The sequence below is a fragment of the Streptomyces sp. NPDC060184 genome (genome assembly GCF_042728795.1).
In the GTDB taxonomy this organism is placed as follows: domain Bacteria; phylum Actinomycetota; class Actinomycetes; order Streptomycetales; family Streptomycetaceae; genus Streptomyces.
This window is the reverse complement of record NZ_JBHWYX010000001.1, coordinates 57,672-115,342: the sequence shown is the minus strand read 5'-3', so window position 1 is coordinate 115,342 and position 57,671 is coordinate 57,672. Positions and strand designations below refer to the sequence as shown.

Annotated in this window: 39 protein-coding genes, 4 tRNA genes, 1 other RNA gene, 1 pseudogene and 1 riboswitch (2 of these 46 cut by a window edge); of the genes and pseudogenes, 20 read left to right on the top strand and 25 right to left on the bottom strand. The window is 72.5% G+C overall.

Annotated features, from left to right (window positions below; genetic code table 11):
- The 5 genes from ACFWEE_RS00460 to ACFWEE_RS00440 all read right to left on the bottom strand — a co-directional run.
- A protein-coding gene (locus tag ACFWEE_RS00460) for a LytR C-terminal domain-containing protein (RefSeq protein ID WP_386885407.1) crosses the window boundary here: on the bottom strand, positions 1–144 show its 5' portion. Its footprint begins 456 nt before the window's first position; 144 of the gene's 600 nt are visible here — the first part of the coding sequence; it begins with the start codon at positions 142–144; its stop codon lies off the left edge, out of view.
- A gap of 225 nt (positions 145–369) precedes the next feature.
- Positions 370–666 carry a type II toxin-antitoxin system VapB family antitoxin gene (locus ACFWEE_RS00455; protein WP_266706381.1) on the bottom strand — a complete coding sequence of 99 codons (297 nt, stop codon included), beginning with the start codon at positions 664–666 and terminating at the stop codon, positions 370–372.
- Positions 667–1,007: 341 nt separating this feature from the next.
- The gene (locus ACFWEE_RS00450; protein WP_386885093.1) at positions 1,008–2,573 is read right to left on the bottom strand and encodes a M28 family metallopeptidase; all 1,566 of its coding nucleotides are present in this window, start codon (positions 2,571–2,573) and stop codon (positions 1,008–1,010) included.
- The gene (locus ACFWEE_RS00445) at positions 2,570–3,316 is read right to left on the bottom strand and encodes an HhH-GPD-type base excision DNA repair protein (protein WP_386885092.1); all 747 of its coding nucleotides are present in this window, start codon (positions 3,314–3,316) and stop codon (positions 2,570–2,572) included. Before ACFWEE_RS00445 ends, ACFWEE_RS00450 begins: the two co-directional genes overlap by 4 nt.
- 67 nt (positions 3,317–3,383) lie before the next feature.
- Positions 3,384–3,815, bottom strand: a complete 432-nt coding sequence (locus ACFWEE_RS00440; RefSeq protein ID WP_386885090.1) for a YciI family protein — start codon at positions 3,813–3,815, stop codon at positions 3,384–3,386.
- A gap of 229 nt (positions 3,816–4,044) precedes the next feature.
- On the opposite strand from ACFWEE_RS00440, the gene cbiE reads away from it, so the two are divergent.
- On the top strand, positions 4,045–5,328 hold the full coding sequence (cbiE, locus tag ACFWEE_RS00435) for a precorrin-6y C5,15-methyltransferase (decarboxylating) subunit CbiE (protein WP_386885089.1): 1,284 nt from the start codon (positions 4,045–4,047) through the stop codon (positions 5,326–5,328).
- Positions 5,325–6,074: a precorrin-4 C(11)-methyltransferase gene (gene cobM, locus ACFWEE_RS00430; protein ID WP_386885087.1), complete on the top strand. Its 750-nt coding sequence runs from the start codon at positions 5,325–5,327 to the stop codon at positions 6,072–6,074. The genes cbiE and cobM overlap by 4 nt, the downstream gene beginning before the upstream one ends.
- A gap of 28 nt (positions 6,075–6,102) precedes the next feature.
- Here cobM and ACFWEE_RS00425 read toward each other — a convergent pair whose 3' ends face one another.
- Complete coding sequence (locus ACFWEE_RS00425; RefSeq protein ID WP_386885086.1) at positions 6,103–7,221, bottom strand: cobalt-precorrin-5B (C(1))-methyltransferase; 1,119 nt, start codon at positions 7,219–7,221, stop codon at positions 6,103–6,105.
- A gap of 49 nt (positions 7,222–7,270) precedes the next feature.
- Between ACFWEE_RS00425 and ACFWEE_RS00420 the strand changes: the two genes are divergently transcribed.
- Positions 7,271–8,083, top strand: a complete 813-nt coding sequence (locus ACFWEE_RS00420; protein WP_386885085.1) for a cobalt-precorrin-6A reductase — start codon at positions 7,271–7,273, stop codon at positions 8,081–8,083.
- A gap of 15 nt (positions 8,084–8,098) precedes the next feature.
- On the opposite strand, the gene cobJ is transcribed toward ACFWEE_RS00420, so the two are convergent.
- The 3 genes from cobJ to cobG all read right to left on the bottom strand — a co-directional run bounded on the left by cobJ (position 8,099) and on the right by cobG (position 11,720).
- A complete protein-coding gene (gene cobJ / locus ACFWEE_RS00415; RefSeq protein ID WP_386885406.1) occupies positions 8,099–9,544 on the bottom strand; it encodes a precorrin-3B C(17)-methyltransferase in 1,446 nt (481 codons plus the stop codon).
- A 119-nt stretch (positions 9,545–9,663) separates the two neighbouring features.
- Positions 9,664–10,290 (bottom strand): precorrin-8X methylmutase, encoded by a 627-nt coding sequence (locus tag ACFWEE_RS00410; RefSeq protein ID WP_386885084.1) that lies wholly within the window; start codon positions 10,288–10,290, stop codon positions 9,664–9,666.
- A 107-nt stretch (positions 10,291–10,397) separates the two neighbouring features.
- Positions 10,398–11,720 (bottom strand): precorrin-3B synthase, encoded by a 1,323-nt coding sequence (cobG, locus tag ACFWEE_RS00405; RefSeq protein WP_386885082.1) that lies wholly within the window; start codon positions 11,718–11,720, stop codon positions 10,398–10,400.
- A gap of 109 nt (positions 11,721–11,829) precedes the next feature.
- A riboswitch (cobalamin riboswitch) is annotated at positions 11,830–11,946 on the top strand.
- A gap of 47 nt (positions 11,947–11,993) precedes the next feature.
- Between cobG and cobN the strand changes: the two genes are divergently transcribed.
- Positions 11,994–15,602 carry a cobaltochelatase subunit CobN gene (gene cobN, locus ACFWEE_RS00400; RefSeq protein WP_386885081.1) on the top strand — a complete coding sequence of 1,203 codons (3,609 nt, stop codon included), beginning with the start codon at positions 11,994–11,996 and terminating at the stop codon, positions 15,600–15,602.
- A gap of 31 nt (positions 15,603–15,633) precedes the next feature.
- Here cobN and ACFWEE_RS00395 read toward each other — a convergent pair whose 3' ends face one another.
- Positions 15,634–16,419, bottom strand: a complete 786-nt coding sequence (locus tag ACFWEE_RS00395; protein ID WP_386885079.1) for a VOC family protein — start codon at positions 16,417–16,419, stop codon at positions 15,634–15,636.
- Between the two features lie 331 nt (positions 16,420–16,750).
- Here ACFWEE_RS00395 and ACFWEE_RS00390 point away from each other — a divergent pair, with 331 nt between their 5' ends.
- Positions 16,751–17,197 (top strand): hypothetical protein, encoded by a 447-nt coding sequence (locus ACFWEE_RS00390; RefSeq protein WP_386885077.1) that lies wholly within the window; start codon positions 16,751–16,753, stop codon positions 17,195–17,197.
- 81 nt (positions 17,198–17,278) lie between these two features.
- The gene (locus ACFWEE_RS00385; RefSeq protein WP_386885076.1) at positions 17,279–18,808 is read left to right on the top strand and encodes an alpha/beta fold hydrolase; all 1,530 of its coding nucleotides are present in this window, start codon (positions 17,279–17,281) and stop codon (positions 18,806–18,808) included.
- Between the two features lie 44 nt (positions 18,809–18,852).
- Here ACFWEE_RS00385 and ACFWEE_RS00380 read toward each other — a convergent pair whose 3' ends face one another.
- Positions 18,853–19,380, bottom strand: a complete 528-nt coding sequence (locus ACFWEE_RS00380) for a peptidylprolyl isomerase (RefSeq protein ID WP_386885075.1) — start codon at positions 19,378–19,380, stop codon at positions 18,853–18,855.
- Positions 19,381–19,598: 218 nt separating this feature from the next.
- On the opposite strand from ACFWEE_RS00380, the gene ACFWEE_RS00375 reads away from it, so the two are divergent.
- Together ACFWEE_RS00375 and ACFWEE_RS00370 are read left to right on the top strand one after the other, a co-directional pair.
- Positions 19,599–21,068: a glycoside hydrolase family 76 protein gene (locus ACFWEE_RS00375; RefSeq protein ID WP_386885073.1), complete on the top strand. Its 1,470-nt coding sequence runs from the start codon at positions 19,599–19,601 to the stop codon at positions 21,066–21,068.
- 173 nt (positions 21,069–21,241) lie between these two features.
- On the top strand, positions 21,242–21,703 hold the full coding sequence (locus ACFWEE_RS00370) for a redoxin domain-containing protein (protein ID WP_386885071.1): 462 nt from the start codon (positions 21,242–21,244) through the stop codon (positions 21,701–21,703).
- 67 nt (positions 21,704–21,770) lie between these two features.
- On the opposite strand, the gene ACFWEE_RS00365 is transcribed toward ACFWEE_RS00370, so the two are convergent.
- Positions 21,771–22,559, bottom strand: a complete 789-nt coding sequence (locus tag ACFWEE_RS00365) for a hypothetical protein (protein WP_386885069.1) — start codon at positions 22,557–22,559, stop codon at positions 21,771–21,773.
- Between the two features lie 371 nt (positions 22,560–22,930).
- Here ACFWEE_RS00365 and ACFWEE_RS00360 point away from each other — a divergent pair, with 371 nt between their 5' ends.
- Positions 22,931–29,842: a glycoside hydrolase domain-containing protein gene (locus ACFWEE_RS00360; protein WP_386885068.1), complete on the top strand. Its 6,912-nt coding sequence runs from the start codon at positions 22,931–22,933 to the stop codon at positions 29,840–29,842.
- 331 nt (positions 29,843–30,173) lie between these two features.
- Positions 30,174–31,904, top strand: coding sequence for a ricin-type beta-trefoil lectin domain protein (locus ACFWEE_RS00355; protein ID WP_386885066.1), 1,731 nt, complete (start codon positions 30,174–30,176; stop codon positions 31,902–31,904).
- Between the two features lie 199 nt (positions 31,905–32,103).
- Here ACFWEE_RS00355 and ACFWEE_RS00350 read toward each other — a convergent pair whose 3' ends face one another.
- From ACFWEE_RS00350 to ACFWEE_RS00335, 4 genes are all read right to left on the bottom strand, one after another.
- Positions 32,104–33,063 carry a hypothetical protein gene (locus tag ACFWEE_RS00350; RefSeq protein WP_386885065.1) on the bottom strand — a complete coding sequence of 320 codons (960 nt, stop codon included), beginning with the start codon at positions 33,061–33,063 and terminating at the stop codon, positions 32,104–32,106.
- Between the two features lie 1,301 nt (positions 33,064–34,364).
- Positions 34,365–35,090, bottom strand: coding sequence for a PaeR7I family type II restriction endonuclease (locus tag ACFWEE_RS00345; protein WP_386885064.1), 726 nt, complete (start codon positions 35,088–35,090; stop codon positions 34,365–34,367).
- Positions 35,091–35,101: 11 nt separating this feature from the next.
- A complete protein-coding gene (locus ACFWEE_RS00340) occupies positions 35,102–36,778 on the bottom strand; it encodes an Eco57I restriction-modification methylase domain-containing protein (RefSeq protein ID WP_386885062.1) in 1,677 nt (558 codons plus the stop codon).
- Between the two features lie 306 nt (positions 36,779–37,084).
- A tRNA-Ser gene (locus ACFWEE_RS00335) sits at positions 37,085–37,172 on the bottom strand.
- A gap of 142 nt (positions 37,173–37,314) precedes the next feature.
- Between ACFWEE_RS00335 and ffs the strand changes: the two genes are divergently transcribed.
- From ffs to ACFWEE_RS00305, 6 genes are all read left to right on the top strand, one after another.
- An RNA gene (ffs, locus tag ACFWEE_RS00330) (signal recognition particle sRNA small type) lies at positions 37,315–37,411 on the top strand.
- Positions 37,412–37,637: 226 nt separating this feature from the next.
- The gene (locus ACFWEE_RS00325; protein ID WP_386885060.1) at positions 37,638–39,905 is read left to right on the top strand and encodes a DNA polymerase III subunit gamma and tau; all 2,268 of its coding nucleotides are present in this window, start codon (positions 37,638–37,640) and stop codon (positions 39,903–39,905) included.
- Between the two features lie 109 nt (positions 39,906–40,014).
- The gene (gene purD / locus ACFWEE_RS00320; protein ID WP_386885058.1) at positions 40,015–41,280 is read left to right on the top strand and encodes a phosphoribosylamine--glycine ligase; all 1,266 of its coding nucleotides are present in this window, start codon (positions 40,015–40,017) and stop codon (positions 41,278–41,280) included.
- Between the two features lie 560 nt (positions 41,281–41,840).
- Complete coding sequence (locus ACFWEE_RS00315) at positions 41,841–43,712, top strand: hypothetical protein (RefSeq protein WP_386885057.1); 1,872 nt, start codon at positions 41,841–41,843, stop codon at positions 43,710–43,712.
- Positions 43,713–44,240: 528 nt separating this feature from the next.
- Positions 44,241–45,698: a N,N-dimethylformamidase beta subunit family domain-containing protein gene (locus ACFWEE_RS00310; protein ID WP_386885056.1), complete on the top strand. Its 1,458-nt coding sequence runs from the start codon at positions 44,241–44,243 to the stop codon at positions 45,696–45,698.
- Positions 45,699–45,943: 245 nt separating this feature from the next.
- The gene (locus ACFWEE_RS00305; protein ID WP_386885054.1) at positions 45,944–46,858 is read left to right on the top strand and encodes a phosphoribosylaminoimidazolesuccinocarboxamide synthase; all 915 of its coding nucleotides are present in this window, start codon (positions 45,944–45,946) and stop codon (positions 46,856–46,858) included.
- Between the two features lie 173 nt (positions 46,859–47,031).
- Here the strand turns inward: ACFWEE_RS00305 and ACFWEE_RS00300 are convergent.
- From ACFWEE_RS00300 to ACFWEE_RS00265, 8 genes are all read right to left on the bottom strand, one after another.
- Positions 47,032–47,107, bottom strand: a tRNA-Gly gene (locus ACFWEE_RS00300).
- A gap of 24 nt (positions 47,108–47,131) precedes the next feature.
- Positions 47,132–47,746, bottom strand: a complete 615-nt coding sequence (locus ACFWEE_RS00295; protein ID WP_386885405.1) for a DNA-binding response regulator — start codon at positions 47,744–47,746, stop codon at positions 47,132–47,134.
- 41 nt (positions 47,747–47,787) lie between these two features.
- Positions 47,788–49,224, bottom strand: a complete 1,437-nt coding sequence (locus ACFWEE_RS00290; RefSeq protein WP_386885053.1) for a sensor histidine kinase — start codon at positions 49,222–49,224, stop codon at positions 47,788–47,790.
- Positions 49,206–50,018: an ABC transporter permease gene (locus ACFWEE_RS00285; RefSeq protein WP_386885051.1), complete on the bottom strand. Its 813-nt coding sequence runs from the start codon at positions 50,016–50,018 to the stop codon at positions 49,206–49,208. The genes ACFWEE_RS00290 and ACFWEE_RS00285 overlap by 19 nt, the downstream gene beginning before the upstream one ends.
- Positions 50,015–51,055 carry an ABC transporter ATP-binding protein gene (locus tag ACFWEE_RS00280; RefSeq protein ID WP_386885050.1) on the bottom strand — a complete coding sequence of 347 codons (1,041 nt, stop codon included), beginning with the start codon at positions 51,053–51,055 and terminating at the stop codon, positions 50,015–50,017. Before ACFWEE_RS00280 ends, ACFWEE_RS00285 begins: the two co-directional genes overlap by 4 nt.
- A gap of 237 nt (positions 51,056–51,292) precedes the next feature.
- A tRNA-Gly gene (locus ACFWEE_RS00275) sits at positions 51,293–51,368 on the bottom strand.
- A gap of 79 nt (positions 51,369–51,447) precedes the next feature.
- Positions 51,448–51,519: transfer RNA gene (locus tag ACFWEE_RS00270), tRNA-Gly, on the bottom strand.
- A 177-nt stretch (positions 51,520–51,696) separates the two neighbouring features.
- Positions 51,697–52,032 carry an Lsr2 family protein gene (locus tag ACFWEE_RS00265; protein ID WP_386885048.1) on the bottom strand — a complete coding sequence of 112 codons (336 nt, stop codon included), beginning with the start codon at positions 52,030–52,032 and terminating at the stop codon, positions 51,697–51,699.
- Between the two features lie 412 nt (positions 52,033–52,444).
- On the opposite strand from ACFWEE_RS00265, the gene purS reads away from it, so the two are divergent.
- The 3 genes from purS to purL are packed head-to-tail and all read left to right on the top strand — an operon-like array spanning position 52,445 to position 55,628.
- Positions 52,445–52,705 (top strand): phosphoribosylformylglycinamidine synthase subunit PurS, encoded by a 261-nt coding sequence (gene purS, locus ACFWEE_RS00260; protein WP_266706271.1) that lies wholly within the window; start codon positions 52,445–52,447, stop codon positions 52,703–52,705.
- Positions 52,702–53,382 carry a phosphoribosylformylglycinamidine synthase subunit PurQ gene (gene purQ / locus ACFWEE_RS00255; protein ID WP_386885046.1) on the top strand — a complete coding sequence of 227 codons (681 nt, stop codon included), beginning with the start codon at positions 52,702–52,704 and terminating at the stop codon, positions 53,380–53,382. Before purS ends, purQ begins: the two co-directional genes overlap by 4 nt.
- A complete protein-coding gene (purL, locus tag ACFWEE_RS00250; protein ID WP_386885045.1) occupies positions 53,379–55,628 on the top strand; it encodes a phosphoribosylformylglycinamidine synthase subunit PurL in 2,250 nt (749 codons plus the stop codon). The genes purQ and purL overlap by 4 nt, the downstream gene beginning before the upstream one ends.
- A 76-nt stretch (positions 55,629–55,704) precedes the next feature.
- Here the strand turns inward: purL and ACFWEE_RS00245 are convergent.
- A pseudogene (locus tag ACFWEE_RS00245) lies at positions 55,705–57,198 on the bottom strand (MFS transporter).
- Between the two features lie 224 nt (positions 57,199–57,422).
- On the opposite strand from ACFWEE_RS00245, the gene ACFWEE_RS00240 reads away from it, so the two are divergent.
- Positions 57,423–57,671: the 5' end (the start) of a TetR/AcrR family transcriptional regulator gene (locus tag ACFWEE_RS00240; protein ID WP_386885043.1), read on the top strand. The gene runs 390 nt beyond the window's last position; only the first 249 of its 639 coding nucleotides appear in the window; it begins with the start codon at positions 57,423–57,425; its stop codon lies off the right edge, out of view.

The window sequence follows — 57,671 nt, the reverse complement described above, 5'->3', positions numbered from 1 at the left end:
GACGTCGATGAGCTGCAGCGTGCCCCAGCCGGCCAGCCCGAGGGCCACGAGGGAGGCGACGACGGCGAGGACGAGCCTGCGGCGGCGGCGGGGACGGCGCATCCGGGGATAGGCGTTGCCCGTGATGCGGTACTTTCCGCCCATGCCGGGGGGAGTGAGCATGCTCATGTGCGCAGCGTAGTGCGGGCCGCCGATGATGCGTACTAAATGATCAACCGATGGCACCCGCATGCGCGGGAAAACACCCGAAAGGCCCGACAACGCGATTTCGGGCTGTGGCAGTGGTAGGGCGTGTCGCCGGACGGCCCCCCACGCGGACGGCGCGCCGGGAAACCGGAGGGGTGCCCGGAGCCCTACCGGCCGGAGCCGTCAGCCGAGTTCGAGGACGCGGGCGTGGAGCACCTGACGCTGCTGGAGCGCGGCGCGGACCGCGCGGTGCAGTCCGTCCTCCAGGTAGAGGTCGCCCTGCCACTTCACGACGTGCGCGAAGAGGTCGCCGTAGAAGGTGGAGTCCTCGGCGAGAAGCGTTTCCAGGTCCAGCTCGCCCTTCGTGGTCACGAGCTGGTCGAGGCGAACCGGGCGCGGCGCGACGTCGGCCCACTGGCGGGTGCTTTCCCGGCCGTGGTCGGGGTATGGCCGCCCATTTCCGATGCGCTTGAAGATCACACGGAAAGCCTACCGGGGAACAACCACCGGGCGCAGCCGGGGAAGGGGGGCACGATGCCGTCCGAAAGCGAGTGAACCCCCCGAAAACGGAAGGCGGATCTCCCGTGGAGGCGGTGGCGAAGGGGTGTACATCACGCCGACCCCCCTGGAACGAGGGGGAGTTCGCCCGTCTCCGGTGACCGCGGGGGTCGGTGGGTGGTGTCGGGGTGAACGGGGGCGGTCCGCGGCTCCCGGCGCGGGCAGGGGCGTGCACCGCGCCTCCGCGCCCCCCCCCGCGCGATGTGCGAGGACCGGCCCAGTGGGTCCTGCGGGGGCTCGGCTCGTGAGGCGGTGCGACCGCCTCACGCCCTGTCACGGCCGTGGCCGGTACGGAGCCGGCCGCCTCCGTGGCGGTCCGTGCCTGCCGCCGCCGGCGCGGGGCCGGTGAGCGACCGCAGGTCCTGTGCGTAGGTGCCGACCGCGTCCGCGATCACGTCGATGTTGGTCTCGAAGGCGGCCGGGTCGATGTTGTCGAGGGTGTCGCAGGCCGCGTGGTAGCAGGGGTCGTACGCGATCCCCTCCTTTCCGCCGAACTTCCCCGCCTGCGCGGCCGACTTGATCCCCTCGGCCCCGGTGTCCGTGCCGCCCGCCGGGATGCCGGCCTCGATGAACGGTCCGTAGTCGGACCGCCCGGTGAAGTCGGTGCTCTCGTACGGGGTCCTTCGACGGTCGAGGAAGTCCGTGATCCCGCGCTCCAGTTGGGCGGAGCCGGCGGGTCCGGGGCCCGAGCCGGAGGCTTCGGAGTCGTCGCCGTCGAAGACGAACTGGACGCCGTTGGGAGAGGCGATCATGTCGAAGTTGAGGTAGAGGGCGATCTGTTGGCGCTGAGCGGGGGTCAGCCCGGCGACGTACGCGTCCGATCCGACGAGTCCGCTCTCCTCGGCCGACCACCAGGCGAACCGGACGGCGTTCGCCGGGGTGCGGTGCGTCGCCGCGAGCCGCAGGGCGACTTCGAGGAGCCCGGCCGAACCGGAGCCGTTGTCGTTGATGCCCGGCCCCTCGGAGACGGAGTCCAGGTGCGCGCCGAGCATGACGGTGTGCGCGGAGTCGCCGCCCGGGGTCTCGGCGACGACGTTGCGGGTGGTGCGCTTCTCCTGGCGCTCGCGGAGTTCGAGGGTCACGGTGACCTTCCCGTCCCCGTCCAGGGCGGTGGCGAGCGCGTCGCCCTCGGCGCGGCTGATGCCCCCGGTGGGGATGCGGACGGCTTCGGGGTCGCCGAGGGTGCCGGTGAGCTTGCCGTCCAGGTTGTTGGAGATCAGCGCGCCGGACGCGCCCGCCTCGGCCGCGACCTCCTGCTTCCGCAGGAAGGAGCAGCCGCCCCGCTCGATCAGCGCGATCCGCCCGGTGGCCTCGGTCCCGGCGTAGTCGGCCGCCTCACAGCCGGTCGTCCTGTCCACCGGTACCCGGACCAGATCGGCGGTGAGCCCGCCCTCCCCGGTCGACGCGGTGTACGTCATCGCCTCCACCTCGGCGTCCCGGGGCTCCGGCGCGACCACGGCCAGCTTCTCGGCGAGGGTCTCGGTCCAGGTGAACGGGAAGGACGCGTACCGGGCGTCGTAACCGGCCCGGCGGAGCTGCTGGAGGACGTACGCGGCCGAGGCGTCGTGGCCCGCCGATCCGGCGGCCCGGTTCCCGCCCGCCGTGTCGGCCGCCTCCTGGAAACGGCGCAGATGCCGGTACGCGCCGGTGGCGGAGGAGGCCGCGACGAGCTCCCGGGAGAGCCGGGCGGCCTCCCGCGCCGGGTCCGGTTCCGCGGCGGGCGGCGGGGCCGCCGCGCCCAGCAGCAGCGGCGGGAGCAGCGCGGCGGCGGCGAGGAGCGGCAGGGCGCGGCGGCGGTGCCGGTGGGGGGCGCGGGCGGGGGCGTTCACCGGGCGGTCCTGGACGAGGACGTCGTGCTCCGGGTCGCCTTCCCGGCCGGTGCCGCCTTCTTCGCCGGTGCCGCCTTCTTCGCCGAGGCCGCGGCCCTGGCCTCCGCCTTGGCCCGCTGCTTGAACGCGCGGACCTCGGCGAGCGATTCGGGGCCGGTGATGTCGGCGACCGAGCGGTGCCCGCCCCGCTCCCCGTACGCCTGTGCCGCCTCCCGCCAGCCGGGCGGCCTTACGCCGAACTGCTTGCCCAGCAGGGCCAGGAAGATCTGCGCCTTCTGGGTCCCGAAGCCGGGCAGCGCCTTCAGCCGGGCCAGCAGCTCCGCGCCGGTGGCGGCGTCGGCCCAGACCGCGCCCGCGTCGCCGTCGTACTCCGCCACGAGGTACTGGCACAGCTGCTGCACCCGCTTCGCCATGGAGCCGGGGTAGCGGTGCAGGGCCGGTTTGTCGGTGAAGAGCGCGGTGAACGCCTCGGGGGAGTACCCGGCGATCTCCCGGGCGTCCAGGTCGTCCGAGCCCATCCGCAGCGCCAGCGAGTGCGGTCCGGTGAAGGCCCACTCCATGGGGACCTGCTGGTCGAGCAGCATGCCGACCAGCGCGGCCAGCGGGCTTCGGGCCAGCAGTTCGTCCGCCTCGGGCTGCTGTGCGATCCGAAGGGCGGGGACGCCGTTCCCACCGGGTTCGCCGTTCCCACCGGGTTCGCCGTTCTCGTCGGACTGCCCGGCGCTCTTCCTGCTCGTCGTCATACTGCCGATGGTGGCGTCGGACGCGGGCTTCGGCGACTCCTGCTGCTGCCGACGGGCCCGCCCGCCGTCACGCGGGCGCCAGGTCCTCTTCCGGGGCCTCGCCGATCGGGCGGATCGCGACCGCGCGGTACGGGGCGCCCTCGGGCTGCGGGCAGGCGACGACCCGGGCGGCGATCTCGGTGACCCGCTCCAGGCTCGGGCAGTCCAGCACCCAGTACCCGGCGAGCAGCACCTGCGTCCGGTCGTACGGGGCGTCGGCGATCACCGGGGGTCCGCCGTTCGCCCCGGCGGTGACGAACCGGGTCTCGTCCGGGGCGGTGAGGCCGTCGCAGTAGAGCATCTCGCCGGACGCCTCCAGGTCCTTGTTGAGCGCTTCCATGTGCGCGAACATCGCCTTCCGGTCCTGTTCGCCCCACGCGGGGCCGCCCTCGCTGGACCCGTGGCCGGACATCGCGTCGTAGTCGGCCTGCGAGCCCTGCACCATCACCAGGTACTTCATACGCCTGCACCTCCGCTGTCGTCGTCCCCCTGACGGGCGGGCGGACCGTCCGAGGGAGTGGGCCCAGGCCCGCCCTCACTCCATCGGACACCGCACGGGCCGCCCGCGCGAGCTGTCCCGGCGGGCCCGGCCGGTCGTCGCCCGGGGGCCGGACAGTAGAGTGCGGCAGCGTCTCCCGTCCCGACTCCCGGCAAACGCCCCCGAACGCCCCGAACACCGAGGTCCGGCCGTGTCCACCGCCCCGCCCGCATCCCCCGCCCCCCCGCCCGCCGTACCCCCGGGGCTCCCGGTGACCGTCGTGGGCATCGGCGCGGACGGCTGGGCGGGCCTGGCGGATTCCGCCCGCACCGCGCTGCTGGAGGCCGAGGTGCTGATCGGCGGCGGGCGTCAGCTCGGGCTGCTGCCCGCGGTCTGCGCGGGCCTGCGGGTGGCGTGGCCCTCGCCGCTGCGCCCCGCCGTCGCGGGGCTGCTCGCCGCCCACCGGGGCAGCCGGGTCGCGGTGCTGGCCAGCGGGGACCCGATGTTCTACGGGATCGGCCGCGCGCTCACCGAGGAGCTGGGCGCCGGGGCGCTGCGCGTGCTGCCGCACCCGTCCTCGGTGGCGTACGCCTGCGCACGGCTCGGCTGGTCCGCCGAGGACACCGAGACCGTCACCCTGGTGGGCCGCCCCGCCGCCCGGCTGCTGGCCGCCCTGCACGACGGCCGCCGGCTGCTGGTGCTGAGCGCCGACGCCACCACCCCCGCGACGGTGGCCGCGCTGCTCACGGCGCACGGCTTCGGCCCGAGCCGGCTCACCGTCCTCGAACAGCTCGGTTCCGCCGCCGAGGCCCGCCACGACGGCACGGCCGAGGGCTGGGACCGCCCGGCGGGCGACCCGCTGAACCTCGTCGCCGTGGAGTGCCGCGCCACCCCGGACGCGCTCCGCCTCGGCCTCGTACCCGGGCTGCCCGACACCGCGTACGAGCACGACGGGCAGCTCACCAAGCGCCACGTCCGGGCCGCGACGCTCGCCGCGCTGGCACCCGCGCCCGGCGAACTGCTCTGGGACATCGGCGGGGGCTCCGGCTCGATCGCCGTCGAGTGGATGCGCGCCCACCCGTCCTGCCGAGCGGTCACCGTCGAACGCGACGAGGCGCGGGCCGCCCGGATCGGCCGCAACGCCGACCGGCTCGGCGTGCCCGGTCTGCGGGTGGTCTCCGGCCGCGCCCCGGGGGCCCTCGCCGGACTTCCGGTGCCGGACGCCGTCTTCGTCGGCGGCGGGCTGACCGCCCCCGGGCTGATCGACGCCTGCTGGGACGCGCTGCCCGCCGGGGGACGGCTGGTCGCCAACACCGTCACGCTGGAGTCGGAGGCGCTGCTCGCCGACCGCTACCGGCGCCACGGCGGCGAACTCGTCCGGCTCGCGGTGGCCCACGCCGTACCGGTCGGCGGGTTCACCGGCTGGCGCCAGGCGATGCCCGTCACCCAGTGGTCCGTCCGCAAGCCCCACGACTCCTCGGGAGAGACCTCATGACCGTGTACTTCATCGGCGCAGGGCCCGGCGCGGCCGACCTGATCACGGTGCGCGGTGCCCGGCTCCTCGCCGCCAGCCCGGTCTGTCTCTACGCGGGCAGCCTGGTGCCGCGCGAACTGCTCGCCGACTGCCCGCCGGACGCCCGGCTGGTCGACACCCAGGGCCTGGACATCGATCAGATCACCGCCGAACTGGTCCGCGCCCACTCCGAGGGCCACGACGTCGCCCGGCTGCACTCCGGCGACCCGTCCGTCTTCAGCGCGGTCAACGAGCAGATGAAGCGGCTCGACGACGCCGGAGTGCCGTACGAAGTGGTGCCCGGGGTACCCGCGTTCGCCGCTGCCGCCGCCGCGCTCAAACGGGAGCTGACCGTGCCGACGGTCGGCCAGACGGTCATCCTGACCCGGATCGCCCAGCGGGCCACCGCCATGCCGGAGGGCGAGGACCTGGCCACGCTCGGCCGCAGCGGCGCCCTGCTGGTGCTCCACCTCGCCGCCCGGTACGCGGACCGGGTGGTGGCGGAGCTGCTGCCGCACTACGGGCCCGACTGCCCGGCCGCCGTGGTGGCGATGGCCTCCCGGCCCGACGAGATCGTCCTGCGCGGCACCCTGGAGACCATCGCGGGCCAGGTGAAGGACGCCGGGGTGACCCGTACGGCGGTCATCCTGGTCGGGCGCACCCTGGGCGCGGAGCAGTTCCGCGACAGCCACCTCTACTCGCCGGAGCGCGACCGCCACACCTGCTGACGCCCCGTCGGCGGGCCCGGTGGAGGTCTCAGCGGACCGCGCTGCGCCCGACCACCGTCCCGGCCCGGTCGACACAGATCACGTCCACCGCGACCGGCGCCCCGCGCAGCACCTCCAGCGCCTGGTCCCGGGCGGCCACGGCCACCAGGTCGCCCAGCGGTACCCCGGCCGCCGCGCACGACTGGAGCGCGGCCAGGCCGGTGTTGGCTCCGGCCACCGCCTCGGCCAGCTCCTCGTCCGCACCGCCCGCCCGGGCCAGCCGGGCGAGGAACCCCTGGTCCACCTGCGACCGCGCCGAGTGCAGGTCCATGTGCCCGGCGGCGAGCTTCGACAGTTTGGCGAAACCGCCGCAGACGGTGAGCCGGGGGACCGGATGGCGGCGTACGTACTTGAGCACGGCCCCCGCGAAGTCGCCCATGTCCAGCAGGGCGATCTGGGGCAGCCCGTACTCCGCGACGACCGTCTTCTCCGAGGTCGAACCGGTGCACCCGGCCACATGCGGCTGCCCGGCGGCCAGCGCCACGTCGACCCCGCGCCGGATCGAGTCGATCCACGCCGAGCACGAGTACGGCACGACGACCCCGGTGGTGCCGAGGATGGAGAGCCCGCCGAGGATGCCGAGGCGACCGTTCCACGTGAAACGTGCGATCTCCTCGCCGTCGTCCACCGAGATCGTGACCTCGACGTCGCCCGTGCCGCCGTGCTCCGCGGCGACCCGGGCCACGTGCTCGCGCATCAGCTGCCGGGGCACCGGGTTGATGGCCGGTTCGCCGACGTCCAGCGGAAGCCCGGGGAGCGTCACCGTGCCGACGCCCGGGCCCGCCCGGAAGACCACGCCGGAGCCCGGCGGCAGCGCCCGTACCGTCGACCTGACCAGCGCCCCGTGGGTCACGTCCGGGTCGTCGCCCGCGTCCTTGACCACCCCGGCGGTCGCGACGCCGTCCACCAGCGACTCGACGGCGAGCGCGAACGCGGGCGTGTGGCCCTTCGGCAGGGTGACGGTCACCGGGTCGGGGAACTCCCCGGTCAGCAGAGCGGTGTACGCGGCGGTGGTCGCCGCCGTCGCACAGGCACCGGTGGTCCAACCGGGCCGCAGGCCGGTGTGTTTGAGTTGGGCCTCGCGCCCGCCCTTCGCCTCACTGCTCATGGAAGGTCCCCTCGACGGTGGCCTCACTGCTCACGGAAGGTCTCCCTCGATGGTGCCGATACCGCTGCCCGACATGCCGGACGATCCCGAGTCCCCGGAGCACGTCCTCGTGCTCGGCGGCACGACCGAGGCCCGCCGGCTGGCGGAGGCGCTGGCCGCGGAGATACCGGCCGGAGGGCGCAGACCCCTGCGGGTGACGAGTTCGCTCGCCGGGCGGGTGGCCCGGCCGGTGCTGCCGCCGGGCGAGGTCCGCGTCGGCGGCTTCGGCGGCGCCGAGGGGCTTGCCGCGTGGCTGCGGGAGCACCGGGTGGATGCGCTCATCGACGCCACCCATCCTTTCGCCGGAACGATCAGTTTCCACGCGGCCCGCGCCGCCGCCTCGGCCCATGTTCCCCTGCTGGCGCTCCGCCGCCCCGGCTGGGTGGCCGGCCCGGCCGACGACTGGCACCCGGCCGGCTCCCTGGAGGAGGCCGCCGCCCTGCTGCCGTCGCTGGGGCGGCGGGTCTTCCTCACCACCGGGCGGATGGGGCTGGCGGCCTTCGCCGGGCTGGACGGACTCTGGTTCCTGATGCGGTCGGTGGACGCGCCGGAGCCGCCGTACCCGGCACGGATGGAGGTGCTGCTCGACCGGGGGCCGTTCCCCCTGGCGGGCGAGCGGGAGCTGATCCGCCGGTACGGCATCGAGGTGCTGGTCACCAAGGACAGCGGGGGCGCGGCCACCGCGCCGAAGCTGGCCGCGGCCCGGGAGGCCGGGATTCCGGTGGTGGTCGTGGAGCGGCCACCGGTCCCGGAGGGGGTGCCGGTGGCCGCGACCCCGGCCGAGGCGCTGACCTGGCTGAACGCCTGCCTGGGCCGGGGGTGAGCCCGCGGGGCCGGGCTACGCCTCCGGGTAGTGGCGCGGGGTCCAGACGAGGTGCCCGCCGTCCGGCCGGCCGGCCCGGCGGGTCTGCGAGGACCCGATGATCAGGAGGGTGCGCATGTCCACCTCGGCCGGATCGAGAGCGGCGAGGCGTACCGTGCGCACGCTCTCCCCGGGGCCGCCGACGTCCCGGGCGAGCACCACCGGGGTGTCCGGGGAGCGGTGTTCGAGGAGCAGGTCGCGGGCCTTGCCGACCTGCCAGGTGCGGCTCTTCGAGCCCGGGTTGTAGAGCGCGATCACCAGGTCGGCCGAGGCCGCCGCGCGCAGCCGTCCGGCGATGACCTCCCAGGGCTTGAGCCGGTCGGAGAGGGAGATCGTCGCGTAGTCGTGGCCGAGCGGGGCGCCCGCGCGGGCGGCGGCGGCGTTGGCCGCGGTGACCCCGGGCAGGACGCGTACCGGGACGTCCGCGTACGCGTCCTGCGCGGCGGCCTCCAGGACGGCGGTGGCCATGGCGAAGATGCCCGGGTCGCCGCCCGAGACCACGGCCACCCGCTGTCCGCGCCGGGCCAGGTCGAGCGCGAACTCGGCCCGCTCCGCCTCCACCTTGTTGTCCGAGCCGTGCCGGGCCTGGCCGGGCCGGACCGGTACCCGGTCGAGGTAGGTGGTGTAGCCGACCACCGCGTCGGCGGCGGCCAGCGCCCCGCGCGTCTCGGGCGTCAGCCAGAGCGGTCCGGCCGGTCCGGTGCCGACCACCACGACCTCGCCGGAGCCGGGCACCGGCTCGGGGCGCGGGGCGTCGATCCGGCTGGGCACCACGGCGACCGCGAAGTACGGCACCGAGCCGGGCTCCACGTCCGCGAGTTCGCCGGTGCGCTCCCCGGCCATCGTGGCGCGTTCGACGTACCGCGCCTCGGGCAGCCGCCCGGACGCCTCGAAGGCGCGGCGCACCGCCGGGAAGGTCCGGCCGAGCTTCATCACCACGGCGGAGTCGGTCGACGCGAGACGGGCCGTCAGCTCCTCCTCCGGCAGGGTGCCGGGGAGGATGGTGAGGATTTCCTCGCCCTCCACGAGCGGGGTGCCGAGCCGGGCCGCGGCGGCGCTGACCGAGGTGACCCCGGGGATGACCTCGGCGGGGTAGCGGTCCGCCAGCCGTTTGTGCATGTGCATGTACGAGCCGTAGAAGAGCGGGTCGCCCTCGGCGAGGACGGCCACCGTGCGGCCCGCGTCCAGGTGTGCGGCGAGCCGGGCCGCGGCCTCGGTGTAGAAGTCCTCCAGCGCGCCCCGGTAGCCGCCCGGGTGGTCGGTGGTCTCCGTAGTGACGGGGTAGACCAGCGGTTCCTCGACGTGGTCGGGCCGGATGTGGGCGGCGGCGATGGACCGGGCGATCGAGCGGCCGTGCCGGGCGCTGTGGAAGGCGATCACGTCGGCCTCGGCGATGGCCCGCACCGCGCGGACGGTCATCAGCTCCGGGTCGCCGGGGCCGAGACCGACTCCGTAGAGCCGGCCCGTGCCGCCGGTCGCCGCGTCGGCGTGTGCGGGGGCGGTCGCGTGTGCGGCGTGCTCGTTCGCCGCGACGGTCCCGGTCACTCCTCCTCGCTCGCGAGGGCGTTGACGGCCGCCGCCGCCAGGGCGCTGCCGCCGCGACGGCCGCGCACCACGAGGTGCTGGACCCCGGAGACGTGCGCCGCGAGGGCGTCCTTGGACTCGGCCGCGCCGATGAAGCCGACCGGGACGCCGATGACGGCGGCGGGCAGCGGGGCGCCCTCCTCGATCATCTCCAGCAGCCGGAAGAGCGCGGTGGGCGCGTTGCCGATGGCGACGACCGAGCCCTCCAGCCGGTCCCGCCACAGCTCCAGCGCGGCGGCGCTGCGGGTGGTGCCCAACTGCCGGGCCAGCTCGGGCACCGAGGGGTCCGAGAGGGTGCAGACGACCTCGTTGTCGGCGGGCAGCCGCTTGCGGGTGACCCCGCTGGCGACCATCGCCACGTCGCACAGGACCGGGGCCCCGGCGCGGAGCGCGGCGCGGGCGTCGGCCACGGCGGTGGGGGAGAAGGCGAGGTCGCGTACGAGGTCGACCATGCCGCACGCGTGGATCATCCGGACCGCGACCTGGCTGACGTCGGCGGGCAGACCGGCGAGATCCGCCTCGGCGCGGATGGTGGCGAAGGACTGGCGGTAGATCGCCGGTCCGTCCTTCTCGTACTGATGCACAGTGCTGTCGCTTTCTTCGGTCGGGCACGGGCGGTCGTGTGCCGGGGCGTGGTCGGTTCGGTGGGTCGGGTGGGGCAGGTGGGGCGGGTGTTCGGGGCGCGGGCGGGTCAGGTGCGGGCGCCCCGGGCCGCCGCCACCGCCGCGGCGAGCGCGGCCGGATCGTCAGGGACGGCCACCGGGGCGTCCCGCGACTCTCCCCGCACCCGCGCGATCCGGTGGCCCGCAGGGGTGGCGACGACGTCGATCCACTCCCCGTGCGGGTGGCCGCAGCGGCGCTCGCACCCGGACCAGTACACGGGCAGCCGCCCGGCCGGCCCGAGCGCGGCCTCCGCCTCGGCCCGCACGTCGGCCAGCGACTTCGCGCAGCCTGGGCGCCCGACGCAGGCGCCGACCCCGGCCCACGGCGAGCCGGGCCCGGTCACCAGACCGGCTCCGGCGAGTACGTCCAGGGCCGCCGGGGCGGCTTCGGCGGCCAGGCCCGGCACGACGACCCCGCGCCACGGGGTGCAGCGCAGTTCGCCGGAGCCGAGGCGCTCGGCGGTCTCCACGAGCGCCCGCCACCGCGTCCCGGTCAGCCGCCCCATCGGCACGCCGAGGTGCAGCGCGACCGCGCCGCCGGGTCCGGCCACGGTGCCGGGAGCGGGGGCCGGGGCCGTAGGCCGGGGCGGTGCGGCGGGCGGGTCCTCGCCGGGCGGTACGAGCCCCGCGCGGCGGGCGGCCTCGGCGGGGAGGGCGGCGCGGGCGGCGTCGGGGAGGGCGGAGATCCGCCAGACGCCCGGGTCGGCGGCCAGGTCGAGGAAGGCCTCGGCGGCGAGCAGCGCGGCGCGCGGGGCCGCGTCGAAGGGGACGGGGAGGAGGGGGCCGCCGGGGCCGGTCCGCAGGAGCGCCCGTGCGCCGTCGACCGCGATCAGGGTGAGGTCGGCGTCCAGCGCGTCCACGTCGCCGCGCCCGTCGTCGAGGGCGAAGAGGAAGCGGCCTGAGAGCGCGGCGGCCCGCTCGCTGCCGCAGAGCAGCGCGTCCAACTCGGTGAGCCAGGAGCGTATTTCGGGACGCCCGGAGGTGTCGATACCGGAGAGCGGGGAGGCGACGACGTTCCGTGCGCGCTCGTGTCGGTCGGAGGGCAACAGGCTTGCCGCGCGCAGGAGTTCGGCGAGTTCGCCGCCGCACTCGGCGTCCAGGCCCCGGAGTTGGAGGTTGCCGCGTGAGGTGAGGTGGAGTTCGCCGTCGCCGAGCCGGTCGGCGACGGCGAGCAGGGTGCGTGCCTGAGCGGCGGTCAGCACCCCGCCGGGTATCCGTACCCGGGCCAGCGCGCCGTCGTCCGCCCGGTGCAGCCGCAGCGTCCCCGGACAGGCGTCGCCGCCGCTCTTCCGGGCGACGGCGGCCACGGGGGAACCGGGCGAATCGGCGGTTGCGGACATGGCGGCGAGCATACCCACGTCCCCGTGGAGGTCACCGGCGCGCGGATGTGACCTGTGCCGCCCCCCGGAGGCCCCCTGCCGCGCCGGAGGCCGGGCCCTTAGGATGCTCGCGGTGGACCATTCGGTCCGCCGACGCCAGACGGCGCCATGGGAGGAAGCCCGGTGAGATTCCGGCGCGGTCCCGCCACTGTGAGTACGCCCCGTTCGCACGGGCGTACGAGTCAGGAACTCCCGCCGTCCGACACCGCCCGGGGCGTGGACACCCCGGGGAAGGGCTGACTCGGCATGATCCTGCTCCTGTCGACCTCCGACACCGACCTGCTGAGCGCCCGCGCCTGCGAGGGCCCGGTCCGCTACCGGTACGCCAACCCCTCCCGCCTCCCGCTCGACCGGCTCCCGGCGCTGCTCGACGGCGCCGGACTCGTCGTGGTCCGCCTCCTCGGCGGGGTGCGCGCCTGGGAGGAAGGGCTCGACCAGGTCCGGGCCGCCGGCCTGCCGGTCGTCGTCCTCACCGGCGAACAGGCCCCCGACGCCCAGCTGATGGCCGCGTCCACCGTCCCGATCGGCATCGCCGCCGAGGCCCACGCCTACCTCGCGCACGGCGGCCCCGACAACCTCGGCCAGCTGGCCCGGTTCCTCTCCGACACCGTGCTGCTCACCGGCCACGGCTTCGAGCCGCCCGCCCCGGCTCCCGCCTGGGGCCCGCTGGAGCGGACCGTCCGCGCCCTCCCCGAGGCCGCGCCCACGGTGGCGGTGCTCTACTACCGCGCCCACCACATGAGCGGCAACACCGCGTTCGTGGACGCGCTCTGCGCCGCGGTGGAGGATGCCGGGGCCCGCGCGCTGCCGCTGTACGTGGCCTCGCTCCGTACCCCCGAACCCGGGCTGATCGACGCCCTGCGCGCGGCCGACGCGATCGTGACCACCGTCCTCGCGGCGGGCGGCACCCGTCCCGCCGAGGCGTCGGCGGGCGGCGACGACGAGTCCTGGGACGCGGGCGCGCTGACCGGGCTCGACGTACCGATCCTCCAGGCGCTCTGCCTGACCGGCTCGCGCGCCGCGTGGGAGGAGAACGACGAGGGCGTCTCCCCGCTGGACGCGGCCACCCAGATCGCGGTGCCGGAGTTCGACGGGCGGCTGATCACGGTGCCGTTCTCCTTCAAGGAGATCGACGCGGACGGCCTGCCCGCGTACGTCCCGGACCCCGAGCGGGCCGCCCGGGTCGCCGGGATCGCCGTCCGGCACGCCCGCCTGCGGCACATCCCGAACGCGGCGAAGCGGATCGCCCTGGTGCTCTCCGCCTACCCGACCAAGCACTCCCGCATCGGCAACGCGGTCGGCCTGGACACCCCCGCGAGCGCCGTCGCCCTGCTGCGGCGGCTGCGCGCCGAGGGGTACGACTTCGGGCCCGAGGACGAGATCCCGGGGCTGGTCTCCGGCGACGGCGACGAACTGATCCACGCGCTGATCGAGGCGGGCGGCCACGACCAGGAGTGGCTGACCGAGGAGCAGTTGGCCGCCAACCCGGTCCGTATCCCGGCGGCCGACTACCGCCGCTGGTTCGCGACGCTCCCCGCCGAGCTGCGTACGGCGGTGGAGGAGCACTGGGGTCCGGCGCCCGGCGAGATGTTCGTGGACCGGTCGGCGAACCCGGAGGGCGACATCGTCCTCGCGGCGCTGCGGCGCGGCAATCTGCTGATCCTCATCCAGCCGCCGCGCGGTTTCGGCGAGAACCCGATCGCGATCTACCACGACCCCGATCTGCCGCCCTCGCACCACTACCTGGCCGCCTACCGCTGGATCGCCGCCCCCGCCGAGGACGGCGGTTTCGGCGCCGACGCGATGGTCCACCTCGGCAAGCACGGCAACCTGGAGTGGCTGCCCGGCAAGAACGCCGGGCTCTCCGCCGCCTGCGGACCCGACGCGGCCCTCGGCGACCTGCCGCTGGTCTACCCGTTCCTCGTCAACGACCCGGGCGAGGGCACCCAGGCCAAGCGGCGTGTGCACGCCACGCTGGTGGACCACCTGGTGCCGCCGATGGCCCGCGCCGACAGCTACGGCGACATCGCGCGACTGGAGCAACTCCTCGACGAGCACGCCCAGATCGCCGCGATGGACCCGGCGAAGCTGCCCGCGATCCGGGCCCAGATCTGGACCCTCATCCAGGCCGCGAAGCTCGACCACGACCTCGGGCTCGACGACCGGCCCGAGGACGAGGGCTTCGACGAGTTCATCATGCATCTCGACGGCTGGCTCTGTGAGATCAAGGACGTCCAGATCCGCGACGGCCTGCACGTGCTCGGCAACCCCCCGGCGGGGAACGACCGGGTCAACCTCGTCCTCGCGGTGCTCCGGGCCCGCCAGATCTGGGGCGGCACGGCCTCGCTCCCCGGGCTGCGCGAGGCGCTCGGCCTGGACGAGTCGGCCGCCACCCGCACCGCCGCCGACGAGATCGAGGAGCGGGCCCGCGCCCTGGTCCAGGCGATGGAGGACGCCGGCTGGGACCCGGCCGCCGTCGCGGACGTCGCCGCCGGGCTGCCGTCCGCCGTCGCCGACATCCTCACCTTCGCCGCCACCGAGGTGGTGCCGCGCCTCGCCGCCACCACCGATGAACTCACTCACACCGTCCACGCGTTGAACGGCGGTTTCGTGCCCGCCGGGCCCTCCGGCTCCCCGCTGCGCGGGCTCGTCAACGTGCTGCCGACCGGCCGCAACTTCTACTCCGTCGACCCGAAGGCCGTCCCCTCCAAGCTCGCCTGGGAGACCGGCCAGGCCCTCGCCGACTCGCTGCTGACCCGCTACCGCACCGACAACGGCGACTGGCCCTCCTCCGTCGGCCTCTCGCTCTGGGGCACCAGCGCCATGCGCACGGCGGGCGACGACATCGCCGAAGCCTTCGCGCTGCTCGGCATCCGCCCGGTCTGGGACGACGCCTCGCGCCGCGTGACCGGCCTGGAGCCCATCGGGTACGAGGAGCTGGGCCGCCCCCGCATCGACGTCACGCTCCGCATCTCCGGCTTCTTCCGGGACGCCTTCCCGCACACGGTGGGCCTGCTGGACGACGCCGTACGGCTCGCCGCCTCGCTCGACGAACCGGCCGAGCACAACTTCGTCCGCGCCCACGCCCAGGCCGACCTCGCCGAGCACGGCGACGAACGCCGGGCCACCACCCGTATCTTCGGCTCGCGCCCGGGGACGTACGGCGCCGGGCTCCTCCAGCTCATCGACTCCCGCGACTGGCGCACCGACGCCGACCTCGCCGAGGTCTACACCGTGTGGGGCGGCTACGCCTACGGGCGCGAACTCGACGGGCGCCCGGCCCGCGAGGAGATGGAGACCGCGTACCGGCGCATCGAGGTCGCCGCGAAGAACACCGACACCCGCGAGCACGACATCGCGGACTCGGACGACTACTTCCAGTACCACGGCGGCATGGTGGCGGCCGTGCGCGCGCTGAAGGGCACCGCCCCGGAGGCGTACATCGGCGACTCCACCCGCCCCGAGACCGTCCGCACCCGCACCCTGGTCGAGGAGACCTCGCGGGTCTTCCGCGCCCGCGTGGTCAACCCCCGCTGGATCGAGGCGATGCGCCGCCACGGCTACAAGGGCGCCTTCGAACTCGCCGCCACCGTGGACTACTTGTTCGGCTACGACGCCACGACCGGGGTCGTCGCCGACTGGATGTACGACAAGCTCACCCAGACCTACGTACTCGACCCGGAGAACCGGGAGTTCCTCCAGCAGGCCAACCCCTGGGCGCTGCACGGGATCGCCGAACGCCTCCTGGAGGCCGAGTCGCGCGGGATGTGGGCGAAGCCCGACCCGGCCGTCCTCGAAGCGCTGCGCCAGGTCTTCCTGGAGACCGAGGGCGAGCTGGAGGGCGGGGACGACTGAGCCGGGCCCCCGCCCGGCCCCCTCGGGTCCGCTACATCCGGGGGTCGGGCCTGAGCAGCGCGAACACGGCGCCGAAGGGGTCCGCGAGCCAGGCCATCCGGCCGACGTCGGACATGTCGGCGGCCGGCATCAGCACGGTCCCGCCGTGCGACCGGGTCGCCTCGACGGTGGCGTCGACGTCCAGCACGTGGAAGTAGGGCACCCAGCGGGACTGCTCGCCGCCGCTGCTGTCGTCCGCCGGAGCGGCCCCGCCGAAGGTGGCGTCCTGGAGGTCGCCGTCCTCGGTGCTCAGCACCCGGTACGTCATCCCGGGCACCGGCATGTCCTGGGTGCGCCAGCCGAACAGGCCCTGGTAGAAGGCGATGTCGGCGACCGGGTCGGGCACGTGCAGCTCCACCCAGATCAGGCTGTTCGGGGCGGAGGCGATCTCCAGCCCGGCCGTCCTGCCGGGCTGCCAGAGCGCGAAGTCGGCGCCCTGCGCGTCGGTGACCTGGGCCAGTGTCCCCTCGCCCATGACGTCCATGGGCTCCGTCCGGACGCTCCCGCCGCCGTCCCGGACCGCCTGCACGGTGGCCCCGATGTCGTCGGTCCTGAAGTGGACCGTCCAGGCGGAGGTGGCCCCCTCCTCGGTGAGTGGGCCGAGGGCCGCGGCGGTCTTCCCGTCGGTCCGGAAGAACCCGTACCCGCCGGTCTTGGGCCCGGCGGAGACGAACTCCCAGCCGAAGACGGCCTGGTAGAAGGCGGCGGCGGCCCGGGTGTCGGGGCTGCCGAGGTCGAGCCAGTTGGGCGATCCGGTACGGAAGTCGGTGCCGAGCATGGAGTCCTCCTGGGGGGTGCGACGGGGCGGGGTCCAGTGGTGCGGTGCCGGGCGGGAAGGTGCCGGCCGGGACGGGGCGGGTGGAGGCCACGATGCCGATCCGGCCCGCCGCCACCCGTGTCCGGCGCCGGGAGCCCGTCGGTTTCACCCGGACGCCGGTACGGCGGAACCCGCGGGGTTTCTTCGGACGTCTCCCCGGCGTCACCCGGGCCGTGGACAATCGCGGCCATGGTGACGACGGGGGAAACGTCCGCACGTCCGAGGCGCCCGGCGGCCCCGGCGGCTTCTCTCCCTGCTGGCCGGGCTCGCGCTCAGCGCCCTGGTCGGCGGTGTGCTGACCGCCTTGGCCGTCGGCGTGACGCTGAAGGACGGGGCGCTGTTCGGCGGCGGTCTCGGCGGTCTCGGCGGTCTCGGCGGTCTCGGCGGGCTGGTGGCGGCGGTGCTGCTGGTGGCGGTGCCCGCGCGCGTGCGGCGGCGGGGCGTCCCGGCGACCCGGGTCGCGCTCGCCCGGATCGAGCACCGGCGGGTCACGGCCGGGGAGTTCGCCGACGTGCCGGTGCGGTTCGACCTCACGGTGGCGCCCGACGACGCCCCCGCGTACCGGGTGCACGTCGAGGAGCGGGTCGACCTCGTCGACCTGGCGCGGTACCCCGAGGGCCGGATCGTCGTGGTGACGTACGTCGAGACGCGGTCCTGGGGGGGAGCTGGACCGGCCGTACGGGGGATGTCCGGCCACGGTCGGGTGATTCCCGACGCGTACGGGAACTCAGTGGCGTGACAAGGGAGTTGAGCGAGTACGGGGGCGCGTTCCGCGCGTGCGTGTCCCGGTCCGTGCGGTAGGAGGAGGCGGAGGCGGCCGATGACGGCTTTCCTGTTGGTGCCCGGCACGTTCACCGGGGGCTGGATCTGGGACCGGGTGGCGCAGGCGTTGGGCGAGGCGGGTGACACGGCGGTCCCGGTCACCCTCACCGGGCTGGGCCAGGGGGCGGAGCCGGAAGGGCCCGGGGCCGGACTCACCACCCACGTCGAGGACGTGGTGCGGATCGTCGACGCGGTGCCCGCCGAGGAGACCGAGGTGGTCCTCGTCGGCCACGACTACGGCATCCTGCCCGTCCTCGGCGCGGCGGCCCTGCGCCCGGAGCGGGTCACCCGGATCGTCAACGTGGACGCCGGGCTGCCCCAGGACGGTGATCCCGCACTCGTCATCGAACTGGACCCCGCCGTGCGCGAGCGGGCGATCGCGGCGGTGACGGCCCCGCCCGAGGGGACGGGTTCCGGTCTGGTCGCCCCGCCCACCGCCGAGGAGTGGCGGGCGCGGGCGGGCGCGGCCGACCTGTCCGACGAGGCGGTGGAGCTGCTGGCGCGGCGGGCGGTCGCGCACCCGGCGGCCACGCTCGTGCAGCCGTTGCCCCCGACCGGGGCCGCCGCCGCCATCCCGTACGCGGGCCTCCTCAGCAAGGCGAACGGCTCGACCATCGAACTGGTCGAATCCCTGGTCGGGATGGGGGAGCCGCGCGTCCAGGCGCTCACCCGGCCCGGTGTCACCCTCTTCGAACTCCCCACCGGTCACTGGCCGATGCTCTCCGCCCCCGTCGAACTCGCGGACGTGCTGCGGCGCGCGGTGGCCGGCGAGGGGCACCGCGTGGAGGCTCCGGCGGCCGGTCCGCCCGCGCACTTGGGGCCGTTCCTGCTGGATGTACCCGAACGCGAGCGGGAGCGGCACGGCCGCGTCGACCTCTACCTCCCCGACGCCGAGGGCCCCCGCCCCGCGATCGTGTTCGTCCACGGCGGCCCGATCGCGGCCGACGCCCGGCCCACGCCCCGCGACTGGCCCGCGTACGTCGGATACGGCAGGTACGCCGCCGACTTGGGCGTGGTCGGTGCGGTGCTGGACCACCGGATGTACGGACTCGGCGCCCTCGCCACCGCCGCCGGTGACCTCGCCGAGGTGGTCGAGCAGGTCCGCGCCGATCCACGCGTCGACGCGGACCGGGTCGCCCTCTGGGTCTTCTCCGGCGGCGCGCTGCTCTCCGCCGAGTGGCTGGTCGCGCCCCCGGTCTGGCTGCGCTGCATCGCGGCGACGTACCCGGTCCTCGCCCCGCTGGCGAGCTGGCCCCGGACGGCGGGGCGGTTCAACCCCGTGGAGGCGGTTCGCGCCGCCGGGCCGCTGCCCTTCGTGCTGAGCCGGGTGGAGAAGGAGGGGCCGGAGATCGACGCCACGGTCGAGGACTTCCTTCTCGCCGCCAAGGGGACGGAGCTTCGGCTGGAGGTCATCCCCGTCCCCGGTGCGCGCCACGGTTTCGAGGCGGTCGACCACACCGGCCCGGCCCGCCGCGCGGTCGAGCGGGCCGCGCGCACGGTCCTGGGGCACCTGGGGGTCGCACCGTAGGACGCCAGGACGCCAGGACGCCAGGACGCCAGGAGGTCAGGAGGTCAGCGGGTCTCGACGACGACCCGCTCGACGACCACGTCCTGCACCGGGCGGTCGTCGCGCGGGTTGGTCGCCGTGGTGCCGATGGCGTCCACGACCTTCTTGCTCGCGTCTCCGACGACCTCGCCGAAGATGGTGTGCTTGCCGGTGAGCCAGGTGGTCGGGGCGAGGGTGATGAAGAACTGCGATCCGTTGGTGCCCGGACCGGCGTTCGCCATGGCCAGCAGGTAGGGCTTGGTGAACGCCAGGTCCGGGTGGAACTCGTCGGCGAACTTGTAGCCGGGGCCGCCCGAGCCGTTGCCCAGCGGGTCGCCGCCCTGGATCATGAAGCCCTCGATGACCCGGTGGAACACCGTCCCGTCGTACAGCGGGGCGTTGCTCGGCTGCCCGGTGTTCGGGTCGATCCACTGGCGTTCGCCCGTCGCGAGGTCCACGAAGTTGCGCACCGTCTTGGGCGCGTGGTTCGGCAGCAGCCGGATCTCGATGTCACCCTGGTCGGTCTTCAACGTCGCGTACAGCTCTTCGGCCATGACGATCCTTCGGTGTGCGTTTACGGGCCCGGCCAGTCTCGCGGCCCGGCGGGCGGGGCCGGGGCGGGGACGCGGCATGTCACCCGCACGAGTGGTCGGCGCACACCGGTCCCCGGGGCGTCCGTGCAGATGTATTGACATGAACCTGGTAATCCGGTCGGCTGATCGGACCGGCCGACCGCCGGCGCGTCCCCCCGCCACCCGCAAGGAGTTGCCGCATGCCTTACCCCCGCAGAGGCCGGCGCCCGGCCGTCCTCGCCCTCTTCGCGAGCCTGCTGCTCACCGCCCTCCCGGCGGCGACCGCGCGGGCCGCCGAATCCGTGGCCACCACGGCCGAGGCGGCCATCTGCAACAAGCAGTGCGACGCCCGCGACCCCGCCACCGCGACCTCGGACCGGACGCCGGTCAGCAGCGTGCTGTACGGGCGCAGCGTCCGGCTGCACCTCTCGGACAACGATGTCATGGGCTGGGCCTCGATCGAGGGCGGTTCGCCCGGGGACGAGGTCTGGATCGACCGCTCCTTCGACGGCGGCCGGAGCTGGGCCACCGGGAGCAAGCTGGGCGACACGACCGTCCCCGCGGGTTCGACCGGCTGGCGCACCCAGATGTACAACGTCGACGACTGGAACACCGCCGGTGTCGGCGCCCTGCGCGCCTGCGGCAAGGCCGGAGACCGCCCCGAGATCACCTGCACCGGCTGGGCGCGGGTGAACTGGAACGCCTGGAGCCGCTCCACCGCCGCCGCGACCGCGCTGATGATGTCGTACGACCGGGGCACCGGCCTCTTCGGCGGCAACGGCTGGTGGACCGCCGCCAACGCGCTCACCGCCGTGCTCGACAACGCGCGCCTCAGCGGCATGCCGAGCTACCAGTACGCCATCGCCTCCACCTACGACAAGAACATCAACGCCCAGGGCGGCAGCTTCCGCAACGACTACCTGGACGACACCGGCTGGTGGGGCCTGGCCTGGGTCGCCGCCTACGACGCGACGGGCGACAGCCGGTACCTCAACACCGCGCGCACCGACGCCGATCACATGCAGGCCTACTGGAACGGGACCTGCGGCGGCGGGGTGTTGTGGAACCGGACGATGACGTACAAGAACGCCATCACCAACGAGCTCTTCCTCCAGCTCAACGCGGCGCTGCACAACCGCCTTCCGGGCGACACGGTCTACCTCGGCCGGGCGAAGGCCGAGTGGGCGTGGTTCCAGGGAAGCGGGATGATCAACGGCGACCACATGATCAACGACGGGCTCACCGACGCCTGCGCCAACAACGGCCAGCCCACCTGGACGTACAACCAGGGCGTGGTGCTCGGCGGTCTGACCGAGCTGTACCGGGCCACCGGTGACTCCGCGCTGCTGACCACCGCACGCACCCTCGCGGACGCGTCCACCGTCCGGCTCCAGACCGACGGGGTGCTGCGGGAGCCCGGCGAGGGCGACGAGTGCTCCGGCGACGGCCCGTCCTTCAAGGGCGCGTACGCGCGCGGCCTCGGCAGGCTCGACGCCCAGCTGGGCGACCACCCGTACGCGGCGGCCCTCGACCGCTGGGCCGACGCGGCCTACACCAAGGACCGCAACGCGCTCGACCAGTACGGCCCGCACTGGAACGGGGGCTCGGGCACCAGCGACTACGGCTGCCAGCAGAGCGTCCTCGACCTGCTCAACGCGGCCGGGCAGTAGAAGGGTCCACGCGCCGGCGCGCGGGTGCGGTACGGGGACTCGCTCCGTACCGCACCCCTCCAGCATGCGCGCGACCGGCCGCGTCCGTCGAGCGGAGCTTTCGCGGGGGCCCGGGCGAGGCGGTGCGATGATCGGACTCCGCCGGTACGCCAACTCCCGAAGCGAGGGATCCCATGCAGGGCACCGTCGAGACCACCGAGGGCCCGGTCGCCGTTCCGTCCGGGGAGCACCGCTGGACCGCTCTGTTCTTCATCACCGAGCCCGGTATCGGCGAGGTGCTGCCCGAGCTGGCCGGCTGCACCACCGGCCTCTGCTCGGTACGCGACCAGGCCGCCCGGTTCGCCCGCGCCGACGTCCGGGTCCTCGGCGTCAGCGCCCACGCCCCGGGCCACCTGGCCGAGTTCGCGGCCCGGCGCGAGCTGGGATACCCGCTCGTCGGCGACCCCGGGCTGACGCTCGGCCGCTCCCTGGGCGTGCCCGAGGTGCGGGTGGGGGAGCGCACACTGTTCGCACGGGCCGGGGTCGTCCTCGACCGGACCGGCCGGGTGCGCGCGCTGCTGCACCCGGTGGCGGACCCGGCGAGCCACGCGGACCTGGTGCTGGCGGCGGTGGAGGAGCTGGCCGCGGGCGCGTGACGGGACGTCGGGGGCGTGCGGGCCCGCGCTCGCCGTCCGGCCGGCGGTCGTCGTGCTGCTCGTCGTGCTACTCGTCGTCGGAGGGCGCGGGGGTGTCCCAGACGATGTAGTGGAACCGCATCCCGTCGTGCCCCCGGCCCAGCCACGCGACGGCCGCCAGGTGGTTCGCGCTGGTCGGCATGCAGTACCAGGTCCCCTCCAGGCCGTAGTTCATTTCCGCCGTGACGTGCGGGAAGGTGAGGAGCATGTCGGCGCACACCCTCGGAGTGGCGCCCTGGGAGGGTTCGGCCACGCGGCCGTTCAGGACCGAGAACGAGCCGCCGCCGCTCCACGCCATGTCGGGGCTCTCCACCGACGCCCCGACCGTGCCGTGTTCGAGGTCGGCGCTGTTCCCTTCGGCGAGCGTGAAGTCCCCGGTCCTGAGGATCTTCGTCGACGGCTCCGAGGGCGACGGCTCCGAGGGGGACGCTTCCGAGGGCGACGGCGAAGGGGACGTCAGGGTGTCGTCGTCGGCGGGCGTCCCGTCCGGGTCGGTGGTCTCCGACGTCCCGGATCCGGCCGGGGTCGCCGACTCCGCCGAGTCCCGGGACGCCGCCGACGGCGGCGCGAGCGGGTCGCGGGACGTGCTGTTCCCCGTCTGGACGATCAGCGTGACGATCAGGCCGAGGACGGGCACCAGAATGCCGACGACCCACCAGGACCACTTCGGCGGGGCGTGATCGGGCCGGGGCGGCTCCGGCGGTGCGGCCCGGGGAGGCTCCTGCGGTGCGGGCCCCGGCGACTCCTGCGGTGCCGGCCGCGGCGGCTGTGCGGGCATCGGCGGGTGCGGGCTCGACCCGCCCGTCTCGTGCGTCATGACGCCAAGTCCCCCGTATCCACTTCCACTTCCGCGTCCGCGTCCGAAGAGGCTCACCGTACACAGCTGATCGCGTGCATGCCACGCATTCCCTCCCGGGCGCGGGACCGGCCGGGCCCCGCGACCGGTGCGCGCGCCGGGCCAGGCCACCTGCCGGGCGGGAATTGTTTGCCCCTCGTACGTTTTCTCCGTGTCTGATGGTGGACGGTCGTGAACGCGGCAGGGATGATCGCGGTGTTCACTTCCGTCCTGCTGTTTCTGGGTTGCACGCCCGGTGTCGTGGGCTGACAACGTTGTCTTCTGGTGAGGCCGAACCGTGCGACGCAGTGCGACGCCTGAGAGGTCCCGTGTCCATCAGATCCCATCCCCCCTTGCCTCCCGCGATACGCGCGGGAGCGGCCCCCGCCGGTCGCCGGCCCCTGCGCGCGGCCGTCGCCGTCCTGCTCACCGGGGCGCTCGGCGCCGCCGCGCTGGCGGGCGGCGGCCTGGCCGTCGCCGCGCCCGGTGCGAGCGCGTCCGGCACCGCCGGAACGGATTACACCGCGCTCGTCGACCCGTTCGTGTCGACCGCGGGTGACGACGGCAACGACCTGCCGGGCGCGCAGGCGCCGCACGGCCTGGCCAAGGTCAACCCGCTGACCACGCCGAACCGGAACCACCCCGGGTACGACTACGACGAGGACCACATCGCCGGGTTCACCGCGACCAACCTCGACGGGGTCGGCGGCTCGGGCGGCGGGGGAGACCTGCTCGTCGTGCCGACCTCGGTGCGGTACGACAGCCGCCCCGCGACGAGCACGTACGCCCACGCGTACAGCCACGACGACGAGTCCGCGAGCCCCGGCTCGTACGAGGTGGGGCTCGGCGCGCTCTCCGGCACTGCCTCCTCCGTGCAGCAGGGGCCGGGCACCATCAAGGCCGAGATGGCCGCGACCACGCGCACGGCGCTGGAGCGGTACAGCTTCCCGGCCGGTGCGCAGCCCGAGCTCGTGCTCGACCTGGCGAACAACTTCACCAGCCGCACCCGTTCGACCCTGAAGGCGACGACCCTCCCGGACGGGACCACGTCGATCACCGGGCTCGTCGCGGGGTCGTTCAACGGCGCCTCGTACCAGATGTACTACGCCGCCACCACGAACGTCCCCGTCACCTCGCTGAAGAGCTGGGGCGGCGACGGCAAGCTGAGCGACGCGACCGAGCGGGACGGCACCGACACGGGCGCCGTGCTCGGGTTCGACGCGGCGCACGGCGACGACATCGAGCTGCGCGTCACGCTCTCGCCGATCAGCGCCGGACAGGCCGCGACCGACCAGGCGGCCGAGGTCGGCGGCCTCACCTTCGACCAGGCGCGCGAGCGGACGAAGGCGGCCTGGAACAGCGCCCTGGGCGCGGTCGCCGTGAAGGCCTCGGAGAAGTCCGACCCGGGCTCCACGCTGACCAAGGAGTTCTACACCCACCTGTACCGCATGTACGCGCTGCCCGTGAACGCCACCAGCACCAGCGGTACGTACCGCGGCGCCGACGGCGCGGTGCACAAGGCCAACGGCTTCACGTACTACGACGGTTGGTCCACCTGGGACGACTTCCGCAAGTACTCCGTCGAGGCGTACATCGACCCGGCCACCTACCGGGACATGGTGCAGTCGCTGATCGAGCTCTTCGCCGACACCCGCGCCACCGGCAAGAGCCTCGGCAGCCTCACCCACTCGGTGCCGACCGTGCGCTGGGAGCGCTCGGCGGTGCTGGTCGCCGACGCGCTGTCGAAGGGGTTCAAGAACTTCGACCGGCTCGACGAGGCGTACCCGGCGCTCATGGCGTACGCCGGGTACTACACGGGCGCGCAGCTGCGACAGGGGTATGTCACCGGGGACCCCGGCACGACCGTGCAACGCGGCTACGACCAGTGGGCGCTCTCCGTCATCGCCGGTGCGCTCGGCCGGACGGACGACGCGGTGAAGCTGCGCGAGCAGTCGACCATGGCGATCGACAACCTGGTGAAGTCCGGTGCCTGGAAGGCCCCCGACGGCACCGAGGTCGGTCTGCTCACCCCGCGCGCCGCGAACGGCGACTGGCAGGCCGCCGACTACGAGAAGTTCGAGGAGGCCGGTCTCTACCAGGGCACGCTCTGGCAGTACCACTGGTACGACGCGTACGACATGGGCGGCCTCATCGAGGCCATGGGCGGCGACAAGGCGGGCAGGGCCGCCGTGGAGCACATGTTCGGCGAGGACTCCTCCGCCGACGACGGGTCGACCATGCTGCACTCCAACGCCAACGAGATCGATCTCCAGGCCCCGTACCTCTTCAACTACGTCGGCGAGCCGAGCCTGACGCAGAAGTGGGTGCGCTCCATCTACACCGGCACCACCTGGAACCGGTACATCGCGACCGGCTCCACCAACGAAGCGCCCAGCGGCGGCGGCCAGTTCACCCCGCCGGTGAAGACCCAGGTCTACAAGCTGTCGCCGCACGGCTTCCTGCCGACCATGGACAACGACGCGGGCACCATGTCGACCATGTTCGTCGGCGCCGCCCTGGGACTGTTCCCGGTGACGGCGGGCTCCAGCCAGTTCCAGATCGGCAGCCCATTCTTCGACTCCACGACGATCACCTACGCCAACGGCGCCACGTTCACCGTGAAGGCGAACGGCGTCTCGCCGAGCAGCTACTACGTGCAGAGCGCCAAGTTCAACGGCAAGAAGTTCGACAACACCTGGCTGGACTACGCGCAGATCATCGCGGGCGGCACCCTCGACTTCACCATGGGCGCCAAGCCCTCGAAGTGGGGCACCGCCACCGAGCCCGCGTACTCGCTGGACACCGACGCCGGTGACACCGGTTCCGGTACGGCCCCGGGCAAGGGCGACACCGTCGTGTCCGCCGCCCCGGCCACCCTCGCGACCAAGGCGGACGGCACCGTCGACGGCAGCGTGCGGCTCACCCTCACCGGACCCGCCGCGTTCACCGACCGCAAGGGCACCAGCCTGACCAGGAGCGGGGCGGCGACCGTCACCGGCCTGCCGGGCGGCGTCACCGCCGACCTCAAGGTCACCGACCCGCACACCGCGACGCTCTCCCTCAAGGGCACCACCGAGGTCGACGCGCGGCTCGGCATCACCTTCCAGGACGCGGCCTTCGCCCACGGCGTGAAGGCGTCCACCGTGCGCGGCACCGGGATCTCCCCGACCGACCCGCTCACCGTCTCCGCCGCCGCGGTGCACCGTACGACCCTGGGCGCACTGGCCGACCAGGCGTCCCCGGTGCGCGCGGGCAACTACTCCGACGGCTCCTGGAACCTCTTCCGTTCGGCGCTGGAGCGCGCCAGGACCGTCCTCGCGGACCCCGCCTCCACGACCGGCACGCTCATGGCCGCCGAGGACGCGCTGCGCTCCGCCGTCACCACCCTCACCATCGACGAGGGCGGCTACGCGGTCCTCCAGGCCGAGTCCCCCGACGAGAAGGAGGGCGCGAGCCTCGTCAGCGAGCGCAACAACTCCGACGGCAACCTCGGCGGCGTGTCCGAGGGCTCGTGGGAGCGCTACGCCGAGCTGGACTTCGGCGGTGTCGCCCCGCGCAGCCTCTCGGTCCGCTACGCCAACTCCCAGGCCACCACGGCCAAGCCGAGCAGCGTCGACGTCCACGCGGGCGGAGCCGACGGCCCCGTCGTCGCCACCGCCCAGCTCCCCGGAACCGGCGGCTGGCAGTACTGGTCCACGGTCCGGGCGACCGTCACCGACCCGGACGCCCTGCTGACCGCCAAGAGCGCGACCTTCGTGTTCCACGCCCCGGCCGGACAGCAGTGGGTGTCGAACTTCGACTGGTACCAGTTCTCGCCGTACCCGGTCACCGCGTCCTCCTCGACCACGCTCGCCGCGCTCACCGCCGTCAACGCCACGTCCACCGGCGGAGGTTCGCTCCCGCTCAAGACCTCGTCCGGCATCTTCGAGAACGTGACGAACGGCGCCTGGGCGGCGTGGAAGGGCACCGGCCTCGACACCGGCGCGGACACCGTCGCCGTCAGCTACGACAAGCCGCAGACGCGCTCCGCGTCCGACTCGCACATCGAGCTGCGCCTCGGCGCGGCGGACGGCCCGAAGGCCGCCGACATCCCGCTCGACTACACCGGTTCGGGCTGGGGCACCCTCGCCACCACCACCGTCCGCCTCGACCCGGCCGTCTTCAAGGGCGTCCAGGACGTGTACGCGGTCTTCGCCTCCACCACTCAGACGTCCGCCCAGCCCTACGTGGCCAACGTCTACTCGCTGACCCTGGCGCAGGACGCCGCCGCCCCCGTGGCGGTCGACGCCACCGCCTTCCGCTCCCACAGCGGCGGCGGCCTCAAGAGCGAAGCCGTCGGCTGGAGCGGCGCCGGGTCCACCACGGACCTCGGCGGCACCTACGACGGCGCCTGGCTCGACTACGGGGACATCGCCTTCGGCTCCTCGGCGAAGAACACCGTCACCATCACCTACGCCAACAACTCCGCCCGGTGCGGCACCGGTTCGGCCGTCCAGATCTACCTGGACGCCTTCGACCCCGCCGCCCCCGGCACCCCGTACGCCACCGTCCCGCTGCCCGTCACCGGGAGCGCCTGGTCGTCGGGGGGCACGACGAGCCTCACACTGCCCGAGGGCATCACCGGCACCCACGGCCTCCACCTGCGCCTGGTGACCACCGCGGATTCCGCGCACCCGTACGTGGCGAACCTGGGCCGGATCACCTTCGACCACGTCGACACCCCCGTCGCGACGGACCCGTCCGCGCTGCGCACGGCGATCGAGCGGTACGAGGGACTCGCCGGTCAGGCGGACCGGTACGACACGATCGACTTCGGCGTGTACCGGCGTGAACTCGACGCGGCCCGCGCCTTGGTGGACGCCGACGACGCGACCCAGCTGGAGGTCGACACCCGTACCCGCAGCCTCACCCTCGCCGCGAACCAGCTGATCCCGCTCGCGAGGCTCACCCTGGAGGACCTGGTCGCGACCGCCTCGGCCCTGGAGAACACGCGCTACACCGACGCCTCCTGGACGGCGTTCACGCGCGCGCTCGCCGCGGCGAAGACGGCCGTGGCCGACACCACCGCCACGGACGCGACGCTCACCGCACGGTACGGCGCGCTCCGCGACGCCGTCTCGGGACTCCGCGCGAAGCCCACGTCGGCGCCGGCCGCGCCCGACGCGGTCTCGGCGAGCTCTTCCGGCAGCAGCGTCACCGTCGCCTGGTCCGCCCCCGCGGACGACGGCGGCTCGCCCGTCACCGGCTGGACCGTCACCCTCGACGACGGCCACCGGGCCGACATCGCCGACCCGGACAGCCGGAGCACCGTCTTCACCGGGCTGCCGTCCGGCCGGTCGTACACCGCGCGGGTCCGCGCGGTGAACGCGTACGGCACCTCGCGCCCCAGCGACGCCACCGCCCCGGTGGTGACCGCGGGCGGCAAGCCGCAGAAGCCCGCCGTCACCGGCGTGGTCACCCACGGCAAGCACACCCGGGTGACCTGGCATCCCGCCGCCGACGGTGGATTCCCCATCGTCGGCTACACCGTCCGCCTCGGCGACGGCACCACCGCGCAGCTCCCCGCCACGGCGGACACCGCGCTGCTCACCACGGACGGCACGGCGAAGGCGCAGACCGCCACGGTGACCGCCGTGACCCTGGCCGGCACCTCCGCCGACCCGGCCGCTACCCCCACCGCTCCGGCGACCGCCCCCTACGAGCCGTCCGCCTTCCCGGCGGCCACGCTCGACGCGAGCTACCCGTCGGACGAGTGGCCGACGACCGGCGACGGAAGCGATTACTTCCGCGATCTGCTCGACGGCTTCGCCGGCCTCCCCACCGGCATCCGCGGCGCCAACGCCAAGGTGCCCGCCGGTGCCCCGCTCACCGCCGAGAACGACCGGATCGCCGTCGCCATCAACAACGCGGCGACCCAGAAGGAGGTGGACCGCGCCGAGGTCGACGCGACGCACAGCGCCACCGCCACGATGGCCGACGGCCTCGGCTCCCGGCTCGGCACGCTCTACGCCGACGCCCTGAACGACGGCCGACTGCCCAAGACCAGCGCCCTGTTCTCCCGTGTCTCCTCGCAACTCGACGAGGTGGACCCGACGAAGAACTTCTACGCCTACCAACGCCCTTACGTGCGACTCGGGTTCGTCGGTGACGGCGGCGAGATCTACGAGTCGCAGGACGGTTCGTACGGCGGCCTGGCCACCAGCGGCTCCTACCCCAGCGGCCACACCTACGGCGGCTACGAGGCCGGGACCGTCCTCGCCACCCTCCTGCCGGAGCTGGCGCCGTCGATCCTCGCCCGCACCTCGGAGTACGGCAACAACCGCGTCATCCTCGGGTTCCACTACCCGCTGGACGTCATGGGCGGCCGGATGAGCGCCCAGGCCACCGTCGCCCACCGCTGGGCGGACCCCGCCTTCGCGGAACTGCTCGCCCAGGCCCACACCGAGATCGAGAACGTGCTGCTCGCCGCCTGCGAGAAGGAGGGATACGGCACCACCCTCACGGCCTGCGAGGGTGACGCGTACGCCGGTCTGAGCACCGCGCAGCAGGTCGACGTGTACACGCGCCGCCTGAGCTACGGCTTCTCCCAGGTGGGGAAGCCCGGCCAGGCGCTCCAGGCGCCCGCCGACGCGGCGGCCCTGCTGATCACCGCCTTCCCGGAGCTCACCACCGAACAGCGCACCCAGATCATCGAGCAGACCGCCACCGACTCCGGCTACCCGCTCGACCTCACCGGTGACGGCGGGGAGAGCTGGGAGCGGATCAACCTGGCCGCCGCCATGGCCGCGCAGGTGGTCGTCAACGCGGACGGTTCGGTCACCGTGACCAACTTCGCCGACGCCACCAGTGCGGCGATCGCCGACGCGAGCGCGATCACGGTCGGCGGCGTGGCCATCGACGGGTTCGACCCGAAGGTCTCCACGTACGTGGTGGACGTGGCGAAGGGCTCGAAGACCCCCGCCGTCACCGCCGTCCCGGGCCAGCCCGGCGCGAAGGTGAAGGTCACCGAGGGCAGCAGGATCCTCTCGTCCTCCGGCTCGAAGTTCACCACCCGCACGATCAAGGTGACGTCGGCCGACGGCGCGGTCACCCGGACCTACACGGTCGGGATCCGGTCCACCGACCGCGACCCGGGCCACTCCGGGTCCTCCGGCGGCTGGGGCCCCTCAGGCCCCTTCGGCTCCGGCTCCTCCGGCTCGCACGGTGGCGCTTGGTCGCCCTCCACGGACTGGTCGGAGCCGCTGCGCCTGCCCGGTCTGCGGTAGCGGCGGAACGCCCCCGCTGAACCGGTGGCGGGGGTGCGCCGCCCTCTGGGTGGCACCCCCTGTTACGGCCCTTGCGGGGGAACCCACGTGGTTCCCCCGCAAGGGCCGTCCGCGTTCCGGGAGAGTCGTCGTGCCCGGGGCGGTGGTCGTGGTGGAGAGCTTCAACCTTTGAACGGAAAAGCGCTCGAAGGAGATCGCGCCGGTGTCTTGTCGAACGCAGGGACCATCGACAAGCTGTGTGCATGACATCTCAGGTCTATACCTGACGATGCCCCGTCGGAGTTGCCCGAGCAGCCATGCGGAGGCACGCCCTTCCCCGGAGGTCGAACATATGCGCTTGAACTGGGCAAGACCCCAGCGCGGCGGGTGGTCGAAAGTACTCAGGCTGCTCCCCGTCGTCGCGGTCACGGCGGCGTTCACCGTCGGCGGGACGGCGACCGCGGAGGCGTCCGTACCGGCGCCGCCGTCGGGCTTCACCCTCACCTGGAGCGACGACTTCAACGGCGCGTCCGGCACCGGCATCGACCAGAGCCTGTGGAAGTACGACACCGGGCCGGGCAGCAACTTCGGCACCGGTGAGATCGAGACCATGACCAGCAGCACGTCGAACGTCTACTACGACGGCCAGAGCCACCTGGTGCTCCAGGCGCTGCACTCCGGCTCCGACCCGAGGGCCGGCTGGACCTCCGGCCGGGTGGAGACCCAGGCCGCCACCTTCGGCGCCCCGGCAGGCGGAGTCGTACGCATGGAGTCCGTCCTCCAGCAGCCCAACGTCACCACCGCCAACGGAGCCGGCTACTGGCCCGCGTTCTGGATGCTCGGCGCCCCGCTGCGCTCCGGTGTGACCTGGCCGAAGTCCGGCGAGATCGACATCATGGAGGACATCAACGGCCGCAGCTCCGTCTTCGGCGCCGTCCACTGCGGGGTCAGCCCGGGCGGGCCGTGCAACGAGGGGACCGGCATCACCTCCGGCGAACGCGCCTGTTCGGGCTGCCAGACCGGATTCCACAACTACGCGGTGGAAATAGACCGTTCGGTGTCCCCGGAGCAGGTCCGTTTCTACCTCGACGGCAACAACTACTACACGATCTACGCGAACCAGGTGGACGCGACGACCTGGGCCGACGCGATCGACCACCCCTTCTACATCATCTACGACCTGGCGATCGGCGGCGGCTTCCCCGACGCCTTCGGAGGCGGCCCGAACGCGGCCACGGTCTCCGGCGGCAAGCTGGTCATCGACTCGGTGGCCGTGTACAACAAGGCCCCCGGCTCGGGTGGCGGCAACACCGGCGGTTCGGTGACCGGCCAGACGATCGTCGGCCCCGGCGGCAAGTGCGTGGACGTCGCGGGTGACGACAACGGTGGCGACGGCACCGCCGTCCAGCTCTGGGACTGCCAGGCGTCGGCCAAGGACCAGCACTGGACCTGGAGCGGCCAGACCCTCCAGACCCTCGGCAAGTGCCTCGACATCGCGGGCGGCAACAGCGCGGCCGGCACCCAGCTCCAGCTCGCCACCTGCAACACCGGCGGCTACCAGTCCTGGGTGAAGCAGTCCGACGGCACCCTGAAGAACCCGACCAGCGGCCGGTGCATCGACTCCCCGAACGGCGCCACCGCCAACGGCACGCGCCTCCAGATCTGGGACTGCAACACCTCCGCCGCCCAGAAGTTCTCCATCGGCAGCTCCATCAAGGGCCCGGGCGGCAAGTGCGTGGACGTGGCCGGCGACGACACCGGCGGCGACGGCACCGCGGTCCAGCTGTGGGACTGCCAGTCCACCGCCAAGGACCAGCAGTGGACCTGGAGCGGCCAGACCCTCCAGACCCTCGGCAAGTGCCTCGACATCGCGGGCGGCAACAGCGCGGCCGGCACCCAGCTCCAGCTCGCCACCTGCAACGGCGGCGGCTACCAGAACTGGGTCGCCAACAGCAACGGCACGATGTCCAACCCGACCAGCGGCCGGTGCATCGACTCCCCGAACGGCGCCACCGCCAACGGCACCCGGCTCCAGATCTGGGACTGCAACACCTCCGCGGCGCAGAAGTTCGCGCTGGGGTAGAGGTTGGTTCGGTTCCGGTAGTGACTACGTGCATCGGCCCCGCATGGCATTGCGGGGCCGATGCACGCTTCAACGATGTACCTGCTGTCTGGCGGCCTTCATTGGGCCGAGGCTGAGCGTGTGCCGGGCGCGGTTATCCGGCGATCAATTCCGTAACGCTTCGGTGTACGGAGCTGCATCATGTGGCCAGGCCCGGTCCCTAATCGAAGAGCCTCGCGTGGTCCGTTCCGAGCCACTTGTCATGGGGGGCAACTGTAGGCGAAATGACTTCTGGATAGCGGTCCGCCAGGTATTCTTGTTGGACTTCCTCGCCCGATGCTCGGTCGAGAACGTTTTTAGTGCCACCCAACTTCATCTTCTTCAGTGTGCCGATGGTCTCGCCGGAGACGAGAGCGTTAAAGGCCTTAACCGCTTGGGCTGATTGCTGCACACTGTCTCGGCTGACCATGCCGCGGTTCACGCTGAGCATGGTGTTCGTATACATGGCCCGAGGGTCCCGCCCGACGAATTCACGGCTTGCGTCGCCGATCCCATCTAGGAACAAGTTCGCTACATGTTCCGGCCACACTTCCGTGATGACCTTGTATGCCACGATCAATCCAGTTGCACTGGAGTGGCACTGCTTACCCTTGCTCACCAGGCGGATGATCTGGTCCTCGGTCACTGGCCACTTCGGTACGAGTTCCTGGAGCTTCTCTGCGGTGAGCCGGCCGATGGTCCAGCGGGTCCATGAGTGCCCCGCCGCGCGGTTGGCGAGAATTTTGAGCGCCGCCGCGTAGACATTGGCGTTGGCCTGTTTCATTTCCGTAATCTGGGCGACGAAGTCGCCCGCAGTGCGGACACGTCCTCCATCGATGGCGGTGAAAGTGTCAGGAGTGAGGTTGTATGTCACCTGCGCGGTCACGGTCGTATTGGTCTCGATGATTGCAGCGGCTCGGTGCTGCCCGTCGATGAGGCAGCCGTGCCAATCGATAGCGAACCCTTGATGCGTGGTGCGAAACTCGCCATTGCGGAGAATGGTTTTGAACTTATCTACATTGGAGCGCTTCAAGGGGACGCGATTACACGTCCTCTTAGTCATCCAATTCGCGCACTTTTCGGGCGTCACCTCGATGGTTTCTGTGTACACGGGTGGGTTGTTTCCGTTTTGCCCGGTCATGGCGCTCTCCCCTCGTGCTGATACGGGCCCGTTCTCCTGGTCGTGACGAGACGGCCGTCTTACTTCTGGTCGGAGATTAGCGAGCGGTTGCAGTCGTGGTGCGCGGTGTCACGAATCGATCAATTGTGATCAGAGATTGCTACTTTCGTGGTTGAATTATTCCTACTCGCGATCAACTCTTGGTCCGGATCCGTGCAGCTCGCGAAGGCTTCTTCGGCATCGGGGCCCGTGCAGAGTCTCGACTGGATGGTGCTGCTCCTGGCCACCGTTCTTTGCGGCTAAGCGCGTTGGGCACCGCGCGAGAGCAGCCGCCTTTCCCTCTGCCTGCATGGCTCCTTCGGTTCAGCCCCGTGATCCACGTGTGCTAAGAACGCCTGTTCGCAGGTGGTGTGGTGTGGTGTCTGCTCTGTTCTGCGGGCGCCTGCTAAAGACCGGCACAATGTGCCCGTAGGTGGAGTGCTTCTTCTGTTCTCGTGTTCTCGCCCTGGCTGTGCGGGATGACCTGCAGGCTCAGGCCACTATGCCCGACCGTGGAGAGCCGTAATGTCGGCCGGGTTGTGCCGGGTTGTGCCGGGCTGGCCTCTGCCGAGGATTTGGGATGCGGACGATTCCCCGACCGAGTCGGGGCGGACCATCCGGAACGGGCGGTGAGCTGCTGCTGTTGCGAAAACCTGTCCGAGGCGCCTTGTGTGTGGGGCCTCTCCGACGGATCGGCGAGGGCAACTCCAGCCTCAACAGTGAGCCACACTGCGCGCCTACTGGGCGGCAGATGAGCTGTCCGTCAGGGGCTGCCACAGCGATTCCGGCGCCCGGTGGCGGGATCGCGGGATTGCGCAGAGATGGCAGACCGAGGCGTCAAGCCGTCCAACTCGTTCTGCAAGGCGGTCGGTCTGTCGCACCGGATGCGGCATAGTCGGAGGCCGGATTCAGACCCAGGGGAAGGAAGAGCCCGATGACTCTGGGGAGTCGTGAGACCTGGCCAGCGCCGGTCCTTGATCTCGGTGACCGTCTCATCGACAGGGCCGCGCCGAGTTGTGACTCCCGCTAAGAGCAGGGACGTTGTCAGTGGCGTGCGTCAGACTCGGAGCACGGTACACACCCGTGCCGGCTGTCTGCCCACGCACCGCACCCCCGCCCGCTAAGGGGTGTCCGCAATTCCTGGTGGGTGCGCGACGACAGCTACGGCACCTCGCCGCATTGTCGGAACGTCCGCATACGTCCAGTATGCGGACGCCCCTCCGCCTTGCGATGCACCGCATCTGACGCCGCGCACTGATCCACCACGAATTGCGGGACAACCCTTAGCCGGGAAGCCCGAGTTCCTTCAGATACGTGAGCCGGGCGTTTATCGCCGCTGAAAAGTGTCGCCAGTCGAGGCTATCCACCAGCTCCGTCGGCTTGGGCTTCTCGGCCGATGATGTGACGTAGCAGGCGGCGTCGTACAACTGCTCCGCCACGAGGCGTTCACAGAAGGTCCCGAAGCGGTCCTGGTAAGAGGTCTCGTGCCAGTGTGAGTCGATGGGCAGTGCGCCCTTGGCGATCCTGACCGGGTTCCGGGACTTCTGGTGGTCTTCCATGATGAAGAAGTAGCCGAGCCAGGGCTTCTCCTTCGGATACAGGTCGGCCAAGACTGCTCGGCGTAGGTCCACAGCGCTGCCGAGCGCCTCCTCGACCCTGTTGTTGTAGTTGTTGCCGAAGGAAGGGCCACCCAACGCCTTGAGCTCGAAGGCCGCGACGAGGACGCCTTCGTGAACGACCACCACGTCCCACTGCTTCTGTGGGCGGTAGTAGCCGGGAAGTTCGAGTCCTTGCTTCTTGGCGACCCGGATGCTCTCGGGCGGGTAGCCGGCTTCGAGGAAGAACTTCGACAGGAGGATCGCGATCGCGTCGAAGTGCTTGCCACCACGTACGGATCCAGCTGTACCGGCTCCGACAGCAGCCTTGATCGCAGACTGTTCGTCCTGAAGCTTCCTGGCGTCCCAGTAGGCCGCTATCGCATCCTCGAAATCCTGGCGGGTGACCGTCAAGATCCGTCCTCCTAGTCAGGCAGTTCGGCAAGTCCGTAGACGCGCAGGGCGGCCTCCGTGGCGGCCCTCACGTCTCGCTTATCGAAAGCTGCGGCCAGGGCTTCTCGGTCGCGCTCGCTGATCGCTTCCGGGTCGGGGACCCGGATCTTGCGGAGGTACTGGGCCTGGAAGCGGAGGGTCCCCCCTCGCATCTTGACCGCGTACGCCTCCACGAATGCTTCCGCGACCTTGGAGAGCAGCAGACCACCCAGCACGCGCATGTCCCAGACGTCCGAGACGATGAAGTACAGGTTGTGGTGAGGGTACAGCCCGCCCTCATCGAGTACCGGATGGATCGTCAGCTTCATGTCCGGGAAGAGCAGCTTGGGCCGGCGGGCCAGTGTGGAATCGACCTTGTCGATGGTCTTGTACCAGCGGTGCGGCTGCTTGACCGCCACGTAGCGCTTGCGCAATGCGGCTTCGTGATCGTCGAGATACTTTGCGAGCCGGGGGTATGCGGCGAGGTCGACCAGATCGCCACTCGCAGACCAGGGGTTGACCAGGTAGGTGCCGCTCCAGTTGAGCGCGCCGCTCGTGGTGTCACGGACCATGGCCATAGGCAGCAGCCGGTCATCCTCGATCAACTTTTCGTCGCTGGTGAGGAAGACCTTGTCCGCCCCAGTGGCGACGCCAATGCCGACCCTGGTGCCGGTGCCGTCGTTCTCGAGAAGTTGGAAGCGCTCTGTCAGCTCCTCGAGCACGGCCAGCCGGGCGGGAGAGGCGCTCGGCCACGAGTCCTCGTCCGGGAACCAGTGCGGCATGCGAGCGGCCTGGAAGGCTTCCGTCGCGACCGTTTCAGTCCGATCACTCGTGTACCAGCGCGCGAAGTCGGTGGCTTGGGGAGCGTCGAAGGCTCGCGTGGTGTCTGCTGCCACGGCGGTGCCCTGGCCTCGATTGCTGATGAGCGTGATGGCCGGGTAGGCGGAAACCTGGTCGTCGAACGCGTCGACATCGTGCATGACGAGGGCCAAGTCCATGCTGAAGTTCTTGGCCACCAGTTGCCTCAGCCGCCGACCGTACTGGTTGCGCATCCAGCGGTCCGCGCAGATAAAGCCCAGCTGTCCGCCTGGCCCGAGGCTTCGGAGAGCGACTTCGAAGAAGCCGACGTAGATGTCTGCGCGACCGCCCATGGTGGTGCACGCGCGGCGGTAGACCGCCATCCTGTCCGCTGGGACGTCCTCCAGGCGGATGTAGGGCGGGTTGCCGACCACGTAGTCCGCGTGCTGGATCGCCTCGGGCTGGAGCAGGTAGTCCCCCCGCTCGATCCAGGACTCTGCTACCGACTGGGCTTCTGCTGGGTCCCAGCCATCGTCGACCAGGTGCTTCTCGACTACTTCGCGGCTTCTGTGGACGTTCCGCTCCAGCAGGTCGAGCGCACGTACGGCCCCGCGCGCATCACCGATGGGGCGGTTGTACTTGCGGCAGGACGCGCTGATCCGCGAGGCCACCGCTCCCAGAAACGCTCCCGAGCCGCAGGCCGGCTCAACAAGCTTCAAGTCGCAGAGGATCTTGTCCGAGGTGTAGCCCACGAGGTCGAGGATCATGTCGACGACCCAGCGCCGCGTGAACACCTCGCCGTGCTCCACGGCCTCCTCGGGGACCGAGGGAAGGGCGTGGAGGGCGGTGTCGAAGAACAGGGGAGTGGCCACATCTCGACACTACTCGGGAGGATTTCGGCCACGGGAGTTATCCACAGGGGCGGTCGCGCTGAACCGAGTGATTTGTTCTGTCTGCGGAGCAGCGGGATGAGGTCGACAGCCCTGTCGTTCTCGTGGCCAAGGAGAGCGCGCTTCGATTCGTCGACGTGAGGGCGCCTGCGACTGAGTAGTGCGCGTGCCAGCGACCGAGATGACGTGTCACCTTGGGGTAACTGAGACCAGAAGTGAGACCACGCAACGTCGAAGGGCCCCGCAGCAAGCTACGGGGCCCTTCGACGTATTGCCCGGTGAGAGCAATGGCGGAGGATACGAGATTCGAACTCGTGAGGGGTTGCCCCCAACACGCTTTCCAAGCGTGCGCCCTAGGCCACTAGGCGAATCCTCCGCCGCAAACAATACAAGACGTTGAGGGGTGCTCGCGAACACGTTCCCCGGAAGATCGTCGGAGCGGGGGGTCGCGGGCGGATCGGGGGAGCTCCGGACCCGGGCGGGTGGACCTGGAGGGGTGGGGATCGGCTAAGGTGGGCGTCAGCCCCTCACGTGGCGCTATCTGACTGAACTCCCCCAGGGCCGGAAGGCAGCAAGGGTAGGTTGGCTCTGGCGGGTGCGTGGGGGGCCCTTGTGTTTTCCGGGCCCTCGCGGCGGTCCGGTCCGTCCGCCCCCGGGGTGACCGGCCTCGGACGGGGTTCCTCGCGGGCCCGCTCGGGCGCTCGGGCATCGCCCCCGGCCGTCCGCCGCGCATGTGATCTACATCTCGTTGTTGGGGCCGCGCCCCGGTGTGACCAGGGTCCCCGGCCGGCGGGCCCCGATGCGGAGTCGGTTGTCGGTGCGTCCCGATAACCTCGTAACTGTGTCGTCCCTTGCGCTGTACCGCCGCTACCGCCCCGAGTCGTTCGCCGAGGTCATCGGTCAGGAGCATGTCACTGACCCGCTCCAGCAGGCCCTGCGGAACAACCGGGTCAATCACGCGTATCTGTTCAGCGGGCCGCGTGGTTGTGGAAAGACGACCAGCGCGCGCATCCTCGCCCGCTGCCTGAACTGCGAGCAGGGGCCGACGCCGACGCCGTGCGGGGAGTGCCAGTCCTGCCGGGACCTGGCGCGCAACGGCCCCGGTTCGATCGACGTCATCGAGATCGACGCGGCTTCGCACGGTGGCGTGGACGACGCCCGTGACCTGCGCGAGAAGGCGTTCTTCGGGCCGGCTTCCAGCCGCTACAAGATCTACATCATCGACGAGGCGCACATGGTCACCCCGGCAGGGTTCAACGCCCTGCTGAAGGTGGTCGAGGAGCCGCCGGAGCACCTCAAGTTCATCTTCGCGACGACCGAGCCCGAGAAGGTCATCGGCACGATCCGGTCGCGCACGCACCACTACCCGTTCCGGCTCGTCCCGCCCGGCACGCTCCGTTCGTACCTCGCGGAGGTCTGCGGCAAGGAGGACAGCGCGGTCGAGGACGGTGTGCTGCCGCTCGTCGTACGGGCCGGGGCCGGGTCCGTCCGTGACTCGATGTCCGTCATGGACCAGCTGCTGGCCGGTGCGGGCGACGATGGCGTGACGTACGCCATGGCGACCTCGCTGCTCGGTTACACGGACGGGTCGCTGCTCGACTCGATGGTGGACGCCTTCGCGGCCGGTGACGGTGCCGCGGCCTTCGAGGTCGTGGACCGGGTGATCGAGGGCGGCAACGACCCGCGCCGCTTCGTCGCCGACCTGCTGGAGCGCCTGCGCGACCTGGTGATCCTGGCGGCCGTGCCGGACGCCGGGGAGAAGGGGCTCATCGACGCCCCCGCCGACGTGGTGGAGCGGATGTCGGACCAGGCGTCCGTCTTCGGCGCCGCCGAGCTGAGCCGCGCCGCCGACCTCGTCAACCAGGGGCTGACGGAGATGCGGGGCGCGACCTCGCCGCGCCTCCAGGTGGAGCTGATCTGCGCCCGGGTGCTGCTGCCCGCCGCCTTCGACGACGAGCGGTCGTTCCAGGCGCGGCTGGACCGCCTGGAGCGCGGCGGCGCCTTCGCGGCGGCAGCGGGAGGAGGGGCGCAGGCCGTGCAGTCGTTCCAGCCCGCCCCGCCCGCCCTGGGGTACGTCCCCGGGCCCGAGGCGCACCCGCCGATGCCGGCCGCCCCCGCCGCCCCGTACAACCCGCCCGCCGCCGCACCGTACGCGGCGCCGCAGCAGGCCCCCGCACCGCAGGCCTCGCAGGCACCCGCGCCGCAGGCTCCCGCACCGGCCCCCGAGTACGGGCAGCAGCCCCCCGCCGAGGCACCGCCCGCGGCGCAGCGGCCCGGCGCCTGGCCCACCCCGGCCGCGGCCGGCGGCGGGGAGCAGGCCCGCCGTCCCGGTGGCTGGCCCACCGCCTCCGCCCCGGGTGCCGGGGCGCCGCGCCCCGCCGCCCCCGCTCCCGCCGCACCGGCCGCTCCCGCCCCCCAGGCGCCCGCTGCCGCACCGGCCGGGGGCCAGGACATGGCGCAGGGTGCCGGTCAGGTGCGCAGCATCTGGCCGGAGATCCTGGAGGCGGTGAAGAACCACCGCCGCTTCACCTGGATTCTGCTCAGCCAGAACGCCCAGGTCACCGGGTTCGACGGGACCACGCTCCAGATCGGTTTCGCCAACGCGGGCGCCCGTGACACGTTCGCGAGCAGCGGCAGCGAGGGAGTGCTGCGGCAGGCGCTGGCCGAGCGGTTCAACGCCCAGTGGCGCGTCGAGGCGATCGTCGATCCCTCCGGTGGCGGTGGCCAGCCGATGCAGGGCGGCGGACGCCCCGGCGGCGGCGCGCCCGCGTACCAGGCTCCGCCCCAGCAGTCGTACGAGCAGCGCCCGGCGCCCGCCGCGGCGCCCCAGCAGGCGTACCAGCCCCAGGCGGCCCCGCAATCCCCGCAGTCCCCGCCGCAGCAGTCCCAGCAGACCCCGCAGTCCTACGGCGGGCAGACGCCGGGCGGCTCCGGGCCCGCGTCCGCGGCGTACGAGCGGTCCGCGCCCGAGCCGGTGCACACGGTCGCGCCGGAGGACGACATCCCGGAGGAAGACGATCCGGACCTCGTCGACTCGGCGCTCTCCGGGCACGAGCTGATCGTCCGCGAACTCGGTGCCACGGTCGTGGAGGAGTTCACCAACGAGTAGCGGGGACCGCCGCGTTCCGGCCCCGGGAGGATTCCCGGGCCCCGGGGCCCCGGCGTCCACGGACCGGAGGCCGTCGAGGCGTCCGGCCCCCGGCGGCTAGGCTGCACCCGTGAAGGTCCTCGTCATCGGCGGCGGCGCCCGCGAACACGCCCTGTGCCGCTCTCTTTCCCTCGACCCCGAGGTCACCGCTCTGTACTGCGCTCCCGGCAACGCCGGTATCGCGGAGGTGGCCGAACTGCGCCCGGTGGACGCGCTCGACGGTGACGCCGTCGCGCGTCTCGCCACCGAACTGGGTGCCGGGCTGGTGGTCGTCGGCCCGGAGGCGCCGCTCGTCGCCGGGGTCGCCGACGCCGTGCGCGCGGCCGGCATCCCCTGCTTCGGACCGTCCGGTGAGGCGGCGCAGCTCGAAGGCTCCAAGGCGTTCGCGAAGGACGTCATGGCCGGAGCCGGCGTCCCGACCGCCCGGAGTTACGTCTGCACCACCGCCGAGGAGATCGACACCGCGCTCGACGCCTTCGGTGCCCCGTACGTCGTCAAGGACGACGGGCTGGCCGCCGGCAAGGGTGTCGTCGTCACCGACGACATCGAGGCGGCCCGCGCCCACGCGCTCGCCTGCGACCGGGTGGTCATCGAGGAGTTCCTCGACGGCCCCGAGGTGAGCCTCTTCGCGATCACCGACGGCACCACGGTGGTGCCGCTCCAGCCCGCCCAGGACTTCAAGCGCGCCCTCGACGGCGACGAGGGCCCGAACACCGGTGGCATGGGTGCCTACTCCCCGCTGCCGTGGGCGGACCCGAAGCTGGTCGACGAGGTCCTGGAGACGGTTCTCCAGCCCACCGTCGACGAGCTGCGCCGACGCGGTACGCCGTTCTCCGGCCTCCTCTACGCGGGCCTCGCGCTGACCTCGCGCGGCGTGCGCGTCATCGAGTTCAACGCGCGCTTCGGCGACCCGGAGACCCAGGTGGTCCTGGCCCGTCTGCGGACCCCGCTCGCCGGTCTGCTGCTCGCCTCCGCCAACGGCACGCTGGACGAGGTGCCGCCGCTGAACTGGCTCGACGACGCCGCCGTCACCGTGGTCATCGCCTCGCACAACTACCCGGACACCCCGCGTACGGGCGACCCGATCGACGGTCTCGCCGACGTGGCGGCCGAGGACGCCCCGCACGCGTACGTCCTGCACGCCGGTACGAAGGCGGACGGGCGCACGGTCCTGAGCGCGGGCGGCCGGGTCCTCTCGGTGACCGCGACCGGACCGGACCTCGGCAAGGCCCGCGAGCGCGCGTACACGGCCCTCGGCCGCATCCGGCTCGACGGTTCCCAGCACCGTACGGACATCGCGCTGAAGGCAGCCGAGGACGCCGCTGCCGGGGCCTGACCCTCCCGTTCCACCCGGTTACGAGTCCCACCCTGTACGACCCAGTGGCGGCCGAGCGCGACAGCTCGGCCGCCACTGGCGTATCCGCAGGCCCCCGCCACCCGCACCCGCGGAGGTGTGGCGCCCGCGCCGCCCCCGCGCCGCGGCGCACGGACCGCACCCGCACTGCCCCCGCCCCCGCGGACGTATCGCACCCGCACCGGCCCGGCATCCGCTTCACACCGACACCCCCCGTCCGCCCCCGTCCGCACCACCTGCCCCGTCCGCACCACCCGACCAGCTCCGCCCTTACGCTCCGTGCGCCGGAGCACGCCCCCGCGTATGCGCTGCGTGCGCGGGGGAGGGGATTGCCCATCTGCGGCGATAAGTCAGCAGCTTTACCCAAAGCCATTCCATCGGGTGACGGCTGGGCCATCCGGATGACGGCCGCGAAACCCCCAACTAGGGTGCGGCGCAAGGATTCCGGCACTTGGCCCACTGACATTGCGATGTCCGAGGGCGGTGCCACAGTGGGGGAGTGAGCAACGCCGTCGCGGGGGCAGAGGGGGTGACTTCCGGTCGTGTCCGGTACGGAGACTGGTGAGGACCTGGGCATGCGGGCCGCCCGGGCGCGGGCCCTCGCGCTGCTGCGCATCCGCAGCCGTGCGGTGGCGCTGGCGATCCTGCCCGCGGCGGTGGCCGTGGTCATGATCGCCGCCACCGCGCAGGGACGTTTGTCCGGCGTCGGCTGGAACACCGCCCGCTGGGTGGTGGGCGCGACGGCCGTCGTCTTCCTGGTGCTGGCCGCGGGGGTGGCCGTCACCGTCGCGCGGGCCCGGCCGGCGCTCAGTCCGACCGTCGCCGTGGACGAGAAGTCGGCCCCCGACCTCTACCGGCTCGTCCGCGAGCTCGCCGACCGCATGGACGTGCCCGCGCCCTCGGCGATAGCGCTCACCCCCGACTGCGACAGCTGGCTGGAGGACCGTACCCACCCCTCCGCGCGGACCGGCCGTTCCCCCGAGGAGCCGGCCGGTGACCGGCGCGACCGCGAGCGGGCGGCGCCGGTGCTGGTCATCGGGTCGCCGTTCCTCTGGTGGATGCGCGTCGGTGAGCTGCGCGCGGTACTCGCCCCCGTCGTCGCCGGTACGGGCCTCGCGGCGCATCCCGACATAGCCGCCGCCCGGCGGTTCGTCCGAGGGCTGGACGGAGTCGTCGCGGACGCCGGGGGCCCCCGCCCCGGGCCCGCGCGGTCAAACGTTTCGCTGGTCGGTGTGTCCGGCCGGATGTCCCGCGCCTTCACCGGCTGGGCCGCCCGGCTGCTGCTCCGCAGCTGTCGCGGGCACGCCGCCGAGATGGAGCGGTGCGTCGCGCTCTCCGCCTCGCTGCGCGCCCAGGGTGTGGACTACGGGGTGCGCGCCGTCGCCCAGGAGCAGGTCGGGCTCGTCTACGCGGGCTGGGACCGGCTGCTGACCCGTGTCGCGCTGCCCGCCTGGCGGATGGGGCGGTGGCCCGCGCGGCTGGACGCGGGGGTGGTCTCCGCGCTCACCGAGCTGTCCCGGCGCGACCGGCTCGCGGAGGGTTTCGCCGCGCGCCTGGGCGAACGCCCCGCCTGCGACCTCCTCGAAGAGCCCGGTCTGGCCGACGAGGCGGCGTCCCTGCTCGCCGCGCGGCTCTTCCACGGCGGCCCGGCCCGGGGCGGCGAGTGGTCGCCGGTCGACTGGCAGCGGTACCCGGAGGAGGTCGTCGACCGGAAGTGGCGTGCGGAGGCGGCGCGGCTGCACGGCGTCATGGACGCCCTCGGCACCGCGGCCCCCGGTCCGGCCGCGCCCGCTCCCGCCGGGCCCACCGCCCCGCGCCCCTCGGCCGTACGGACCGCCGAGGCCGGAGCGCCCACGCTGGCCCGGGTCATCGACCACATCGCGGGCCGGGGCGGCGGCGAGGAGCTCGCAGCCGCCGTCGGAGCGGCCGTCGCCCGCGAGGAAGCCGCGGAGGCCGCCGCCCGGGCCGAGGCGGAGTCACCCGCCACCGGTACGGCCGACGGCGCGGCGACCTCCCCCGCCGACGCCACTTCGGCGACCCCCACGGCGAACGGCACGGCGGCGGCCGGTACGGCGGGCCGCGGGGCGGCCGGCGGCGGCCAGGCGGCCGTGGATCCGCTCGACCTCTGGGGCCCCGGCCCCCTCCCGCTCTTCCCGCTCCAGCCGCCCCGTACGGGCACGGAGCTGCTCGCCGACCACGTCACGGCCATGGTCTGCTGCGCGGCCGTGGACACGGCCGGGGCGGCGCCGGGCCTCGACTGGCTGGACGGCCCCGCGCTGCTGGTCGACGGGGCGCGCCGGACGGATCTGGGTACCCCGGTGCTGAGCCTGGTGGAGGACGGCGACGCGGAGCCGCTGCGCTCCTGGCTGTCCGAGCTGGGCATCCGGGAGGACAAGCCGGTCCGCCTGGTCTGACCGCGACGGGCGCCGCGCCCGCGCAAGCCGCCACCCCGGGCACGCACACGGCCCCGGGCACGCACACGGTCCACACGGTCCCGGGAACGCACACGGCCCCGCGTCTCGGGGCCTGCCACCAGCGAGACACGCGCCCCACCCCGCACCACGTACCCCGCCCCGGCGCTCGGGCTCGTACGCGCGCCCCGTGCGGAGCCAACACGCCCCCTGAATACGGAAATGTGTCCCGGTCCGCCGCAACGGGCCCTCCGTATACGGAAATATGGCACCGTGTACGCACTCGGTCCGCGCAAGCGGGGCCGACGGGGTGCTGTCCCGTGCCCCGCGCACGCGCCCTCGCCCGGCGCACGCCGCCTTCCGCGCGCTCGCGCGGACCTCGGTACGGGCCCAATACCCAGAAGGGTAGGTTCCGTTCACGTCAATTCACGACGAACGGTGACGAGCCGCATGCGTTATGTGATGTGCTGGGATCGGCCCTGACACAGGGCGCACCAGAGTGGTACGGGGGACGTGAGGGAGGGGCCGGTCATGGGGGCGGAGCACAGTCGCCGATGGGAGTCGGGTGCCCTCGCGCACGCCGTGAGCGATCCGTTCGGGCAGGGCCCACTGCCCTGGCTGCGCAACAGCGAGAACTACCTCAACGACACGGGGCAGGTGGTCCCCTGGTACGCCGATCCCGAGCTGGGGCGCAGCGGCGGCGGCCCGCGCACCGCCGATGACGTGCACCGACAGGTGAAGGGTTTCGCGTCGCCCGGGGCGGCGGCGCCCGGTGAGGCCATCGACTTCCACATCACGGTGGACCCGCCCCAGCCGTTCTACGTCGACATCTACCGCATCGGTCACTACGACGGCGACGGCGCCCGGAAGATCACCACCATCCCGCGCCAGTCGGGCATCGTGCAGCCCCCTCCGCTCGCCGCCGACAAGACTGTTTCCTGCCACCATTGGTGGCTTTCCTGGCGGCTCCAGATCCCGGCGCAGTGGGCGGTGGGTGCTTATGTCGCCGTGTTGACGACCGTCGACGGACACCGTTCGCACGTGCCGTTCACGGTCCGGGACGACCACCCGGCCGATCTGCTGCTGCTGCTCCCGGACATCACGTGGCAGGCGTACAACCTCTATCCCGAGGACGGCGTGACGGGCGCCAGCCTGTACCACGCGTGGGACGAGAAGGGCGGGCTGCTGGGCGAGGAGGAGGCCGCGGTGACGGTCTCCTTCGACCGCCCGTACGCGGGTGCCGGGCTGCCGCTCCACGTCGGCCACGCCTACGACTTCATCCGCTGGGCCGAGCGGTACGACTACAGCCTCGCCTACGCGGACGCCCGGGACCTGCACGCGGGGCGCGTCGACCCGGGCCGGTACCGGGGCCTGGTCTTCCCCGGCCACGACGAGTACTGGTCGGTCCCGATGCGGCGCACCGCGGAGCTGGCGCGGGACACCGGGACCTCGCTGGTCTTCCTGTCGGCCAACACCATGTACTGGCAGGTGTCGCTCTCCCCGTCCGCCTCCGGGGTGCCCGACCGCCTCCTGACCTGCCGCAAACGCCAGGGTCCGGGGAAGGCCGCGCTCTGGCGGGAGATCGACAGGCCGGAGCAGTTGCTGCTCGGCATCCAGTACGCGGGCCGGGTGCCCGAGCCCTCGCCGCTGATCGTGCGCAACGCCGACCACTGGCTCTGGCGGGGCACCGGCGCGCAGGAGGGCGAGGAGATCGCCGGTCTGGTGGCGGGCGAGGCCGACCGCTACTACCCGCGTACCGCGCTGCCGGAGCACGAGGACCGCATCCTGCTCGCGCATTCGCCGTACGAGGACTCCGAAGGCGCCCGGCGCCACCAGGAGACCTCGCTCTACCAGGCGCCGTCCGGGGCTCTCGTCTTCGCCTCCGGGACATTCGCCTGGTCGCCGGCGCTGGACCGTCCCGGGCACACCGACGAACGCATCCAGCAGGCCACGGCCAACCTCCTGAACCGGATCTGCAAGCGCGACTGACCCGGCGGCCGGTACGGCTGACCCCGCGGGCCGGCGCGACTGGCCCCTGCGGCCGACGCGACTGCCCGCTCCTTGCCGGCGCGACTGACCCCGCGGCCAGGGCGGTCCGCAGGTGGGCGCCGGGCCGGTGCGGGTGTCGCCGCCCCGGTGCGCGTACCCCGCCGGACCGCCCCACGCGGCGGGGTGGCGGCGGCATACGGGACAATCGGAACCGCGACCCTTGGATCAACCTACGCGGAGGCAGCGTGTCCGGTTTCGTAGAAAAGCCCGAGCCCGTCCAGGTTCCGGGCCTCACCCACCTGCACACCGGCAAGGTGCGTGAGCTGTACCGGAACGAGGCGGGTGACCTCGTCATGGTCGCCAGCGACCGCATCTCCGCGTACGACTGGGTGCTGCCGACCGAGATCCCCGACAAGGGCCGGGTGCTTACCGCGCTGTCGCTGTGGTGGTTCGACCAGCTCGGCGACCTGGTGCCGAACCACGTCATCTCCACCGAGGTGCCGGCCGGTGCCCCCGCCGACTGGGAGGGCCGCACGACGATCTGCCGTTCGCTGCGGATGGTCCCGGTCGAGTGCGTGGCTCGCGGCTACCTGACCGGCTCCGGTCTCGTCGAGTACGACGCCTCCCGCACGGTCTGCGGCATCGGCCTCCCCGAAGGGCTCGTCGACGGCTCCGAACTGCCGGGCCCGATCTTCACCCCGGCGACGAAGGCGGCCGTGGGCGACCACGACGAGAACGTCAGCTACGAGGCGGTCGCGCACACCGTCGGCGCCGAGACGGCCACCCGGCTGCGGCAGTTGACGCTCGACGTGTACCGGCACGCCCGGGACATCGCGCACGGGCGCGGGCTCATCCTGGCCGACACCAAGTTCGAGTTCGGTTACGCGACCGGCGCGGACGGTGCCGAAGAGCTGATCATCGGCGACGAGGTGCTGACCCCGGACTCCTCGCGCTTCTGGCCGCTCGCCGAGTGGGAGCCGGGCCATGCCCAGCCCTCGTACGACAAGCAGTTCGTCCGCGACTGGCTTACCTCGCCGGCCTCCGGCTGGGACCGCAGGAGCGAAACCCCGCCGCCCCCGCTGCCGCAGCAGGTGGTCGACGCGACCCGCGCCAAGTACATCGAGGCGTACGAGCGTCTGACCGGCCTCAGCTGGAAGTAGCCGCCCAGCGGTCCACCACGCACCCTGCCGCCGCCCCCGCCACGAGGGGGCGGCGGCAGCGCGTTCCCCGCGACAGGTTTCCCGCAGCGCGTCTCCCCTGGAAGGGAGTACGGCTCCGAGGGGCGTCCGGACACGAAGAAGGCCCCGGTCACGAGGACCGGGGCCTTCTCACGTGGAGCGAACGACGAGGTTCGAACTCGCGACCTCAACCTTGGCAAGGTTGCGCTCTACCAGCTGAGCTACGTTCGCATCTGCGCCTGAGCGCGATGACAACTATACCCATCCCTGAGCCCGAGCGAAACGCACTGCCGCGTGACGGTTCTCCACGCCCAGTTTGGAGACCGCCGAGGAGAGGTAGTTGCGGACCGTTCCGGGGGAGAGCGAAGCCCGCGCGGCGATCTCCGCCACGGGGGCGCCGTCCGCCGCCAGTTCCAGTACTTCGGCTTCCCGGGCGGTCAGCGGCGAGTCCCCGGCGGAGATCGCGTCGGCGGCCAACTCCGGGTCCACGTAACGGTTTCCGCCGTGCACGATCCGGATGATCTCGGCCAGTCGACGGGCGCTGAGCGTCTTGGGCACGAAGGCCCGCACCCCGGCGTTCAGTGCGCGTTTCAGGTGCCCGGGGCGGCCGTGGCTCGTCACGATCATGGTGCGGCAGCCGGGCAGTTCGGCCCGGAGGGATGTGGCCACGCTCACACCGTCCGTGCCCGGCATCTGGAGATCGAGGACCGCGACGTCCGGCCGGTGGGCCAGGGCCATGGCGAGCGCTTCCGGCCCGGTCGCCGCCTCCGCGACCACCACGAAGTCGTCCTCCAGCGCGAGCAGCGCGGCGAGGGCACCCCGGATCAGATGTTCGTCGTCGGCGAGCAGCAGACGCACCGGCGGGGATATGCCGGCGTCAGCGGGTCCGGGTCCGGGTCCGGGTGCGGCGGTCAACGGTCCTCCACGAGTTCCGGCTCGCACACGGTGAGCGAGCCCTCCGACACCGACAAGTCCCCCGCTACCGACAAGTCCTCCGCCACCGGCACGTCCCCCGCCACCGGCACGTCCGCCTTCAGCGGCACGTCCACCGGCACCGTGGCGGTGAGCCGGAAGACCCCGTCCCCGGCCGGTCCCGCCTCCAGCGAGCCACCGAGCGCGGCGAGCCGCTCCCGCAGTCCGGGCAGGCCGGAGCCCCCGGAGGCAGGGCCGGGGCCGGGCTCCGGGGCGGCGGCCACCCCGTCGTTCTCCACCGTCAGCCGCACGGACCTCTTCTGTGCCGTGAGCCGGATCACCGCCAGCCGGATCACGCAGCGGCGCGGGTCGCCGTGGCGCAGCACGTTGGTGGTCGCCTCGCGCACCACCCAGCCGAGCGCCGACCCGGCGGCGGCGGGCAGCCCCGCCGCCGCCCGGTCCTCCTCGATCGCGCAGTCGATGCCGGCCGACCGCAACACCGCCTGCGCCCCGTGGAGTTCGGCGCGCAGATCCGCTTCCCGGTAGCCGCGCACGACCTCGCGGACCTCCTGCTGGGAGGCGCGGGCGATCCGCTGGACCTCGACCATCTGGTCCACGGCCGAGGGCTTTCCACGCCGGGCGAGTTCGACGGCGAGCTCGCTCTTCAGCGCGATCACCGCGAGGTTGCGGCCCAGCACGTCGTGCATGTCCCGGCCGAACCGGAGCCGTTCCTCCGCCACCGCGAGCCGGGCCTGAAGGTCGCGGGCCTCCTCCGCCTGCCACATCACGCTCAGGCTCCACGCGGAGGGCCGTACCGCCAGCAGCATCAGGAGCCCGCTGAGCAGCCCCGCGCCCGCCACCCCGGCCAGCGTCCCGCCGCGCACCCCGGCCGACGCGAAGAGCCCGGCGCTCACCGCCGCGTACGCCAGGCAGTGCAGCAGAAAGGTCCGGACCGGCACGAGGAGGACGTAGGGGGTGACGAAGGCGACCGGCAGGTCGAGGGCGAACATCGCCAGCCCGTCGCCGTCGATCCCGTGCGCGGCGGCCAGCACCACGAGCAGCCCCAGCCCGGCGGCGAGCAGCACCACCGGGACGGCCAGGCCGCGGGCGGGGAAGGCACCCCGGCCCAGGTAGGAGCGGTGAGCGGGGGGCAGGATCCGGTGCAGGTACGCGCACTGGGCGGCGCAGACCAGGGTGAACAGACCGCCCAGCGTCCAGGGCAGCGGATCGTGGCGCAGATCCGTGGCGAGCGGGGCGATCCCCCAGGTGAGGAGGAAGAACCAGGGCATCGTCTCCAGGGTCGCCCGCTGGTAGAGGTCGATGCGCTGGAGCCGGCCGCGTCCCTGCCAGCGGCGCCGCCACTCCCTCGTACGCCGGATCACCGTTTCTCCGTCCCCCTCGCCGTCGGCGCCGTGGTTCAGCGCCGCGGGTCCCATCGGAACCACCTCCGCCCAGCAAACACGGCGAACCCGGTCCAGGCCAGAGCCGCGACCGCCGCGCGCGCCAGCGCCCCGGCGGACTCGCCGCCCAGCCATCCGGCGCGGACCAGGGTCATCACCCCGGTCAGCGGCAGCAGTTGGCAGGCGGCGGCGAGGCGATCCGGGAGGACGGCGAGCGGGACGAAGAGCCCCGAACCCATCCCGGAGACGAGGAAGAACGGCAGAGTGGTGAGCTGCGCGGTCTGCACCGTGCGCGTACCGGCCGAGGTGAGCGCCGCGAGCCCGGCGAGCAGGACGCAGCCGAGCAGCAGCCCCGCCACCAGCAGGGCGGGACGCTCCGGCGCCCCCAGCCCCAGCGCGGCCCCGCCGACCGCCACGATCAGCGCGCTCTGCGCCAGCAGCAGGAGGGCCGCGGGCAGCGCCGTCCCGCCGAGGATCTCCAGGTCCCGGATCTCTCCGGTCCGCAGCCGCTTCAGCACCAGCTCCTCGCGCCGGGCGACGTACGTGGAGACGAGGTTCATGTGGACGACCTGGATCAGCGCCGCCCCGATCCCGCCCGTCAGCGCGGCCCCGGCGACGGACATTCCGGCGGGGCCGAGATCGACCCGGTCGAGAGAGGACTTGAGGGCGACCGTCATCGCCAGGGGCATGAGCAGGGCGACGAAGACCGCCGTCCTGTTCCGGGCGAGCAGGGTCAGTTCGGCGCGGGCGAGGGCGTACAGCCTCCGCACCGTCGTGGTGCCGGTCGTGGGGCGGGCCGTGGAGGTGCCCGCCGCCGTGGTGACGCTCATGCCGCCGCCCCCTGCGTCCACCGCGCCCCGGCCCCTGTCCCGCCCTCGGGCACCGTGCTCCCGGGGAACTCCCCGTCCCCGGGGGCGCCGCCGCTCCCGGTGCGCGCGATCTCCAGGAACGCCTCCTCCAGCGAACCGGACCGGGCGTCGAGCCCGTCGAGGACGACGCCCTCCCCGGCCGCCCAGCCGAGGAGGGCGTGCAGAGATTCCTGGAGGGCGCGGGTGCGGATCTCGATCCGCCCGCCCGCTGCCGCCCCTCCCCGGCCACGCAGACCCGCCGGCAGCCGGTCGGCCGGGACACCCTCGGGCAGGTGGAACCGGATGCGGGCCGGTTGGCCGGCCGTGACCTCGGCCGTCGTCCCGGAGGCCACGATCCGGCCCCCGTGCATGATCGCCAGCCGGTCCGCGAGGGCCTCGGCCTCCTCCAGGTGATGGGTGGTCAGCAGCACGGTGGTGCCGCCGTCCCGCAGGGCCCTGACGAGCTCCCAGGTGTCGCGCCGGCCCTCCGCGTCGAGCCCGGTCGTCGGCTCGTCCAGGAAGAGGACCTCCGGCCGGGCGACGAGCGCCAGCCCCAGGTCGAGGCGCCGCCGCTCACCCCCCGAGAGCTGCTTGACGCGGACCCGGGCACGGCCGGTCAGCCCCACCCGCTCCAGCACCTCCCCGACGGGCCGGGCACCGCTGGTGCACGCGGCCCACATCCGTACGGTCTCGGTCACCGTCAGGTCGGACGGGAAGCCGCCCTCCTGGAGCATCACCCCGGTCCGGGGCCGGACGGCGGCCCGCTCGCGGAACGGATCGTGGCCGAGGACGCGCACGGTCCCGGCGTCCGGCACCGCGAGCCCTTCCAGCAGCTCCACCGTGGAGGTCTTCCCGGCACCGTTGGTGCCGAGCAGCGCGAAGAGTTCCCCGCGCGGTACGGAGAAGGAGATCCCGGCGACGGCCTCGAAGCCGCCCGCGTACCGCCGTCGCACCGCGCGGGCCTCGATCACCGGCGTACCGGCAGGGCCTGGTTCGCCGCCATGGGCGTCACTGGTCATGCATCCAGGCTGGCCGGGGCCGGAGCCCGGCGGCAGTGCGAGCCGTCACCATCCCGCATGACATCCGTCATGACGGACACGGCTGCCGACCCCGCCGGACCGGAGCCCGAAAAAATCAGTGCCGGCGGAAAGAAGTCCCCGGCCCCGCCCCGCACACGCATCCCGTGCACGCATCCCGCGCACGCATCCCGTGCACACGAAAAAGACCCCGGTCGAAAACGACCGGGGTCTTTCCTCTGGAGCGGACGACCAGGTTCGAACTGGCGACCTCAACCTTGGCAAGGTTGCGCTCTACCAACTGAGCTACGTCCGCATTGCCTCCGCTCGGCTTTCACCGGGCGGCGCGAGCACCACTCTACCCGATCCACCGGAGTGGTCGGAAAGCGATGCAGAGCGGGTGACAGGAATCGCACACTGCGCCTCCCCCCTGGAAGGGGGGTGTTCTACTACTGAACTACACCCGCACGCTGCTGTGGTTGGGGCCTTTCGGCCTTGCCCCTTGGCGTGATCCAGACTCTATCCGAACTGCGGGGGTGGAGCGCAAGTCGGCTCCCCCGCGGATGTCGCGGCGAGGCTGCGTGCGAGCCGTCCCGGAGCTCGCCGCGGACCTCCGGGTGCCGCCGCCGGGTCCCGCCCGGTGCTCAACTCGCTTGTTCGAAAGCTTCGTAGACCTTCTTCGGGATGCGTCCCCTGGCCGGCACGTCCATCTGGTGCGACCGCGCCCAGGCGCGGACGGCCGCCGGGTCGGGGGCGAGGGAGGTGTGGCGGTAGGAAACGGGGGTCTTGCCGTGCTTTCCGGCTTTTGTCTGCTTTCGACCGGCTGCCACGTACGGCGCCAGGGTCTTCCGCAGCTTTTTCGCGTTGACGGGATTGAGATCGATCTCGTAGGACTTCCCGTCGATGGCGAAAGTGACCGTTTCCGCCGCCTGTCCCCCGTCGATGTCGTCGGAGAGCGTGACCACTACGCGTTGCGCCACGGATATCGGTCCTTTCCTGCGGCGTCCGCTCGTCTTGACGTGCGCGGACGCCGGCCTTCCGGCTGCCTGGGGTTCTCAACTGTCGGATCGGGCCGGGCCCGCGGGCCCCGGGCTCGATTCCGAGGCGTCGGTGTTCCGGTGTTCTTCGAGCCGCGATGCTTTCCTTGGTAATCATTTGTACAGCGGTGGTACGGCATTGTGAAGCCCGCCCAATTGTTTCGCGTGTCCGTCCGCAATCGGTACTGGTTTTTTCCGCGGGCTTTTCCCGGGGCCGGTGGTGATCGATATCCGCACGTGATCCGCAGATCCTTGTCTACCCGCGTAGAAATTTCCGGCAGGTACGCTGGCAGGACCCGCCGGGGTCTGGGGAACCCCCCGGAGACCCAGCCGCACCACACCATTGGGAGTGCCAGTGGCACGCGTCGTAGTCGACGTCATGCTCAAGCCGGAGATCCTCGACCCGCAGGGACAGGCGGTGCAGCGCGCACTGCCCCGTCTCGGCTTCGAGGGAATCGCCGACGTTCGCCAGGGGAAGCGTTTCGAGCTTCAGGTCGAAGGGCCGGTCGACGACGCCGCCCTGGCCCGGATCAACGAACTCGCCGAGACCTTCCTCGCGAACACCGTCATCGAGGACTTCGTCGTGAAGGTGGAGTCCGAGGAGGCCGCGAAGTGACCGCTCGTATCGGCGTCGTCACTTTCCCCGGCACGCTCGACGACAAGGACGCGCTGCGCGCGGTCCGCGTCGCGGGGGCCGAACCCGTATCGCTGTGGCACCGCGACAAGGACCTGCACCAGGTCGACGCGGTCGTCCTCGCGGGCGGCTTCTCCTACGGCGACTACCTGCGGGCCGGAGCCATCTCCCGCTTCTCGCCGGTGATGGAGACCATCATCGAGCAGGCGAAGGCGGGCATGCCGGTCCTCGGCATCTGCAACGGCTTCCAGATCCTGACCGAGGCGCACCTGCTGCCCGGCGCGATGCTGCGCAACAACCACCTCCACTTCATCTGCCGCGACCAGAAGCTGCGGGTGGAGAACACGGGGACCGCCTGGACCGCGGACTACGCGGACGGCCAGGAGATCTCCGTACCGCTGAAGAACATGGACGGCCGGTACACCGCCGACGAGCGCACGCTCGACGAGCTGGAGGCCGAGGGCCGCGTCGCGTTCCGCTACGTCGACGTGAACCCCAACGGCTCGCTCCGTGACATCGCCGGCATCAGCAACGCCGCCGGCAACGTCGTCGGCCTCATGCCCCACCCCGAGCACGCGGTCGAGCCGCTGATCGGCACCGGCGGCACGGACGGCCTCGGTTTCTTCACCTCGATCATCAAGAAGCTGGTCAACGCATGAGCCTGGATACGGTCAAGCACGCGGCCGAGACCCCGGACGCCGAACAGCCCTGGAAGGAACTCGGCCTCAAGGAGGACGAGTACGCCCGCATCCGCGAGATCCTGGGCCGCCGTCCCACCGGCGCCGAGCTCGCCATGTACTCCGTGATGTGGTCCGAGCACTGCTCCTACAAGAGCAGCAAGGTCCACCTCAAGCAGTTCGGCGAGAAGGTCCCCGCCAACGACGCGATGCTCGTCGGCATCGGCGAGAACGCCGGTGTGGTCGACGTCGGCCAGGGTTACGCGGTCACCTTCAAGGTCGAGTCGCACAACCACCCGTCGTACATCGAGCCCTACCAGGGCGCGGCGACCGGCGTCGGCGGCATCGTCCGCGACATCCTCGCCATGGGTGCCCGCCCGATCGCGGTCGTCGACCCGCTGCGCTTCGGCGCGGCCGACCACCCCGACACCAAGCGCGTCCTGCCGGGCGTCGTCGCGGGCATCGGCGGCTACGGCAACTGCCTCGGCCTGCCGAACATCGGCGGCGAGGTCGTCTTCGACGCCTGCTACCAGGGCAACCCGCTCGTCAACGCCGGCTGCATCGGCGTGATGAAGCACGAGGACATCCACCTCGCCCAGGCCTCCGGCCCCGGCAACAAGGTCATCCTCTACGGTGCCCGCACCGGTGGCGACGGCATCGGCGGCGTCTCGGTCCTCGCGTCCGAGACCTTCGAGTCGACCGGTCCGGCCAAGCGCCCGGCCGTCCAGGTCGGCGACCCGTTCCAGGAGAAGCTCCTCATCGAGTGCACCCTGGAGATCTTCAAGGAGAAGCTCGTCGCGGGCATCCAGGACCTCGGCGGCGCCGGGCTCTCCTGCGCCACGTCCGAGCTGGCGTCCGCCGGTTCCGGCGGCATGCGCGTCGAGCTGGACACCGTGCCGCTGCGCGACTCCTCCCTCTCGCCCGAGGAAATCCTCATGAGCGAGTCGCAGGAGCGCATGTGCGCGATCGTCGAGCCGCAGCACGTGGACCGCTTCCTGGAGATCTGCGAGAAGTGGGACGTCATCGCCACCGTCATCGGTGAGGTGACCGAGGGCTCCCAGCTGGAGATCTTCTGGCACGGCGAGCAGATCGTGGACGTGCCGCCGCGCTCCGTCGCCCACGAGGGCCCGACCTACCACCGCCCGTTCGCCCGCCCCGAGTGGCAGGACGCGCTCCAGGCGGACGACGCCGGCAAGCTGGCCCGTCCGGCGAACGCCGCCGAGCTGCGCGCGCAGGTCCTCCAGCTCGTCTCCTCGCCGAACCAGGCGTCGAAGACGTGGATCACGGACCAGTACGACCGCTTCGTGCAGGGCAACACCGTGCTCGCGATGCCCGAGGACGCCGGTATGGTCCGCATCGACGAGGAGACCAACCTCGGCGTGGCCATGGCGACCGACGGCAACGGCCGCTACGCGAAGCTCGACCCCTACACCGGTGCGCAGCTCGCGCTGGCGGAGTCGTACCGCAACGTCGCCGCCTCCGGTGCCAAGCCGCTCGCGATCTCGGACTGCCTGAACTTCGGTTCGCCCGAGGACCCGGACGTCATGTGGCAGTTCGCCGAGGCCACCCGCGGTCTCGCGGACGGCTGCCTGGAGCTGGGCACCCCGGTCACCGGCGGCAACGTCTCGCTGTACAACCAGACCGGTGAGACGGCGATCCACCCGACGCCGGTCGTGGCCGTGCTCGGTGTGATCGACGACGTCACCCGGCGCACCCCGGTGGCGTTCGCGCAGGAGGGGCAGCTGCTCTACCTGCTCGGCGACACGCACGAGGAGTTCGGCGGCTCGGCCTGGTCCGAGGTCGTCCACCAGCACCTCGGCGGGATGCCGCCCAGGGTCGACCTGGGCCGCGAGAAGCTGCTGGCCGAGATCCTGATCTCGGCCTCGCGCGACGGCATGATCGACGCCGCGCACGACCTCTCCGACGGCGGTCTCGTCCAGGCGGTCACCGAGTCCTGCCTGCGGGGCGGGAAGGGTGCCCGGCTGGTCGTCCCGGACGGTCTGTCCGCGTTCACCTTCCTCTTCTCCGAGTCGGCGGGGCGCGCGGTCGTCTCGGTGCCGCGCAGCGAGGAGCTCCGCTTCAACGACATGTGCGGCGCGCGGGGTCTGCCCGTCACCCGCATCGGTGTCGTGGACGGTGACGAGATCGAGGTCCAGGGCGAGTTCAGCATCCCGCTGAGCGAGCTGCGGACCGCCCACGAGGGCACGATTCCGGCGCTCCTCGCCTGAGTCTTCCTCCTGGAGTACGTACGCCGATGCCCCCGTCCGGTTCGCCGGGTGGGGGCATCGTGCCGTTCCGGGACGGTCAGGCCGTCTCGTGCACGGGGGCGGGGGCCGGCTCCTCCGGGTGCGGGGCGGGGTGCGGCTCCGGAAGCCGTAGGGCGAGGAGTGCGGCGAGGACCATGACCCCGGTGGCCGCCCAGAACACCACGTCGACCGAGGTGGTGAAGGCCTCCACCGCCTGCCGGTGCGCCTCGCCGGTCAGCGTGCCGATGGTGCTCGTCGTCCCGCCCGGGCCGCGCGCCGCGTAGACGCGGCTGAGCACGGTGCCGAGCACGGCCGCGCCCAGCGCGCTGCCGGCGGTCTGGAAGAAGCGGACCCCGGTGGTGGCCACGCCGATCCGGTCGGCCGGGACGCTGTCCTGGACCAGCTGGATCAGCTGGCCGACGAGCTGTCCGAAGCCGATCCCCATGAGCAGCAGCGCGGCCCGCACCGTCCACAGGCCGGTGTCGGGGGAGAGGGTGGCGAGCCAGGCGAGGGCGCCGGCCGCGCAGAGGGTGCCGCCGGTCACGAACCTCTTCTGCGACCAGCCGGACTCGACCAGCCGTCCGCTGAGGAGTCCGACGACGGTCATGCCGGCCGCCATCGGGATCAGGTGCAGTCCGGCGGCGGAGGAGCTGAGGTGGCGTACGACCTGGAGGTAGACCAGGACGTAGACGATCGAGCCCATCATGGCCAGGCCGACGAGGCCCTGGACCGCGAAGCCGTACCGGACCGGGCGGATGCGGAACAGGCCGAGGGGGAGCACCGGTTCGGCGGCGGTGGCCTGGCGCCACAGGAAGAGCCCGAGGGTGGTGACGGCCGTGCCGATGAGGACGACCACGGTGGGGGAGGACCAGGCGTAGTCCTTGCCGCCCCATTCGGTGACGAGCAGCAGGGCGGTGGAGAAGGCCGCGGCCAGGGCCGCGCCGAGGAAGTCGAGGGAGGCGCGGGCAGCCGCCGGGCGGGCGGGCATCCTGATCACGGCGACGGCGGCAACCAGGACGGCGATGCCCACCGGCAGGTTGACGTAGAAGATCCAACGTCAGTCGGCGTGGTCGGCGAGCAGCCCGCCGAGCCAGGGACCCAGCGCCATGCCCGCACCGGCGATCACCCCGCCGACGCCGCTGCTCCTGCTCCCGGACTTGGCGGACGGTCCTCGCAGGGTGTGCAGCAGCACCATCGTGACGCTCATCAGCCCGCCGCCGCCGAGCCCTTGGAGCGCCCGAGCGGCGATGATCGCGCCCATCGACGGGGCGAGTCCGCAGAGCGCGGAGCCGGTGAGGAAGGCGGTGAGGGCCGCGACGAAGACGCGCTTCGGGCCGAACACGTCGGAGAGTCGTCCGTACAGCGGGAGGGCGGCGGTCGCGGCGAGCTGGTAGGCGGCGATCAGCCAGGGGATGCGGTCCACGCCATGGGCGGGGTCGAGGTCGCGGACGATCGGCACGGTCGCCGCCGAGACGATGTTGGTGTCGATCACGGCGAGCAGGATCGTGACGACGCAGAGCGCCAGCCCGATGCGGTGCGCGCGGCGGGTCATCGGCGCGCCAGTGGCCCGGCGGGTCGCGGGCGGGGCTGCGGGCACGGGTCCGTTCGTGGGGTTGTCCACGGGTGCGTTCGCGGGCTCGGGCATGGCGGTGTTCCCCCCTCGGATGCGGTGCGGTGGAGTGCCGCGCCGCGTGGTCGGAGCACCACCATGGAGGTAAAAATGTATCGGGTCAATATTTAGGTCGAGCATAAATTTCATCTTGGTACGGTGTCGCCATGAGCGAGGGCATGAGCCTGCGGGAGCGGAAGAAGCTCCGGACGAGGCACCGTCTGCTGACCGTGGCCACCGATCTCTTCCTCGAACGCGGCTTCGACCAGGTCTCCGTCGCCGAGATCGCCGAAGCCGCCGACGTCTCGAAGATGACGGTCTTCAACTACTTCGGGAGCAAGGAAGACCTGATCTGCGCGCCGCTGGAGGAGCACCTCGACGACGTGCCCCGGGCCGTCCGCGAGCGGGCCCCCGGC

Coding starts and splice junctions, on each gene's coding strand:
- ACFWEE_RS00445 (WP_386885092.1), bottom strand. CDS start 3,316: ATGACGACGAGCAGGAAGAGCGCCGGGCAGTCCGACGAGAACGGCGAA.
- ACFWEE_RS00440 (WP_386885090.1), bottom strand. CDS start 3,815: ATGAAGTACCTGGTGATGGTGCAGGGCTCGCAGGCCGACTACGACGCG.
- cobM (WP_386885087.1), top strand. CDS start 5,325: ATGACCGTGTACTTCATCGGCGCAGGGCCCGGCGCGGCCGACCTGATC.
- ACFWEE_RS00425 (WP_386885086.1), bottom strand. CDS start 7,221: ATGAGCAGTGAGGCGAAGGGCGGGCGCGAGGCCCAACTCAAACACACC.
- ACFWEE_RS00420 (WP_386885085.1), top strand. CDS start 7,271: ATGGTGCCGATACCGCTGCCCGACATGCCGGACGATCCCGAGTCCCCG.
- cobG (WP_386885082.1), bottom strand. CDS start 11,720: ATGCTCGCCGCCATGTCCGCAACCGCCGATTCGCCCGGTTCCCCCGTG.
- cobN (WP_386885081.1), top strand. CDS start 11,994: ATGATCCTGCTCCTGTCGACCTCCGACACCGACCTGCTGAGCGCCCGC.
- ACFWEE_RS00395 (WP_386885079.1), bottom strand. CDS start 16,419: ATGCTCGGCACCGACTTCCGTACCGGATCGCCCAACTGGCTCGACCTC.
- ACFWEE_RS00385 (WP_386885076.1), top strand. CDS start 17,279: ATGACGGCTTTCCTGTTGGTGCCCGGCACGTTCACCGGGGGCTGGATC.
- ACFWEE_RS00380 (WP_386885075.1), bottom strand. CDS start 19,380: ATGGCCGAAGAGCTGTACGCGACGTTGAAGACCGACCAGGGTGACATC.
- ACFWEE_RS00375 (WP_386885073.1), top strand. CDS start 19,599: ATGCCTTACCCCCGCAGAGGCCGGCGCCCGGCCGTCCTCGCCCTCTTC.
- ACFWEE_RS00370 (WP_386885071.1), top strand. CDS start 21,242: ATGCAGGGCACCGTCGAGACCACCGAGGGCCCGGTCGCCGTTCCGTCC.
- ACFWEE_RS00365 (WP_386885069.1), bottom strand. CDS start 22,559: ATGACGCACGAGACGGGCGGGTCGAGCCCGCACCCGCCGATGCCCGCA.
- ACFWEE_RS00355 (WP_386885066.1), top strand. CDS start 30,174: ATGCGCTTGAACTGGGCAAGACCCCAGCGCGGCGGGTGGTCGAAAGTA.
- ACFWEE_RS00350 (WP_386885065.1), bottom strand. CDS start 33,063: ATGACCGGGCAAAACGGAAACAACCCACCCGTGTACACAGAAACCATC.
- ACFWEE_RS00310 (WP_386885056.1), top strand. CDS start 44,241: ATGGGGGCGGAGCACAGTCGCCGATGGGAGTCGGGTGCCCTCGCGCAC.
- ACFWEE_RS00290 (WP_386885053.1), bottom strand. CDS start 49,224: ATGGGACCCGCGGCGCTGAACCACGGCGCCGACGGCGAGGGGGACGGA.
- ACFWEE_RS00285 (WP_386885051.1), bottom strand. CDS start 50,018: ATGAGCGTCACCACGGCGGCGGGCACCTCCACGGCCCGCCCCACGACC.
- ACFWEE_RS00280 (WP_386885050.1), bottom strand. CDS start 51,055: ATGACCAGTGACGCCCATGGCGGCGAACCAGGCCCTGCCGGTACGCCG.
- purL (WP_386885045.1), top strand. CDS start 53,379: ATGAGCCTGGATACGGTCAAGCACGCGGCCGAGACCCCGGACGCCGAA.